The 57,318-nt window shown below is 60.7% G+C and carries 50 protein-coding genes, 1 tRNA gene, 2 rRNA genes, 2 pseudogenes and 1 riboswitch (2 of these 56 running past the window's edge); of the genes and pseudogenes, 36 read left to right on the top strand and 19 right to left on the bottom strand.

What is annotated here, in order from left to right; translation table 11 throughout:
• The 3 genes from ACK83U_RS17715 to ACK83U_RS17705 all read left to right on the top strand — a co-directional run.
• Positions 1-1,400 carry the 3' portion of an ABC transporter ATP-binding protein gene (locus tag ACK83U_RS17715; RefSeq protein ID WP_412474868.1) on the top strand. The gene continues 340 nt to the left of window position 1, outside the view, so only the last 1,400 of its 1,740 coding nucleotides appear in the window; its start codon lies off the left edge, out of view; it ends in the stop codon at positions 1,398-1,400.
• 14 nt (positions 1,401-1,414) lie between these two features.
• Positions 1,415-2,239 carry a 4-hydroxy-tetrahydrodipicolinate reductase gene (gene dapB, locus ACK83U_RS17710; protein ID WP_112401132.1) on the top strand — a complete coding sequence of 275 codons (825 nt, stop codon included), beginning with the start codon at positions 1,415-1,417 and terminating at the stop codon, positions 2,237-2,239.
• Positions 2,240-2,361: 122 nt separating this feature from the next.
• Positions 2,362-2,997, top strand: coding sequence for a 2,3-bisphosphoglycerate-dependent phosphoglycerate mutase (locus tag ACK83U_RS17705; protein WP_106996243.1), 636 nt, complete (start codon positions 2,362-2,364; stop codon positions 2,995-2,997).
• 99 nt (positions 2,998-3,096) lie between these two features.
• On the opposite strand, the gene phnF is transcribed toward ACK83U_RS17705, so the two are convergent.
• Positions 3,097-3,831 carry a phosphonate metabolism transcriptional regulator PhnF gene (phnF, locus tag ACK83U_RS17700; RefSeq protein ID WP_112610724.1) on the bottom strand — a complete coding sequence of 245 codons (735 nt, stop codon included), beginning with the start codon at positions 3,829-3,831 and terminating at the stop codon, positions 3,097-3,099.
• A 101-nt stretch (positions 3,832-3,932) separates the two neighbouring features.
• Between phnF and phnG the strand changes: the two genes are divergently transcribed.
• From phnG to phnN, 15 genes and pseudogenes are all read left to right on the top strand, one after another.
• Positions 3,933-4,409: a phosphonate C-P lyase system protein PhnG gene (gene phnG, locus ACK83U_RS17695; protein WP_112610722.1), complete on the top strand. Its 477-nt coding sequence runs from the start codon at positions 3,933-3,935 to the stop codon at positions 4,407-4,409.
• Positions 4,409-5,035 (top strand): phosphonate C-P lyase system protein PhnH, encoded by a 627-nt coding sequence (gene phnH, locus ACK83U_RS17690; RefSeq protein WP_112414835.1) that lies wholly within the window; start codon positions 4,409-4,411, stop codon positions 5,033-5,035. The genes phnG and phnH overlap by 1 nt, the downstream gene beginning before the upstream one ends.
• A gap of 3 nt (positions 5,036-5,038) precedes the next feature.
• Positions 5,039-6,148, top strand: coding sequence for a carbon-phosphorus lyase complex subunit PhnI (locus ACK83U_RS17685; protein ID WP_112610720.1), 1,110 nt, complete (start codon positions 5,039-5,041; stop codon positions 6,146-6,148).
• On the top strand, positions 6,145-7,026 hold the full coding sequence (locus tag ACK83U_RS17680; protein WP_015338362.1) for an alpha-D-ribose 1-methylphosphonate 5-phosphate C-P-lyase PhnJ: 882 nt from the start codon (positions 6,145-6,147) through the stop codon (positions 7,024-7,026). Before ACK83U_RS17685 ends, ACK83U_RS17680 begins: the two co-directional genes overlap by 4 nt.
• Positions 7,023-7,799: a phosphonate C-P lyase system protein PhnK gene (phnK, locus tag ACK83U_RS17675; RefSeq protein ID WP_037155357.1), complete on the top strand. Its 777-nt coding sequence runs from the start codon at positions 7,023-7,025 to the stop codon at positions 7,797-7,799. Before ACK83U_RS17680 ends, phnK begins: the two co-directional genes overlap by 4 nt.
• Positions 7,800-7,808: 9 nt before the next feature.
• Entirely contained in the window at positions 7,809-8,516 is a 708-nt protein-coding gene (gene phnL / locus ACK83U_RS17670) for a phosphonate C-P lyase system protein PhnL (protein ID WP_112610718.1), read from the top strand.
• Positions 8,513-9,130, top strand: coding sequence for a DapH/DapD/GlmU-related protein (locus ACK83U_RS17665; RefSeq protein ID WP_112610716.1), 618 nt, complete (start codon positions 8,513-8,515; stop codon positions 9,128-9,130). The genes phnL and ACK83U_RS17665 overlap by 4 nt, the downstream gene beginning before the upstream one ends.
• Positions 9,131-9,221: 91 nt before the next feature.
• Positions 9,222-9,776: a pyridoxamine 5'-phosphate oxidase family protein gene (locus ACK83U_RS17660; protein ID WP_112610714.1), complete on the top strand. Its 555-nt coding sequence runs from the start codon at positions 9,222-9,224 to the stop codon at positions 9,774-9,776.
• 224 nt (positions 9,777-10,000) lie between these two features.
• Positions 10,001-10,855: a phosphonate ABC transporter ATP-binding protein gene (phnC, locus tag ACK83U_RS17655; protein WP_112338490.1), complete on the top strand. Its 855-nt coding sequence runs from the start codon at positions 10,001-10,003 to the stop codon at positions 10,853-10,855.
• Between the two features lie 95 nt (positions 10,856-10,950).
• A pseudogene (gene phnD / locus ACK83U_RS17650) lies at positions 10,951-11,861 on the top strand (phosphonate ABC transporter substrate-binding protein).
• Positions 11,862-11,927: 66 nt separating this feature from the next.
• A complete protein-coding gene (gene phnE / locus ACK83U_RS17645; protein ID WP_112610710.1) occupies positions 11,928-12,908 on the top strand; it encodes a phosphonate ABC transporter, permease protein PhnE in 981 nt (326 codons plus the stop codon).
• Positions 12,909-12,916: 8 nt separating this feature from the next.
• Positions 12,917-14,263: a phosphonate ABC transporter, permease protein PhnE gene (gene phnE / locus ACK83U_RS17640; RefSeq protein WP_112610708.1), complete on the top strand. Its 1,347-nt coding sequence runs from the start codon at positions 12,917-12,919 to the stop codon at positions 14,261-14,263.
• A 188-nt stretch (positions 14,264-14,451) separates the two neighbouring features.
• Positions 14,452-15,138, top strand: coding sequence for a DUF1045 domain-containing protein (locus ACK83U_RS17635; protein WP_112610706.1), 687 nt, complete (start codon positions 14,452-14,454; stop codon positions 15,136-15,138).
• A gap of 15 nt (positions 15,139-15,153) precedes the next feature.
• Positions 15,154-16,293 (top strand): alpha-D-ribose 1-methylphosphonate 5-triphosphate diphosphatase, encoded by a 1,140-nt coding sequence (locus tag ACK83U_RS17630; protein ID WP_112610704.1) that lies wholly within the window; start codon positions 15,154-15,156, stop codon positions 16,291-16,293.
• Positions 16,290-16,895 carry a phosphonate metabolism protein/1,5-bisphosphokinase (PRPP-forming) PhnN gene (gene phnN, locus ACK83U_RS17625; protein WP_112610702.1) on the top strand — a complete coding sequence of 202 codons (606 nt, stop codon included), beginning with the start codon at positions 16,290-16,292 and terminating at the stop codon, positions 16,893-16,895. Before ACK83U_RS17630 ends, phnN begins: the two co-directional genes overlap by 4 nt.
• A gap of 81 nt (positions 16,896-16,976) precedes the next feature.
• On the opposite strand, the gene polA is transcribed toward phnN, so the two are convergent.
• A complete protein-coding gene (gene polA, locus ACK83U_RS17620) occupies positions 16,977-19,979 on the bottom strand; it encodes a DNA polymerase I (RefSeq protein ID WP_112610700.1) in 3,003 nt (1,000 codons plus the stop codon).
• Positions 19,980-20,518: 539 nt separating this feature from the next.
• Between polA and ACK83U_RS17615 the strand changes: the two genes are divergently transcribed.
• Positions 20,519-20,935 carry a MarR family winged helix-turn-helix transcriptional regulator gene (locus ACK83U_RS17615; protein ID WP_112338499.1) on the top strand — a complete coding sequence of 139 codons (417 nt, stop codon included), beginning with the start codon at positions 20,519-20,521 and terminating at the stop codon, positions 20,933-20,935.
• A 44-nt stretch (positions 20,936-20,979) separates the two neighbouring features.
• Here ACK83U_RS17615 and ACK83U_RS17610 read toward each other — a convergent pair whose 3' ends face one another.
• Positions 20,980-23,343, bottom strand: coding sequence for an EAL domain-containing protein (locus ACK83U_RS17610; RefSeq protein WP_112610698.1), 2,364 nt, complete (start codon positions 23,341-23,343; stop codon positions 20,980-20,982).
• A gap of 199 nt (positions 23,344-23,542) precedes the next feature.
• Here ACK83U_RS17610 and ACK83U_RS17605 point away from each other — a divergent pair, with 199 nt between their 5' ends.
• Together ACK83U_RS17605 and ACK83U_RS17600 are read left to right on the top strand one after the other, a co-directional pair.
• Positions 23,543-24,931, top strand: coding sequence for a M20/M25/M40 family metallo-hydrolase (locus ACK83U_RS17605; protein ID WP_112610696.1), 1,389 nt, complete (start codon positions 23,543-23,545; stop codon positions 24,929-24,931).
• A 103-nt stretch (positions 24,932-25,034) separates the two neighbouring features.
• Positions 25,035-25,958 (top strand): nucleoside hydrolase, encoded by a 924-nt coding sequence (locus tag ACK83U_RS17600; RefSeq protein ID WP_112610694.1) that lies wholly within the window; start codon positions 25,035-25,037, stop codon positions 25,956-25,958.
• Positions 25,959-25,999: 41 nt separating this feature from the next.
• On the opposite strand, the gene ACK83U_RS17595 is transcribed toward ACK83U_RS17600, so the two are convergent.
• From ACK83U_RS17595 to ACK83U_RS17575, 5 genes are all read right to left on the bottom strand, one after another.
• Positions 26,000-27,172, bottom strand: coding sequence for a M20 aminoacylase family protein (locus tag ACK83U_RS17595; protein WP_112610692.1), 1,173 nt, complete (start codon positions 27,170-27,172; stop codon positions 26,000-26,002).
• Positions 27,173-27,358: 186 nt separating this feature from the next.
• Entirely contained in the window at positions 27,359-28,414 is a 1,056-nt protein-coding gene (locus tag ACK83U_RS17590) for an ABC transporter ATP-binding protein (protein WP_112610690.1), read from the bottom strand.
• Complete coding sequence (locus ACK83U_RS17585; RefSeq protein WP_210294747.1) at positions 28,411-29,964, bottom strand: ABC transporter permease; 1,554 nt, start codon at positions 29,962-29,964, stop codon at positions 28,411-28,413. The genes ACK83U_RS17590 and ACK83U_RS17585 overlap by 4 nt, the downstream gene beginning before the upstream one ends.
• A 212-nt stretch (positions 29,965-30,176) precedes the next feature.
• Positions 30,177-31,193 carry an iron ABC transporter substrate-binding protein gene (locus ACK83U_RS17580; protein ID WP_112610838.1) on the bottom strand — a complete coding sequence of 339 codons (1,017 nt, stop codon included), beginning with the start codon at positions 31,191-31,193 and terminating at the stop codon, positions 30,177-30,179.
• Between the two features lie 120 nt (positions 31,194-31,313).
• On the bottom strand, positions 31,314-32,198 hold the full coding sequence (locus tag ACK83U_RS17575; RefSeq protein ID WP_112338506.1) for a LysR family transcriptional regulator: 885 nt from the start codon (positions 32,196-32,198) through the stop codon (positions 31,314-31,316).
• A 97-nt stretch (positions 32,199-32,295) separates the two neighbouring features.
• Between ACK83U_RS17575 and ACK83U_RS17570 the strand changes: the two genes are divergently transcribed.
• Positions 32,296-32,703, top strand: a complete 408-nt coding sequence (locus tag ACK83U_RS17570) for a CidA/LrgA family protein (RefSeq protein WP_112610686.1) — start codon at positions 32,296-32,298, stop codon at positions 32,701-32,703.
• Positions 32,690-33,394, top strand: a complete 705-nt coding sequence (locus ACK83U_RS17565; protein WP_112338508.1) for an LrgB family protein — start codon at positions 32,690-32,692, stop codon at positions 33,392-33,394. Before ACK83U_RS17570 ends, ACK83U_RS17565 begins: the two co-directional genes overlap by 14 nt.
• Positions 33,395-33,451: 57 nt before the next feature.
• Here the strand turns inward: ACK83U_RS17565 and ACK83U_RS17560 are convergent, their stop codons facing one another.
• The gene (locus ACK83U_RS17560) at positions 33,452-34,789 is read right to left on the bottom strand and encodes an MFS transporter (RefSeq protein WP_112338509.1); all 1,338 of its coding nucleotides are present in this window, start codon (positions 34,787-34,789) and stop codon (positions 33,452-33,454) included.
• A gap of 392 nt (positions 34,790-35,181) precedes the next feature.
• On the opposite strand from ACK83U_RS17560, the gene cyoA reads away from it, so the two are divergent.
• The 5 genes from cyoA (at position 35,182) to ACK83U_RS17535 (ending at position 40,338) form a co-directional block, all read left to right on the top strand.
• A complete protein-coding gene (gene cyoA, locus ACK83U_RS17555) occupies positions 35,182-36,300 on the top strand; it encodes a ubiquinol oxidase subunit II (protein ID WP_112610684.1) in 1,119 nt (372 codons plus the stop codon).
• A gap of 47 nt (positions 36,301-36,347) precedes the next feature.
• On the top strand, positions 36,348-38,351 hold the full coding sequence (cyoB, locus tag ACK83U_RS17550; RefSeq protein WP_112610682.1) for a cytochrome o ubiquinol oxidase subunit I: 2,004 nt from the start codon (positions 36,348-36,350) through the stop codon (positions 38,349-38,351).
• A 4-nt stretch (positions 38,352-38,355) separates the two neighbouring features.
• Complete coding sequence (gene cyoC, locus ACK83U_RS17545; RefSeq protein WP_112610680.1) at positions 38,356-38,985, top strand: cytochrome o ubiquinol oxidase subunit III; 630 nt, start codon at positions 38,356-38,358, stop codon at positions 38,983-38,985.
• The gene (gene cyoD, locus ACK83U_RS17540; protein ID WP_112610678.1) at positions 38,982-39,386 is read left to right on the top strand and encodes a cytochrome o ubiquinol oxidase subunit IV; all 405 of its coding nucleotides are present in this window, start codon (positions 38,982-38,984) and stop codon (positions 39,384-39,386) included. The genes cyoC and cyoD overlap by 4 nt, the downstream gene beginning before the upstream one ends.
• Positions 39,387-39,573: 187 nt before the next feature.
• The gene (locus ACK83U_RS17535; RefSeq protein ID WP_184373629.1) at positions 39,574-40,338 is read left to right on the top strand and encodes an SURF1 family protein; all 765 of its coding nucleotides are present in this window, start codon (positions 39,574-39,576) and stop codon (positions 40,336-40,338) included.
• Between the two features lie 34 nt (positions 40,339-40,372).
• Here ACK83U_RS17535 and ACK83U_RS17530 read toward each other — a convergent pair whose 3' ends face one another.
• On the bottom strand, positions 40,373-40,939 hold the full coding sequence (locus ACK83U_RS17530) for a histidine phosphatase family protein (protein ID WP_112610674.1): 567 nt from the start codon (positions 40,937-40,939) through the stop codon (positions 40,373-40,375).
• Between the two features lie 112 nt (positions 40,940-41,051).
• Positions 41,052-41,124: riboswitch (cobalamin riboswitch) on the top strand.
• Positions 41,125-41,182: 58 nt separating this feature from the next.
• Here ACK83U_RS17530 and ACK83U_RS17525 point away from each other — a divergent pair.
• The 3 genes from ACK83U_RS17525 to ACK83U_RS17515 are packed head-to-tail and all read left to right on the top strand — an operon-like array spanning position 41,183 to position 42,806.
• Positions 41,183-41,392, top strand: coding sequence for a CbtB domain-containing protein (locus ACK83U_RS17525; protein ID WP_015338334.1), 210 nt, complete (start codon positions 41,183-41,185; stop codon positions 41,390-41,392).
• A 12-nt stretch (positions 41,393-41,404) separates the two neighbouring features.
• Positions 41,405-42,145, top strand: a complete 741-nt coding sequence (locus ACK83U_RS17520; RefSeq protein WP_112610672.1) for a CbtA family protein — start codon at positions 41,405-41,407, stop codon at positions 42,143-42,145.
• A 34-nt stretch (positions 42,146-42,179) separates the two neighbouring features.
• Positions 42,180-42,806 (top strand): hypothetical protein, encoded by a 627-nt coding sequence (locus ACK83U_RS17515; protein ID WP_112610670.1) that lies wholly within the window; start codon positions 42,180-42,182, stop codon positions 42,804-42,806.
• A gap of 66 nt (positions 42,807-42,872) precedes the next feature.
• Here the strand turns inward: ACK83U_RS17515 and ACK83U_RS17510 are convergent, their stop codons facing one another.
• Positions 42,873-43,181 (bottom strand): GCG_CRPN prefix-to-repeats domain-containing protein, encoded by a 309-nt coding sequence (locus ACK83U_RS17510; RefSeq protein WP_015338331.1) that lies wholly within the window; start codon positions 43,179-43,181, stop codon positions 42,873-42,875.
• Between the two features lie 239 nt (positions 43,182-43,420).
• On the opposite strand from ACK83U_RS17510, the pseudogene ACK83U_RS17505 reads away from it, so the two are divergent.
• A pseudogene (locus tag ACK83U_RS17505) lies at positions 43,421-45,027 on the top strand (inorganic phosphate transporter).
• Between the two features lie 140 nt (positions 45,028-45,167).
• Here ACK83U_RS17505 and ACK83U_RS17500 read toward each other — a convergent pair.
• From ACK83U_RS17500 to ACK83U_RS17480, 5 genes are all read right to left on the bottom strand, one after another.
• Positions 45,168-45,611 (bottom strand): MucR family transcriptional regulator, encoded by a 444-nt coding sequence (locus ACK83U_RS17500; RefSeq protein WP_412474686.1) that lies wholly within the window; start codon positions 45,609-45,611, stop codon positions 45,168-45,170.
• A gap of 191 nt (positions 45,612-45,802) precedes the next feature.
• Positions 45,803-46,369, bottom strand: coding sequence for a helix-turn-helix domain-containing protein (locus ACK83U_RS17495; RefSeq protein ID WP_112610666.1), 567 nt, complete (start codon positions 46,367-46,369; stop codon positions 45,803-45,805).
• A gap of 46 nt (positions 46,370-46,415) precedes the next feature.
• Positions 46,416-47,156: an EAL domain-containing protein gene (locus tag ACK83U_RS17490; RefSeq protein ID WP_412474685.1), complete on the bottom strand. Its 741-nt coding sequence runs from the start codon at positions 47,154-47,156 to the stop codon at positions 46,416-46,418.
• Positions 47,157-47,535: 379 nt separating this feature from the next.
• Positions 47,536-48,309 carry a sugar phosphate isomerase/epimerase family protein gene (locus tag ACK83U_RS17485; RefSeq protein ID WP_412474684.1) on the bottom strand — a complete coding sequence of 258 codons (774 nt, stop codon included), beginning with the start codon at positions 48,307-48,309 and terminating at the stop codon, positions 47,536-47,538.
• Positions 48,310-48,578: 269 nt separating this feature from the next.
• On the bottom strand, positions 48,579-50,456 hold the full coding sequence (locus ACK83U_RS17480; protein ID WP_112610832.1) for an adenine deaminase: 1,878 nt from the start codon (positions 50,454-50,456) through the stop codon (positions 48,579-48,581).
• Between the two features lie 270 nt (positions 50,457-50,726).
• Between ACK83U_RS17480 and ACK83U_RS17475 the strand changes: the two genes are divergently transcribed.
• The 4 genes from ACK83U_RS17475 to ACK83U_RS17460 are packed head-to-tail and all read left to right on the top strand — an operon-like array spanning position 50,727 to position 54,491.
• Positions 50,727-51,764, top strand: a complete 1,038-nt coding sequence (locus ACK83U_RS17475; RefSeq protein WP_112610662.1) for an ABC transporter substrate-binding protein — start codon at positions 50,727-50,729, stop codon at positions 51,762-51,764.
• A gap of 46 nt (positions 51,765-51,810) precedes the next feature.
• Positions 51,811-52,635 carry an ABC transporter permease gene (locus ACK83U_RS17470; protein ID WP_112610660.1) on the top strand — a complete coding sequence of 275 codons (825 nt, stop codon included), beginning with the start codon at positions 51,811-51,813 and terminating at the stop codon, positions 52,633-52,635.
• Positions 52,635-53,426 (top strand): ABC transporter permease, encoded by a 792-nt coding sequence (locus ACK83U_RS17465; protein ID WP_112610830.1) that lies wholly within the window; start codon positions 52,635-52,637, stop codon positions 53,424-53,426. Before ACK83U_RS17470 ends, ACK83U_RS17465 begins: the two co-directional genes overlap by 1 nt.
• A 6-nt stretch (positions 53,427-53,432) precedes the next feature.
• Positions 53,433-54,491 carry an ABC transporter ATP-binding protein gene (locus ACK83U_RS17460; RefSeq protein WP_112610658.1) on the top strand — a complete coding sequence of 353 codons (1,059 nt, stop codon included), beginning with the start codon at positions 53,433-53,435 and terminating at the stop codon, positions 54,489-54,491.
• A 329-nt stretch (positions 54,492-54,820) separates the two neighbouring features.
• Here the strand turns inward: ACK83U_RS17460 and ACK83U_RS17455 are convergent.
• From ACK83U_RS17455 to ACK83U_RS17445, 3 genes are all read right to left on the bottom strand, one after another.
• Positions 54,821-54,897, bottom strand: a tRNA-Met gene (locus tag ACK83U_RS17455).
• A gap of 238 nt (positions 54,898-55,135) precedes the next feature.
• Positions 55,136-55,250: ribosomal RNA gene (gene rrf / locus ACK83U_RS17450) — 5S ribosomal RNA — on the bottom strand.
• A gap of 256 nt (positions 55,251-55,506) precedes the next feature.
• Positions 55,507-57,318: ribosomal RNA gene (locus ACK83U_RS17445) — 23S ribosomal RNA — on the bottom strand (it continues 1,118 nt past the right edge of the window).

Genomic DNA, 57,318 nt, shown 5'->3' with positions numbered 1-57,318 from the left:
TCGCCGCCCGTATCAGCCAGAACGTCTCGGGCATCCGCGATGTCATGAACCTGACGATCACGTCGACGGCACGCGACCTTCTGACCTTCATCGCCCTGCTTTGCGTCATGGTGTTCCAGGATCCGGTGCTCAGCATCGCATTCGTCGTTATCGCGCCGCCACTCTTCTTCGCGCTACGTTATATTTCTAAGCGCCTGCGCGCCGCCACGCGCGATGCGATCGTCCTGAACAGCCATGTACTCGGCGCGATGCAGGAGACTATTCAAGGCGTTTCCATCGTCAAGGCCTTCACGATGGAAGAGGAGCTCGAGCGCAAGATCAACAAGCTGATCACCGCCGCCGAGCACCGGCAGAACCGCATCGCCCGCCTTTCGGAGCGCAACGGACCGCTGATCGAAACCGTCGCCGGTTTTGCGATCGCCAGCCTCTTTGCCTATGCCGCTTATCGCTCGATCTACGACAATGTCTCGCCCGGCGTGTTCTTCTCCTTCGCCACTTCGCTGCTGCTTGCCTACGATCCGGCCCGCCGCCTTGCAAAGCTGCAGGTGCAGCTGGAGCGCGCGGTCGTCAATGCACGGATGATCTACGAGCTGCTCGACATGGAGCCGCGCCAGCGCGACCTGCCGGATGCCAAGCCGCTTAACGTGACCGACGCCCGCATCGAGTTCCGCGACGTTCATTTCGCCTATGGTGATGAATCCGTACTTTCCGGTGTCAACTTCACGGCCGAGGGCGGACAGACGACAGCGCTCGTCGGGCCTTCTGGCGCCGGCAAGTCCACCGTCATCAATCTGATCCCGCGCTTCTACGACCCAAAATCCGGCAGCATCTTCATCGACGGGCAGGACATCGCGCATGTGACGAAACAGTCGCTGCGGGAACAGCTCGCCTATGTGTCGCAGCAGCCCTATCTCTTTGAAGGCACGATCCGCGACAATATCCGCTACGGCCGCCCGAACGCGACGGATGCCGAGATCGAGGAAGCAGCGCGCCTCGCCTATGCCCATGATTTCATCGAGGCGCAGCCGATGGGGTATGACACACCGGTCGGCGAAAACGGCGTGACGCTGTCCGGCGGCCAGCGCCAGCGCCTGTCGATCGCCCGCGCGCTGGTGCGCAACGCGCCGATCCTGCTTCTGGACGAAGCAACCTCTGCGCTCGACACGGAGTCCGAAGCGGCCGTGCAGAAGGCACTGGAAGAGGCGATGAGCGGCCGCACGGTCGTTGTCATTGCGCACCGCCTGTCGACGGTCATCCGCGCCGAGAAGATCGTCGTCATGCAGAACGGCCGAGTTGTCGAAGAGGGCAACCACGAGACGCTTGCGACGGCCGACAATGGCCTCTACGCTCGGCTCAACAACCTGCAGCTACCGGCGATTTCAAGCAATTCCCGCAAATAGACGATAGAGACGACATGAGCGACGATGCGATGAAGCTGGTGGTGGTTGGCGCGGCGGGCCGCATGGGACAGGCTCTCATCCGCATCATTCATGCAACCGACGGCGTGGCCCTGCATGCCGCCGTCGCTCGTCCCGGCTCCGCCTTCATCGGCAAGGATGCCGGCGAGATCGCCGGGCTCGGCCCCATCGGCATTCCCGTCACCGACGATCCGCTTTCCGCCTTCCTTCATGCCGAAGGTGTCATCGATTTCACAACGCCGGCAACCAGCGTCACCTTTGCCGGCCTCGCCGCACAGGCACGCATCGTCCATATCATCGGCACGACGGGATGCTCGGATGAGGACGAGGCGAAGTTCAAGGCGGCCGCGCGCCATGCCCGCATCGTCAAATCGGGCAATATGGGCCTCGGCATCAATCTTTTGAGCGTGCTTGTCGAACAGGCGGCGCGGGCGCTGCCTTCGAACGACTGGGATATCGAGGTGCTGGAGATGCACCATCGCCACAAAGTCGATGCACCCTCGGGCACCGCACTGCTGCTCGGTCAGGCGGCTGCGAAGGGCCGTGGTATCGACCTCAACGACAATTCCGTGCGCGTGCGCGACGGCCATACGGGTGCGCGTCCTGTGGGCACGATCGGCTTTGCGACCCTGCGCGGCGGCGGCGTGGTCGGCGATCATTCGGTGATCTTCGCCAGCGAAAGCGAGCGATTGACGCTGTCGCACAGCGCCGGCGACCGTTCGCTGTTTGCGCGCGGTGCGCTGCAGGCGGCGCTCTGGGCGCGCGACAAGAAGCCCGGCTTCTATTCCATGCTCGACGTACTCGGGCTCTCCACACGTTGATCCGAACCCGGAGCGGGTCGGCAGGGACCTGCCAATCCGCTCCAGCCTTTTATTGTCTCGCAATTCCGGACAGAAAGCCGCTACGCACTTTTCCTGGAATTGCCCTATCAGGGAGAAATATTATGAGCGGTACTCTCGTCCTCGTTCGCCATGGCCAGAGCGACTGGAATTTGAAGAATCTCTTCACCGGCTGGAAGGATCCCGATTTGACGGCGCTTGGCGTCGAAGAAGCCAAGACAGGCGGCAAGGCTCTGGCCGATTACGGCATCAAGTACGATATCGCCTTTACCTCGGCCTTGACGCGTGCCCAGCACACGCTGAAAATCATCCTCGATGAAATCGGCCAACCCGGCCTCGAAACCATTCGAGATCAGGCGCTGAACGAGCGCGACTACGGCGATCTCTCCGGCCTCAACAAGGATGACGCCCGCGCCAAGTGGGGCGAAGAGCAGGTCCACATCTGGCGCCGCTCCTACGACGTTCCGCCGCCCGGCGGCGAAAGCCTGCGCGACACCGGCGCCCGCGTCTGGCCCTATTACCTGACGGAAATCCTGCCGCGCGTTCTCGCCGGCCAGAATGTGCTGGTGGCCGCCCATGGCAATTCGCTGCGCTCGCTCGTCATGGTTCTCGATCGCCTGAGCAAGGCGCAGATCCTTGAGCTGAACCTCGCGACCGGCGTACCGATGGTCTACAAGCTCAAGGCCGATTCCACCGTCGCCTCGAAGGAAGTCCTCGGCGACATGTCCGGCGCGCATTGAGCGCAATTTATTTGGCTAGAAAGCCCCTCACCCTGGCCCTCTTCCCGTAAACGGGGAGGGGGTGACTGACAGGCCGGGATGAGGGCTAAAACCCTTCTCTCAATTCTCGACGGTAAAACGCACCCTGTCTGCGGCGAAGCGGGAAATTGAATACTGCACCGGGACATTGTCGAGATCCGCATTTAGCGCCTGGGCGACGAGAACAATGGCGCCCGGGGATAGCTGTAGATCGGCAAGATCGCTCTCGTCGGCATGGGTTGCCGTGATCTCGGTGACGACGCGGACGTAATCCGGAACGCCAAGCTCCTTGAATGCCTTGGTGATCGAACCGGTTGTCCGATAGACCTCCGCGATATCGCCGAAACGATCCGCCGGAAACCAGCTGGTGGCGCGCGATACAGGCCGATGGTCCGCCTGACCCAGCGTCTCGAGCCTTATCAACGGCGTTCCCGTCCTGACCTTGAGCTGTTTGGCCAATTCAGTGCTGGCGGCCTCTTCGCCGGATGCAAGCAAGACGCTGCGGGTTTCGCGCACCTGATCGCCGATCCCTTGCGAAAATCGCGTACGTCTCGAAATCGGAAAACTCAGCCGCTCCTTGCGCTCGATCAGCGTCCCGCGTCCCTGCACGGCCCTGACGATGCCTTCCTGGGCGAGTGCTGCCAGCGCGCTTCTGATCGTGTGCCTGTTGACGCCGAACTGCAGCGCCAGCGCCGTTTCTGGCGGCACCATGCCCGTCTCGTCGAAGTCGCCGTGATTAATAGAGGTGCGAATGCGGTCGGCAATCTGCCGCCAGAGCGCCACGCCCGTCTGCCTCTGTATCTTCTGCCCTGCCATTTCGCCCACTCGCCCTGTCACACGCTTGTCACGACTCGCTAATAGATATAAACATATCTTGTATGGTTGTCTATATCAATAGACATTTAAAGGAAGGCGCGATGAATTCAGCACAAAGGCAGGAAGCGGCCGCACAGGAGCGTCGTGAACGCAAGCGCGTCGCCGATCTCTTGGCGCAGGCAGAACGCGACGAGCTAGAGGCGGCCTGGGAAGCGTTGCCGAGCAAGCCGACAGTCCAACCGGTGCGCGGCCCCGAGACCGGGCTCGTCATGGTGCGCGGCCGCATCGGTGGTGGCGGCTCTCCGTTCAATCTCGGCGAAGTCACGGTGACACGCGCTACCGTCCGGCTGGCATCCAACACTATCGGCCATGCGCACGCGCTCGGCACAGATCGGGAAAAGGCCCGGCTTTCGGCCATCTTCGATGCACTCTGGCAGCAATCGGCTACGAAAGAGTTCGTCGAAAAGGCGATCCTGCAGCCCGTGACCGAACGTATCGAAAACTATGATCGCAAGCGCGCGGAAGAGACGGCGGCGACCCGCGTCGATTTCTTCACCATGGTTCGCGGAGAAGATTGATGAGCCTTTCCAGCACCCCAACCTTCGGCAATGAGGCCCTGACCGGCGGTTTCACTGATCCGGTTTTCGACGCACAGAGTGTCTTCAAGATGACGATGGACGCCATGGCGCGCCCGGGCACCCTGCAGACCATTACCGCCGACATTGCGCCGCCGGCTCCGCTCGGCATCGCTGCCGGCGCCATCGGCCTGACCCTTTGCGATCACGATACGCCGGTCTGGCTGTCCAATAGCCTTGCGCGATCGAGCCTGCCGGATTGGTTGGCGTTCCATACCGGCGCATCCATCATATCCGAGCGGCTGGAGGCACATTTTGCCTTTCTTGAAGCTGGTATGGCGCTTTCCTCCTTCAGCCAGTTCGGCATCGGCACCCAGGAATATCCCGATCGCTCGACGACGATCGTGCTTGAGATCGAAAGCCTCGAAGGCGGCAAGGAACTGGCGCTATCGGGTCCGGGCATCAAGGATATCACCATGATCGCACCGATCGGCCTGCCGGATGCGCTGCTGCGCATCTGGAACGACAATCGCGCTCTCTTCCCGCGCGGCGTCGATCTCATCCTGACGGCGGGCCGGCAATTCCTCTGCCTGCCGCGCACCACCAAGATCATCGCGACGGAGATGTGACGTATGTATGTTGCTGTAAAGGGCGGTGAAGCCGCCATTGCCAATGCGCACCGGCTGCTGGCCGACCGCCGCCGCGGCGACCGCTCGCTGCCGGCCATTGGCATCGACCAGATCGTGGCGCAGCTAGCGCTCGCCGTTGACCGCGTCATGGCCGAGGCCTCGCTCTATGACCGGACGCTGGCCGCACTTGCCGTTCGCCAGGCCCGCGGCGACATGATCGAAGCGATCTTCCTGCTCAGAGCCTACCGCACGACGCTGCCGCGCTTTGGCTACTCCCAGCCGCTTGACACATCAGCAATGAAGATCGAGCGCCGCATCTCCGCGACCTACAAGGACTTGCCCGGCGGCCAGCTTCTCGGCCCGACCTTCGACTATACGCACCGCCTGCTCGACCCGAGCCTTTTGACCGACGAACCTGTCGACGAGCCGATGCAGCGGCCGGCCGAAGACGGCCGCGTCATGCGCGTTTCCGAAATCCTCGATCAGGAAGGGCTGATCGAAGGCGACGGCGCCATGCCCGTCGACCACGATATCGGCGACCTCACGCGCGAACCACTGGAATTTCCGATGACCCGCGATCTTCGCCTGCAGGCGCTGGCCCGCGGCGATGAAGGCTTTCTGCTGGCGCTCGGCTATTCGACGCAGCGCGGTTACGGCCGCACCCACCCCTTCACCGGCGAAATCCGCATCGGCGAAGTTGAGGTCGAATTCGACGTACCGGAACTCGGCTTTGCCGTCTCGCTCGGCCGCATCCAGGTGACCGAATGCCAGATGGTCAACCAGTTCAAGGGCTCGGCCAAGGCACCGCCGCAGTTCACCCGCGGCTACGGCCTGGTCTTCGGCCAGAGCGAACGCAAGGCCATGGCCATGTCGCTGGTCGACCGCGCGCTGCGCGCCGAGGAACTCGGCGAAGACATCGTTGCGCCGGCTCAGGATGAGGAATTTGTCATCTCCCACTCCGACAACGTGCAGGCGACCGGCTTCGTCGAACATCTGAAGCTGCCGCACTATGTCGACTTCCAGGCCGAACTCGACCTGGTGCGGCGCATGCGCCGCGACTTCGAGGCCGCTCGCGAAAGCGGCATGGACCCCATGACGGAGGCAGCCGAATGACCGAACTCGCCACCTACAATTTCGCCTATCTCGACGAGCAGACCAAGCGGATGATCCGTCGCGCCATCCTGAAGGCGATCGCCATTCCCGGCTATCAGGTGCCCTTCGCCTCGCGCGAAATGCCGATGCCCTACGGCTGGGGCACCGGCGGCGTGCAGCTGACGGCAGCGATCATCGGCCCGCAGGACGTACTGAAGGTCATCGACCAGGGTGCCGACGACACGACCAATGCCGTCTCCATCCGCGCCTTCTTCCAGAAGGTCGCTAATGTCGCCGTCACCACCCGCACGGACGAGGCGACCATCATCCAGACGCGCCACCGCATCCCGGAGGCCAAGCTGGGGCCTAACCAGGTGCTCGTCTACCAGGTACCGATCCCGGAGCCATTGCGCTTCCTCGAGCCCCGCGAGACCGAGACGCGTAAGATGCATGCGCTTGAGGAATACGGCCTCATGCATGTGAAGCTCTACGAGGATATCGCCCGCAACGGCCGCATCGCCACGACCTACGCCTATCCGGTCAAGGTCGCCGGCCGCTACGTCATGGACCCATCGCCGACGCCGAAATTCGACAATCCGAAAATGCATCTGTCGGACGCACTGCAGCTGTTCGGCGCCGGCCGCGAAAAGCGCATCTATGCCGTGCCGCCCTACACCGAAGTCGTCAGCCTGGATTTCGAGGATCATCCCTTCGAAGTACAGCGCTTCGACAAGCCCTGCGCGCTTTGCGGGGCCGAGCAGGTCTATCTCGACGAGGTGATCCTCGACGACAAGGGCGGACGCATGTTCGTCTGCTCCGACACCGATTTCTGCGAAGACCGTCGCGCCCACGGCCATATCGGCTCGATGCTGGCACCCAACCAGGAGGCTGCCGAATGAGTGACTCACCTCTTCTGAAGGTCAAGGACATCTCGAAGTTCTACGGCAGCCGCATCGGCTGCCGGGACGTATCCTTCGAGCTGTGGCCCGGCGAAGTGCTCGCCATCGTCGGCGAATCCGGCTCCGGCAAGACGACGCTGCTCAACTGCATCTCGACACGGCTGCTGCCGACGACGGGCAGCGTCGAATACCACATGCGCGACGAGACCTATCGCGACCTGTTCCGCATGAACGAGGCCGAGCGCCGCTTCCTGATGCGCACCGACTGGGGCTTCGTGCACCAGAACCCGGCCGACGGCCTGCGCATGACGGTTTCGGCAGGTGCCAATGTCGGCGAGCGGCTCATGGCGATCGGCAACCGCCACTACGGCAACATCCGCAACACCGCCATTGACTGGCTGGAGCGGGTCGAAATCGACGCCGACCGCATCGACGACCAGCCGCGCGCCTTCTCCGGCGGCATGCGCCAGCGCCTGCAGATCGCCCGCAACCTCGTGACCGGCCCCCGCCTCGTCTTCATGGATGAGCCGACCGGCGGCCTCGACGTGTCCGTGCAGGCCCGCCTGCTCGATCTGGTGCGCGGCCTCGTCAACGATCTCGGCCTTTCGGCCATCATCGTCACGCACGATCTCGCGGTCGCCCGCCTCCTGTCGCATCGCATGATGGTGATGAAGGACGGACAGGTGATCGAACACGGTCTAACCGACCGGGTGCTCGACGATCCGCGCGAACCCTATACGCAACTGCTGGTCTCTTCGATCCTGCAGGTCTGAGGAAGAAACATGGCAACCCCACTCGTCGTTTCCGAAGTCTTCAAAAGCTTCACCATGCATCTGCGCGACGGCATTCGTCTGCCCGTCGTCGCCGATGTCTCCTTCTCCGTCGCATCAGGCGAATGCGTCGTGCTCGGCGGCCCGTCCGGCATCGGCAAGAGCTCGCTGCTGAAGATGATCTACGGCAATTATGCCGTTGATAGCGGCCAGATCCTTGTCACTCACCGGGACAGGATCGTCGATCTTGCAACCGCCGACCCGCGCACCGTGCTCGATGTCCGTCGCCAGACCATGGGCTATGTCAGCCAGTTCCTGCGCACGGTGCCGCGCGTCGCCGCCATCGATGTCGTTGCCGAGCCGTTGCTCGCCCGCGGGGTGAGCGTGACTGATGCCCGCAACCGAGCGGCCGAGCTGCTGGCACAGTTGAACCTGCCCGAGGAGCTCTGGCAGCTGCCGCCTGCCACTTTCTCGGGCGGCGAACAGCAGCGCGTCAACATCGCCCGCGGCTTCATCACCGACCACGCCATCCTGCTGCTCGACGAGCCGACGGCGTCGCTCGATGCCCGCAACCGGGCCGTCGTCGTTGACATGATCGAGCAGAAGAAGGGAGCCGGCGTTGCCCTTCTCGGCATCTTCCATGACGAAGAAGTGCGCGAGGCCGTCGGCAGCCGCATTCTCGACGTCTCGCAGTTCTCGCCGCGGAAGGCCGCCGCATGAGCCGCCAACTGGGCGAGACGCCCTTCATCAGCCCTTCGGCGAGCGTCAATAATTCGACGCTCGGCCGCTATACCGAGGTCTCCGACCGCTGCCGTATCGATGAAGCCGAGATCGGCGACTATTCCTACATCATGCAGGATGGCGCGGTCTGGTGCGCGACGATCGGCAAGTTCGTCAACATTGCCGCCGCCGTGCGCATCAACGCTACCAATCATCCGACATGGCGCGCCACGCTGCACCATTTCACCTACCGCGCCGCCGACTACTGGCCGGATGCCGATATGGAGACGGATTTCTTCACCTGGCGGCGCGACAACCGCGTTGTCATCGGTCACGATGTCTGGATTGGCCACGGCGCGACCGTGCTGCCCGGCGTGACGGTCGGCAATGGTGCCGTCATCGGCGCCGGTGCCGTCGTTTCCAAGGACGTCGCGCCCTACACCATCGTCGGCGGTGTGCCGGCCAAGCTTATTCGCGAGCGTTTCACGCCCGAGGTCGGCGCGCGCATGGACAAGCTCTCATGGTGGGATTGGGATCACGATCGCCTGCGTACGGCGCTTGCGGATTTTCGCGCCCTTTCGGCGGAGGAATTTCTGGATCGCTACGCCGCCTAAGGACGCTTTCCGCCCAAGCCGGGCTTGCACGAGACCGGCGGCCGCTTCAGCCTCAGGCGATCTGTCTAGCCCGAATTAAGGAGGCCTCTTAATGGCAAAGCAATTTTCCAGCGTTGACGACCGGCTGCGCGATTTCATCGCGCGGCAGCATATCTTCTTCACGGCGTCCGCGACATCGGCGTCCCGGGTCAATGTTTCGCCGCGCGAAACGTTATGCCTGCGCATCATCTCCCCGAATACCGCCATTTATCTCGACCGCACCGGCAGCGGCAACGAGACATCGGCCCACATGAAGGCCGACGGGCGGCTGACGATCATGTTCTGCGCAGTCGAGGGGCCGCCGATGATCCTGCGCCTCTATGGCCGCGGGCGGATCATCCATCGATCGACGCCCGAATATCGGGAATTGCTACACGATCACTATGCGGGCGAAGAGCCGCTCGGCGCACGGCAGATCGTATGGCTGGACTTCGATCTCGTGCAGACCTCCTGCGGCTTCGGCGTGCCGCTCTTTTCCTATGAGGGCGAGAGGCCGAGCCTCGACCAGTGGGCCAAAGCCAAGGGTCCTGATGGCATTGAAGAATATCGGCGCGAGAAGAATAGCTTCAGCATCGACGGCCTGCCGACAGGCATGTTTGACGGCTAAACTTAGCGGAAAGCCCTCAGCCGGCTAATCTTGCAAAAACGACGGGAATTGTAACAGCAGTTACATAAAACTGACATCGGAGCTTCATGAAGCGGGACTAATCGGTTGCCTTGTGATTGGCGCCGACCCCGTCGAAACTCCCTTCGAGGCAGGGGCATGCGCCCATTCTTAGCACCGGTACCGCTGAAATTTCTGCAGCCCGGCAGCCGCGAAAGGGAAGCACTATGTTCGAACTCAGGAATGTCTCGCGCCGGTTTGGAAACAAGCTCGCTGTCGATTCCGTGACTTTGGACATACCGCAAGGACAGATGGTCGGCGTCATCGGCCGTTCCGGCGCCGGCAAGTCTACCCTGCTGCGCATGATCAATCGCCTCGCCGATCCGAGTTCCGGTTCCATTCATTTCGCCGGCACCGAGGTTTCGAAGCTCAGCGGCCGTGCATTGCGCAGCTGGCAGCGCGATTGCGCCATGATCTTCCAGCAGTTCAACCTCGTGCCGCGCCTCGACGTGCTCACCAACGTCATGCTCGGCCGGCTGAACCAGCGTTCGACGGTACTGAGCCTGCTGTCCGTCTTTTCCCGTGAGGAACGCATTGAAGCCATCGCGGCACTCGAGCGTCTCGGCATCGAGCAGACGGCCCTGCAGATGGCCGGCACGCTTTCGGGCGGCCAGCAGCAACGCGTCGCCATCGCCCGTGCCCTGATGCAGCAGCCGAAGATGATGCTGGCCGACGAGCCAATCGCCTCGCTCGATCCACTGAATGCCAAGATCGTCATGGATGCGCTGCGGGATATCAACGAGCGTGAAGGCATCACCGTCATCACAAACCTGCATACGCTGGATACGGCGCGCAATTACTGCGAACGCATCGTCGGCATGGCAGGCGGCAAGGTCGTGTTCGACGGCAAGCCGACCGATCTGACGGCAGCCGCCGTCAAGGAAATCTACGGCACCGATAAGGACGGCGCCGGCATCGACGAGAGCATGACGTCGACATCCATCAATATCGCCGATCCGGCCGCGCAAGCCGCGGCGACTGAATCTGCCGGCCCGCAACCGCTGGCACTGGCCGGTCTCTGAGAGGGACGGCCGGGATCGAAGGCCCGCGTCAAGGGCGCATTTCTTCTATCAGACCGAAGACATCCGGGGACACCGGTTAATCAGGAGACGAACCCATGTTGAAGAAAGCACTCTTTGCCGCTACGGCGCTCGTTGCGCTCGCAGTCGGCGCTGCTGCCAACGCAGCAGACCTCAAGGAATTCCGCATCGGCATTCTCGGCGGCGAAAACGAAGCGATCGCCTGCGCAACTACGCCTGCCTTTCCGACCACCTGAAGAAGGAATTCGGTTTCGAGAAGGTTTCGCTGTTCCCGGCCGCCGACTATAACGGCGTTATCCAGGGCCTGCTCGGCGGCACGCTCGACTTCGCCGAACTCGGCGCTTCCGGCTACGCAGCCGTCGCCATCAAGGACCCGAAGGCCGTTACCCCGATCCTGACCACGCAGCAGACCGACGGCTCTACCGGCTACTACTCGATCGGCCTCGCCCTCAAGTCTTCCGGCATCAAGACGATCATGGACGCCAAGGGCAAGAAGCTCGGCTACGCCGACCCGGACTCCACCTCGGGCTACCTCGTTCCCCTCACGCAGATTCCGAAGACCACCGGCGTGCCGAACGACAAGTTCTTCGGCTCGACCCAGTTCAACGGCGGCCATGAAAACAACCTGCTCGCCGCCTATGACGGCAAGGTCGACGTCGCTGTCGACGATTCCTCGGGCGTTGGCGATTTCAAGGACGGCTTCACCTCCGGCACCTTCCGCAAGGAAGTCGACAAGGGCGCCGTAGATCCGAACAAGCTCGTCGAAGTATGGCGTTCGCCGCTGATCCCGAACGGCCCGCTCGTCGTTCGCAACGCTCTCGGCACCGAATGGCAGGCGAAGCTGACCGACTTCTTCATGAAGCTCCCGACGGCCGACGCCAAGTGCTTCAACGCCATCGAAGGCGGCGACTTCAAGGGCTACGTCAAGGTTACCCCGGACTTCTACAACGCCGTCATCGACGTTCGCAAGGCTGCCATCGGCGGCTGATCCGCATTCCGATAATGGGGCGGCCGGCAACGGCCGCCCTTTTGCTATTCACAGAGGCTTGACTTCATGACGATCGCCGATACGCACCCGAACATGCAGAGCGCGCCACAGAGCGCCAAGGAGATCGGCGACGCCTGGAGCAAGATGGTGGCTCGCCGCCGCCTCTACACCGGCATCGGCCTCGTGATCCTGCTCGTCGCCTTCGTCAGCTCGGTGCGCTTCGCCGATGAAAACAACGCCGGGCATTTCTTTGATCGCCTGCCGCATCTCTTCGATTTCCTGAGCTGGCTCATTCCGAAGGACTGGTCCGACGTCTATCGCGCGCTCTTCGACCTGCCAAGCCCGAACGGGGCCAATGGTGCCGGCGGTGAGGAGTTCAATTTCCCGCTCGGTCGCGTCTATGTCTGGGGCAATTTCTATATCCCTGAATATTTCGAGCTGATGATCATCACGATCAACGTAGCGCTGGTATCGACCATCATCGGCGTCGTCTTCGCCGTGCCTTTGAGCTTCTTCGCCGCCCGCAACATGTCGCCATCCAATCCGATTCGTCTGGTGACCAAGCGTATCATGGAACTTCTGCGGGCTTTTCCCGAGATCGTCATCGCCGGCTTGTTTTCGGCGATCCTGTCGATCGGTCCGATCGCCGCCATCATCGCCGTCGGCCTGCATACGATCGGCGCGCTCGGCAAGCTCTTCTACGAAGTGGTCGAGAACATCGACATGAAACCGGATGAGGGCATGCGCGCCGTCGGCGCGAGCTGGAGCGAGCGCGTGCGCTTCGCCGCCCTGCCGCAAGTGCTGCCGAACTTCATGTCCTACGCGCTGCTGCGTCTGGAGATCAATGTTCGCGCCTCCACCATCATCGGCGCCGTCGGCGGCGGCGGCATCGGCGAGGAGCTCAAACTTGCGATTTCACGCGGTTTCGGCGCCAAGACATTGGCGCTGGTGCTGCTTCTCTTCCTGACGATCATCGCCGTCGATCAGTTTTCCGCATGGCTCCGCCGCCGTCTGGTGGGCGAACATGCCTTCCTTTTGCAGCATTGAGGTTGACCATGTCCATCATCGACGCCAGCCGCATGCAGGAAATCGAAGCGCGCTATCCGGAGGTTCTTCACCGATCCTTCCGCCAGCGCTTCGGTGCGCTGATGATGTTCATCGGCATTGTCCTCTACGGCATTTATGCAGTGTGGTTCTTCGATCTGCCGAAAGTCATTTCGGAAGCACATTGGGAGCGCGTCGGGATCTATCTCAGCGAATGGGTGAGCTATGACGTGCAGCCGGAATTCCGCATCTCCGGCGACAAGATCACCATTAAGTATCCGCGCTTTTCGCCTTTGGGCGACAATCCCAATCCTGACTGGGTCAAGACCAACCCCGATGGCAGCATGACCGTTTCCGTCAGCGGCACGAGCCGCACGGTAACCGTGACCAAAACGCAGGCCATCGTGACTGCGCACGGCATTACGATCCCGATCGATATCGCCGGCGATGCGCCGAAGATCGTCGGCTCCGAGCCCGTACCCAGCTGGATGACGGTCTATGACGACAATATCCTGGTCAATCTCGGCTTTGCGGGCGATGCCAGCATTTCCACTGATCGCGTGAAGATCCGCAAGCGCTTTCTTGGCTGGGCCAACTTCGTCTTCGACACGCATTCGCCCTTCTTCGACAAGCCGGCGAGCGAAGTCATCAGCCTCATCGTTTCGGGGCCGCGGCTGGACCCTGCCCAGTCCAATCTCTCACTGGCCTTCGACAATGTCTGGAACAATGGCGCATGGCAGCATGGCGACGTCTGGACCAAGCTGTTCCAGACCATCGTCATGGCCTTTCTGGGAACGTTGCTCGGTTCGCTCGTAGCCTTTCCGCTCGCCTTCCTGGCGGCTCGCAACATCACGCCGAACCGGCTGCTCAACCAGATCCTCAAACGCCTCTTCGACTTCCTGCGTTCGGTGGACATGCTGATCTGGGCGCTATTCCTGACCCGCGCCTTCGGCCCCGGCCCGCTTGCCGGCAGCGGCGCGATCTTCCTCACCGAGACGGGTACGCTCGGCAAGCTCTATTCCGAAGGCCTGGAGAATATCGACAACAAGCCGCGCGAGGGCGTAAAATCCACCGGCTCGCCGACCATTCTCGTGCATCGCTACGGCATCATGCCGCAGATCGTTCCGGTCATCGTCAGCCAGACGCTCTACCAGTGGGAATCGAACGTGCGCGGCGCGACCATCATCGGCGCCGTCGGCGCGGGCGGTATCGGGCTCAAACTTTGGGAAGCGATGCGCACCAACGCGAACTGGGAAAACGTCGCCTATATGGTGCTGTTGATCCTGATCGTCGTCTTCCTGTTCGATGCTGCATCCAACGCCTTGCGTTCGCGGCTGATGGGTGCGCGAGCGAAATAAAAAGATCGGGAAAAAATCGTTACGCATCATCATTCTGTCACGGGAATCCGGTAGCGCAGGCCGGCAAGACCGCAGCGGTCAAGCTGGCTTTAGCCGGATTCGGACCGTTGCTGCCTTGCTGCTCTTGCGGTTTGTCGCAAATCACCCAACAGTGTCCCGCGCAGCCGATTTTTCCAAGGAATGCAGCCTTGCGCTATGCTCTCTATTTCACGCCGCCCAAAGAAGATCCGTTGACATCGCTTGCCGCCCGCTGGCTGGGCCGTGATGCATTTTCGAATGAGATTTTTTCCGACAAGGCCATGGCGCCGCTGCCGGAAGGCCATGCCGAACTGACGGCCGATCCGCGCCGCTACGGCTTTCATGCCACGCTGAAGGCGCCGTTCGAGCTAGCCGCTTCGGTGACCGAGCGCGATCTCCTCGAAGTTGCCGCCGAATTCGCCTCGCAGACCAAGGCTTTCACCATTCCGGAACTTGTGTTGGGCCAACTCGGCCATTTCTTCGCGCTCGTGCCCAGCACCGTTTACGAACCGTTACAAGATTTCGCCTCGCGCGTCGTGAAAGCCTTCGAGCCTTTGCGCGCACCGCTTTCGGACCATGACATCGCAAGGCGCAAGCCGGAAGGCTTGACGGAGCCGCAGCGCGCCAATCTGCTGCGCTGGGGCTATCCTTATGTCAATGACGAGTTCCGTTTCCACATGACGCTGACCGGTCGGGTTCCCACGGAGCGTCAACCCGAACTACAGGAAATTCTGCGCCATCGCTTCGCCGAACATACCGGCAAGCCGCTCGATATTTCCGGCCTCGCCGTCTTCGTCGAAGAAGAGCGTGGTGCTCCCTTTACCGTCCGTTCCTGGCTGCCGCTTGCCGGCGCCTAATATGAAAGAGCCGATATGACCAAAGAAACCGTCCTTTCCAACGCCCGCATCGTCCTCGAAGACAGGATCGTCGACGGCTCCGTGCTGATCCGCGACGGTCGCATTGCCGGCATTTCCGAAGGCAAGTCCCTCATCGGCGAGGATTTCGAGGGCGATTATCTGATCCCCGGTCTGGTCGAGCTGCATACCGACCATCTGGAGGCACATTATTCCCCTCGCCCGGGCGTTCGCTGGAACAAGACGGCGGCGATCCAGGCGCATGATGCCCAGATCGTCACCTCGGGTATCACGACCGTGTTCGACTGCCTGCGCATGGGCTCTGATGAGGACGGTGGTTTCGAAAAGGGCGAGATGCGCGATATGGCCGATGCCATCCAGGCGGCCCAAAGCGAAGATCGCCTGCGCGCCGATCACCTGATCCACCTGCGCTGCGAAGTCTCTTCTGACAACGTGCTCGACCACTTCCAGGATTTCGAGAAAGACCCTTACGTCCGTCTAGTTTCGCTGATGGACCATGCACCGGGCCAGCGCCAGTTCCAGACCATGGATCAGTACGTCTTCTACTATCAGAAGAAGCGCGGGCTCAGTGACGAGGCCTTTGCCAAGTTCGTTGCCAAGCGCCAGGAAGAATCGGCGAAATATGCCACGCCGCATCGTGACGCGATCTCCAAGGTCTGCGCCGAACGCGGCATCACGGTCGCCAGTCATGACGATGCGACGCTCGCCCATGTCGATGAAGCCATCAATTACGGCGTTCGCCTGGCGGAGTTCCCGACCAGTATCGATGCCGCCAAGGCTTCCCACGGCGCCGGCATGAGCGTGCTGATGGGCGCGCCCAACATCGTGCGTGGCAAGTCGCATTCGGGCAATATCGCCGCCCGCGACCTGGCCGAACTCGGCGTGCTCGACGTGCTGTCCTCCGATTACGTGCCGCTCAGCCTGTTGCACGCCCCCTTCATCCTCGCGGACGAAGTCGAGGGTATTTCGCTGCCGCAGGCGATTGCCATGGTGACGGCGACGCCGGCAAAGACGGTCAGCCTCAACGACCGCGGCCGCATTGCCGAAGGGCTGCGGGCGGATCTCGTGCGCGTTCGCCGCGATCACGGCGTGCCGGTGACGCGTTCCGTCTGGCGGGAAGGACGCCGGGTGGCATGAGCGCAAGCGCCAATCTCGAGCCGGCTAATCTCGGCCTGACGGATGCGACAGCGGGCACGCTCGCCGTCGTCGTCGGCCCGAGCGGTGCCGGCAAGGATACGCTGATGAATCTGGCCGCCCGGCATTTTGCCGGCCGACCGGATGTCCACTTCGTTCGCCGCGTCATTACGCGCGACGGCGATGCTGGTAACGAAGACCACAGAAGCGTCTCCGACGCCGATTTCGATGCGATGGAACAGGCCGGTGCCTTCGCCGTCTCCTGGGAAGCGCACGGCCTGAAATATGGCATTCCGGCCAACGTCTTCGATGAGCTTGCGCAGGACCATCTGGTGATCGCCAATGGCTCACGCTCGGCGCTGCATCACTTCCAGAGCGCATTTCCACGTCTGAAGGTCATCAACATCACGGCGACACGCGAAGTGCTGGCCGAGCGGTTGATGGCGCGCGGACGCGAGAGCCGCGAAGACGTGCTGAAGCGGCTGGAAAGAAGCTCGCTGACCGTTGAGGGCAGCTACGACGTCGCCGATATCGACAATAGCGGCACGCTCGAAGAGGCCGAGCGCGCCATTATTTCGGTGCTGGAAATGCTGATCGGCAAATAAGAGTATTTAAGCTGCCCAATCTCGCCCTTGGCGGCGAGAAAGCAATTTCACCAACTTAGGAATGCGACACCCGATATAGCCTTAATGCGCCTCATCCCAATTGTGGGCAGCGCGCGCATCGACCTTCAGCGGCACGGCCATGTCGACCGCCGGCATGGCGGCGTTTTCCATGACCGAGACGATGATCGGCGTCGTGCGCTCGACATCCGCATCCTCGACTTCGAAGATCAGTTCGTCGTGCACCTGCAAGAGCATGCGCACACGATCGCCAAGCCCGGCTGCGGCCAGCGCCGGCTCCATCTTGATCATGGCACGGCGGATGACGTCGGCGGCAGAACCCTGGATCGGCGCGTTGATCGAGGCGCGCTCGTTGAAGGCGCGGACGGAAGGGTTGGAGGAGCGGATTTCGGGGAAATGGATGCGGCGGCCGAAGATGGTCTCGACATAGCCCTTGTCGCGCGCCGCCTGCTTGGCGCCTTCCATGTAATCGCGAATGCCTGGGAAGCGCTCGAAATACTTCTTGATATAGTCGCCGGCTTCCGAGCGCTCGATCGAGAGTTGGTTCGCCAGTCCGAAGGCGGAAATGCCGTAGATGATGCCGAAGTTGATCGCCTTGGCGCGGCGGCGCACTTCGCTCGGCATGCCGTCCACCGGCACGCCGAACATTTCGGAGGCCGTCATCGCGTGAATGTCGACACCGTCCTCGAAGGCCTGCTTGAGCTGCGGGATATCGGCGACATGCGCCAGCACGCGCAACTCGATCTGGCTGTAGTCGGCGGAGACGAGCTTGTGGCCCGGCGTCGAAATGAAGGCGGTGCGGATCTTGCGGCCTTCCGCCGTGCGCACCGGAATATTCTGCAGGTTGGGCTCGGAGGAGGAGAGGCGCCCGGTCGTGGTCGAGGCCAGCGAATAGGAGGTGTGGACGCGCTTGGTCTCGGGATGGACATAGCTCGGCAGCGCATCCGTATAGGTGGATTTCAGCTTGGTGAGCTGGCGCCAGTCGACGATCTTGCGCGGCAGCTCGAAGCCGGCCGCCGCCAGATCCTCCAGCACCTGCGCCGAAGTCGACCATTGCCCCGTCTTGGTCTTGCTGCCACCGGCCAATCCCATCTTGCCGAAAAGGATATCGCCGAGCTGCTTCGGCGAGCCGATATTGAAGCGCTCGCCGGCCAGATTGTAGATCTCGTCTTCCAAGGCGGCGGCACCCTGCGCCAGCTCGCCGGAAAGGCGGGAAAGGATCTGCCGGTCGATGGTAATGCCGCGCTCCTCCATATGGGCAAGCACTGGCACGAGCGGCCTTTCCAATCGTTCGTAGACGACTGAAAGTTTTTCTGCCGCAAGTCGTGGTTTCAGCACCAGCCAGAGGCGCAGCGTCACGTCGGCATCTTCAGCGGCATAGGCGGTCGCGCGGTCGATATCGACGAGATCGAAGGTGACGTTGGACTTGCCGCTGCCGGCGACGTCCTTGTAGGCGATCGGCTTGTGGCCGAGCCAGCGCTCGGAGAGGCTGTCCATGCCATGCGTGGCATTGGCGCCGCCATCGAGCACATAGGACAGCAGCATCGTGTCGTCGAAGGACCGCGTCTCGATGCCGTAGCGCTTCATCAGCAGGTAATCGTATTTGAGGTTCTGCGCGATCTTGAGGATGGAGGCATCCTCCAGCAGATCCTTCAATCTCGGCAGCGCATCACGCAACGGGATCTGATTGTCGGCCAGGCCGCCGCCCAACAGATCGCCGATACCGGTCTTGTGAGCGAGCGGCACATAGGCGGCACGGATGGAAGAACCCGAGGGATCGTTGCGGTTGTCGGCGATCGCCATCGAGAAGCCGACGATCTCGGCCTGCATGGCATCGAGTGAGGTCGTTTCCGTATCGAAAGCGACGATACCGGTTTCGCGCGCATCCGCGATCCAACGGTCGAGCGTGGCGATATCGCGGATGGTCACATATTTCGAATGGTCGATCGGCGCGCTCGCAAAACTTGCGGCGCGCGCCTTGGCGAGATCCTCGGGCTCTGTGGTGCCATCCAAAGCCAGACGCGCCTTGGCCGACGGCGCTGGAACCGATGCCCCTTCAGCCTCGACAACGCTGCCGGCAACAAGATCGACATTTTCGCCAACATCGAGATCGGGACCATGAGCGCCCTCGCCCCATTCGATCTTGACGACGGCGGGCTCGATTGCCGCCGCATCGCAGTCGCAGGCCTCCGCGACGCGCCGCGTCAGGGTCGTGAATTCCATGGTCTTCAGGAAGCCGATCAGCTTCGGGCCGTCCTGCGGCTCCAGCACCAGCGCGTCAAGCGCAAGTTCCAGCGGTACATCCGTCCTCAGCGTCACCAACTGGCGCGAAATGCGGGCAAGTTCGGCATTGGCGATGATGTTTTCGCGACGCTTCTGCTGCTTGATCTCGTCGGCGCGGGCAAGGAGCGTGTCAAGATCGCCGAACTCCTCCAGAAGCTGCGCCGCCGTCTTCGGGCCGATGCCGGGAATGCCAGGGACGTTGTCGACCGAGTCGCCGGTCATGGCCTGCAGATCGATCATCTTGTCCGGCGGTACACCCCACTTCTCGAGCACGTCGGGAATGCCGATCTGCTTGTCCTTCATGCTGTCATACATGTGGACCATGGGGGTGACGAGCTGCATCAGATCCTTGTCGGACGAGATGATCGTCACATCGGCGCCAGCCGCCTCCGCCTGACGGGCATAGGTGGCGATGATATCGTCTGCCTCGAAGCCGTCGGTCTCGATGCAAGGCAGGTTGAAGGCGCGGGTCGCCTCGCGGATGAGGCCGAATTGCGGGATCAGTTCTTCCGGCGGCGCCGAGCGATTGGCCTTGTATTCCGGGAAGATGTCCTTGCGGAAGGTCTTCGAGGAATAGTCGAAGATCACGGCAAAATGCGTCGGCGTCACACCTACGGAAGTATCGCGCGCCGAAGTCAGCAGCTTCCACAGCATGTTGCAGAAACCGGAGACGGCGCCGACGGGCAATCCGTCGGACTTGCGCGTCAGCGGCGGCAAAGCGTGAAAGGCCCGGAAAATGAAACCGGAACCGTCGACGAGGAAGAGATGATCACCTTTTTTCATGGAAGCATGGATAGCGTGGTGCTCTTCCAACGTCCATATAAACTTCGGTTTTGCAGGCTAGAGCGCTTCCGCTTTTCTTCGAATCGCAGAAACGCTCTATCTTCTGTTTTTATGCAATTCCGGACGGAAAACCGCGATACACTTTTCCTGGAATTGCTTTGATGAGATGACCAGATCTCTCACCGAAACGTTACTAACTTTTAATCAATCTAATCTGCGCATTCCCTTGAAAAACCACATTCGAAACCTCAAATCCTAATCACCGGCGATTGATACGCCGCGGGTCTGACAACCGGCCTGTCCCCCGCCATGTCAGACTAGGACAAAGGCCTATCCCCTCTCCGGGCCTTTGTCCCTCTTTCATGAGCCGCCATGGCGCCCCCTCCAGGCCATGGCGGCTTTTTCATGTCAAAAAAATGCAACCTATGAAGGTGAAAAATTCATCTGAGTTGCTTATTTCAGAGGGGATCTACCCGAATAATTGCTGATTGTCTTGCTCCTGAATTATGGGCATATTTGCAATCATGGGATTTAATCGGATGGACTCCGCCGCCTACCTTGCCAGTCAGATGGCGAAGGGATTCGCTCGCTCGCTACAACAACGCGCGGCGACGCTCGGTTTTTCCCCCGGTCAGTTTCCGATCCTGCTCGAATTGTGGTCCGAGGATGGGCTGACGCAGAAGCAGCTGCTCGAGAGGATCGACATCGAACAGGCGACGATGGCCAATACGCTGTCGCGCATGGAACGGGACGGCCTGGTGGAACGCCGCCCGCATCCTTCGGACAAGCGGGCGCAACTGGTCTTCCTGACGAACAAGGCCGCAGCCATGCAGGCGGAAGCGATCGAGGCCGCCATGGCCGCCGATACGGATCTTCTCAAGGATTTCCGGCAATTCGAACGCGAGCTGCTGCTGGAATATATCCGGCGCGTGCTGGAGAATGCCAGACAGCTTTAGAACAATCCCAGAAAACGCATGCAGCGGTTTTCCGCAAAGCCGCTTCATACTTTTGCGCAACGCGCCTCAGCCCGGCCGACCACCTTATTCAAAGCGGACTGGAACTGGCTCGGCCCAACATCGGGCTTGCCGAAGAATATCCCCTGAAGCTGGGCACAGCCTTCCTCGATGACGATGCGGCGCTGGGTTTCCGTTTCGACCCCTTCCGTGACCACAGGCATATTCAAGCTGTGACCGAGGCCGATGATGGCGCGGACGATCGAGCGAGCTGCGGGATCGTGTTCGAGGGCGCCGGTGAAGCTGCGGTCGACCTTGATCTTGTCGAATGGGAAGGCGCGCAGATTGCTGAGCGAGGAAAAGCCGGTGCCGAAATCATCCATGACCACGCGAACGCCGAGGCGATGCAGCCGCTGCAATGTCGCGATCACAGTCGTTCGTTCGCGCATCAGCGCCGCCTCCGTGATTTCCAGTTCGAGGCGCTGCGGATCGAGGCCGGTTTTGCGCAGGATGCGTTCGATCTGGTCGTAGAGGGTCGGGATCATGAATTGCAGCGGCGAGAGGTTGACCGCGACATTCGCAGGCTCACTCCAGCGCGTCGCCTCCTGGCAGGCCTGCTGCAGCACCCATTCACCGATCGCAACGATCGATCCACTTTCCTCGGCAATGGGAATAAACGTCTCCGGATCGATCACGCCTCGATCCGGATGCGCCCAGCGTAGCAGCGCCTCATAACCACTGACACCGTCGCTGCCGACATCGTAGATCGGCTGATATTCCAGGAAGAGCTGACGGCGCAGGATGGCTTGACGCAGATCGTTCTCAAGCTGGCGACGAGTGCGCACGGCCTTGTCCATTTCGGCATCGAAGAAGCAGGCATGGCCCCGGCCCGCATGCTTGGCACGATAAAGCGCCATATCCGCATTGGCGTAAAGCTGCTCGGCGCTCGTGCCATCACGCGGATAGATGGCGATACCGATGCTGACGCCGACGGCCGTCGGATCCCGGGCGGTATCCATCTCCATGCCAAATTCCGAAAGAACGCGTTCGGCAAGGCGCGTGGCCCCCTCAGGCTGCTGACGCCTGGGCTGGATAATGGCGAACTCGTCGCCGCCGAGCCTTGCCACCGTATCGCCCTCCTCGATCGCACGCTGCAGGATGCCGGCAACCTTGCAGAGGATGCGATCGCCTTCGGCATGGCCAAAGACGTCGTTGATGGCCTTGAAGCGGTCGAGATCCAGACAGAAGATGGCGACTTCCCCGCCCCTGCGGTTGGCCACCTGCAGCGCTTGACGCATGCGCTGGTCGAACAGCGAGCGATTGGGCAGATCCGTCAATATATCATGGTGCGCCAGATGCTCGATCATCTGCTGCGCCTGACGCCGCTCGGTCAGGTCGCGCACGACCAATACGCTGCATTCGTGGCCGCGATAGGTGATGGAGCGACGCACGGTTTCGACTGGGATCGCGTTGCCATCATAGCCGGACAGCGTTGTCTCCAGTGGAATGGCGGCATCACTTTGGGCATCTATGTCGATCGCCAGGAAGGTTTCTGGCGGGGCACCGACCACCTGCTGCTGCGACCATCCGGAAATGGTGAAAAATCGCTCATTGGCATCGATGACCCGGCCGTCACGGATGATGAGCAGGCCTTCGAGCGAAGCGTTGGCGAAGCCGCGAAGGTCAGTCAGATGACGGTCGATGAAGATGGCGCCCAGAGCGATGAGGATCAGACCCATCGCGGCAGCCATGACGATGCCTGCGAGGATGCTTCGATCCATGGCGAGGGCGGCCCCCGGCATCCCAATTTCGGGCGTTAGCGTCACGCCGCTCATCGCGGTGAAATGCAGGGAGCAAATCGCAAGCAACAGCAGAAGAGCGCCGACCATGATGCGACTAAAGCCACGAAGGCTGCGAAACACCAGGAAAGCCAGTGAAGAGAAGACGCCACCGATGGCGACTGAAGCGACGACGCGCGGTATATCGAAGGAGAGCTTTGCCGAGGCCTCGATGGCCTGCATGCCCGTGAAGTGCATAGCGGCTATTCCAAACGCCATCAGCATGCCGCCGACTGTAAAGGAAACGCGATTGTCCCATTCGAAGGCAACGGCAATCGCGAGCCATGAGCCGACGATGGCAAAGACCACCGAAAGCGCGGTCAGCGAAATGCCGTAGGAGATGGGAAGGTTGCTCTCATAGGCGAGCATGGCAATGAAATGCGTCGCCCAGATGCCGACACCACTGGCAAAGGCCGCAGCCGCAATCCAGTAGCGACGCTGATGCGACTGGCATTCCTGTGCACGCGAAAAAAGAAGCATGGTGGCAAGGCTGCCGATGAGGCAGATGGCCGCCGCCACGAGAATAAGCCTGAAGTCATGAGCGTCGCGAATACATGCAATTACTGAAAACATTACGCGTCTCCAGAATACTTTTCTGGATTGACGTTATTTCTAATAATCTAAAAAACTTGTAAACTACATGCGCAACTAATCACATAAGAGCAAGCCTCCGTCGAAAGAGGCAAGCTACGGTAAATTTTCGGTTTTAACGCCTCGAAACCGGCTGGCCTTTGGTCTATCGTCGCTCCGAATTTCACCTAAGGAGTCGGATATGACCGATCTATCGCCCGTTCTCGACCGCGCCGATCAGAACCTTCCCTCCAGCCTCGACAACCTTTTCGAGCTGCTGCGCATCAAGTCCATTTCGACAGACCCGGACTACAAGCCGGAATGCCGCAAGGCGGCGGAATGGCTGGTCACCTACCTGAATTCGCTCGGCTTCAGGGCCTCCGTACGCGATACGCCCGGTCATCCGATGGTGGTCGCTCATCACGATGCCGGCGCTGCCGATGCGCCGCATGTGCTGTTCTACGGCCACTACGACGTGCAGCCCGTCGATCCGCTCGATCTTTGGGAAAGCGATCCCTTCGCTCCCGCGATCAAGGACCTGGGCAATGGCCGCAAGGTCCTGACCGGCCGCGGCACGTCCGACGACAAGGGGCAGCTGATGACCTTCGTCGAGGCGGTGCGCGCCTACAAGGAAACGAGGGGCGCTCTGCCGGTGCGCATCACCATCCTCTTCGAAGGCGAAGAGGAATCCGGCTCGCCCTCGCTCAAGCCTTTCCTTGAAGCCAATGCTGCCGAGCTTAAAGCCGACTTCGCCCTCGTCTGCGATACCGGTATGTGGGATGGCGACACGCCGGCGATCTCGGCAGGCCTACGCGGCCTGGTGGGCGAGGAAATCGTCATCACCGCTGCTGACCGCGACCTGCATTCGGGCCTTTTCGGCGGCGCTGCCGCCAATCCGATCCACATTCTGACCGACATCCTTGCCGGACTGCATGACGAGACGGGGCGCATAACGCTTCCCGGCTTCTATGAAGGCGTCGAGGAAACGCCTGCTAATATCAAGGCCTCCTGGGAGAAGCTCGGCATGACGGCCGAAAAGTTCCTCGGCGAAGTCGGCCTGTCGATCCCCTCGGGCGAGAAGGGCCGGTCTGTGATGGAACTCACCTGGGCGCGGCCGACGGCGGAAGTAAACGGCATTTGGGGTGGCTATACCGGCGCCGGCTTCAAGACAGTGATCGCCGCCAAGGCATCGGCGAAGGTCTCCTTCCGCCTCGTTGGCCAGCAGAATCCGGCGGCGATCCGCGAGAGCTTCCGCGCCTATGTGCGCTCCAAGATCCCTGGGGATTGCTCGGTGGAGTTTCATGAGCATGGCGGCTCGCCGGCCATCCAGCTTTCCTACGATTCGCCGGTACTGACCAAGGCCAAGACCGCGCTTTCCAGCGAATGGCCGAAGCCCGCCCTCATCATCGGCATGGGCGGCTCGATCCCGATCGTTGGCGACTTCCAGAAGATGCTCGGCATGGAATCGTTGCTCGTCGGTTTCGGCCTCTCCGACGACCGCATCCATTCGCCGAACGAGAAATACGAGCTGCGCTCCTATCACAAGGGCATTCGTTCCTGGATCCGCATCCTTGATGCGCTAGCCAGCTAAGCGATCCGCGGGACGAACACCGCTTGCGCGCGTCCCGCGACCATCCCGCCAGGGCGGCAGGAAACGCCGCCGTGCCATTTCGCTGCGACCGATGAGATAGAGTATGGGCATCTGGATCGATACCGATATGGGATTCGATGATATCGCTGCCATTCTGGTGGTGGCGCATTCGGATACCATCATCGATGGCGTTTCGCTCGTCAGCGGCAATGCACCCCTGTCTCACGTTAAGGCCAATGCGGCGGGCGCTGCCGCCGTCTTCAACTGGACCTTTCCGATCCATACCGGCCGCGAGCTGCCCGTTCTCCGCAAGCTGGAAACGGCGCAGAACATTCTCGGCCAGACCGGCATTCCGACCGCAGGCAGAAGCCTGCCGCCGGCCGATCCACTTCCATTCAGCGACGCATTTACCGCGCTATGCGACTGGCTTTCCGACAGCGATGGGCCGAAACGCATCCTGGCGCTCGGGCCGCTCACGAATATTGCCGCTTTGGCATTGGCACGGCCGGATCTCGCCGCCCGCATCGACGAGCTGACCTGGATGGGCGGCGGGGTCACTGTGGGCAATCACACGGCATCGGCTGAGTTCAACGCCTTTGCCGATCCGGAGGCACTTGCCATTGTGTTGGCGCATACCCTGCCGTTGCACATGATCGATCTCGACATTTGCCGCAAGGTCTTGGCCTGGCCGGAGGATGTCGCCCGCATCCGCGAGAATAACAGCGAAAAGGCGCAGCTGCTCGCTGACCTGCTGGAAGGCTATGTCAACATCGCCATCAGCCGCGGCAGACCGGCCATGGCGATCTACGACCCGACGGCTGCCGCCGTTTTCATCGAACCTGGCATCGCAACCCTTCGGCATGCCCGGATCGATGCGGAATTGCATGGACAGCACACGCGTGGGCGCACCGTCGTCGAAACGCGCGCCTCGCATGGGCAATTCAATGCCCATTTCGCCGTGGAGATCGATGCCGAAAGGGCGCGACAGATCATCTTCGATGCATTGCTGCGAGAGGCTGGACGCTGAAAAGAGGCGGTATACCGCGGTAAGGCACGTTCAGCCCTGTCTCAACCCTCTCCCAATTCCTGCTCGACCAATGTCGTCCAGAAAGCCACACCCGAGGCGATTGCCTCATCGTTGAAATCATAGGCCGTATTGTGATGCAGGGCGCCGTCAACGGCGGGGCCATTGCCGAGCCAGACATAGCAGCCAGGAGCGTTCTGACCGAAAAAGGCAAAATCGTCGCCGGCGGTCGATGGCGGGAAGCGGGTCCGCACATTCTCGCCAAAAACAGTCGTCGCAGCCTTCAGCGCCCGCGCCGTGGCATCTGCATCGTTGACGACGGGCGGGATGCGGCGCTCGAACTGATAATCGACGGCAATGTTGAACATGCTTGCAGTCCCATGCGCCAGGCGTCCGATCTCCTCTTCCAGCTGATCGCGGACCTCCGGCGTATAGGCGCGCGCCGTGCCGCCGATCTCGACCGTATCTGGTATCACGTTCAGCGCCTTGGGATCGCCCGCCTGCAGCGAGCAGGCACTGACGACGGCCGGCTCCAGCGGATCGACGACGCGACCGACGATGGTTTGCAGCGCGGAAAGGAAGGTCGCCGCTGCCGTGATCGGGTCCTTGCCGAGATGCGGCTTGGCGCCGTGGGTGCCGGTACCGCGGAAGGTGATGCGCCAGCTATCCGATGAAGCAAGCTGCGGCCCTTCGACAACCGCCATCTCGTCGACCGCAAGGCCGGGCATATTGTGAAGCCCGTAGACGGCATCGCACGGAAACAGATCGAAAAGGCCATCTTCCACCATGCGCCTGGCGCCACCACGACCTTCTTCCGCCGGCTGGAAGATGAAATGCACCGTGCCGGAAAAGCCGCGCTTGGCGGCCAGATGACGGGCGGCACCGAGCAGCATCGTCGTATGGCCATCATGCCCGCAGGCATGCATCTTGCCCGGGATCGTGGATTTATAGGGACGATTGGCCTTTTCCGGCATAGCGAGCGCATCCATGTCGGCGCGAAGGCCGATACGGCGCGTGCCGTTGCCGACCTGTAGCGTGCCGACGACACCGGTTTTGCCGAGGCCGCGATGCACGGTCAGTCCCGCTTCCTCCAGCAAGGTGGCAACGATGCCGCTGGTGCGTTCCTCCTCGAAGCCGAGTTCCGGATGCGCATGAAGATTGCGGCGGAGCGAAGTGAGGAAAGGCAGGTCCGGCTCGATCTCATGGGGAAAAGACATGGAGAGATTCCTTCAGCATGGGGCACGATGATGGCGCGCCTAAAGCGCACCGCGATCCTTCAGATTCGCTTCTTGCGCTTTAGGACCTTGATTTGACGCATGTCGTTGTCGCAAAACCGCTGCACACTTTTGCGCGATATGCTTTATCTTCCCCAAAGCATCGCCTGCTTCAACTCGAAGTAACGCTCAGCTATCGAGCCTGTCGAACACATGTGCCTTTCCGATGACGCTCACCGAAACCATGCTGCCGACCTCGGGCAGGCCGACGCCGGAACTCCTGATATTCAGTGTCTCGGAGCCGTTGGAGAGTACGACCGTAACAGCGCAGACGGCGCCGCCGAACTCGATTTCGGTCACCTTGCCGATGCAGGCAGCACCCGCGCCGGCTTCATCGATTGCCCGGAGGCGCAATTGCTCGGGCCGCAACATGATATCAGTGCGACCCTGCCGGTTCCCGGCGCCGACGGGGATCTGCCCCAGGACACATTTCGCCAGACCTTGATCGAGATCGGCCGCCAATATGATGGCATCGCCGAGGAAGAGTGCCGTCTCGCGATCCCTTGGGCTGAGATAGAGCGCCTGCGGCGTGCCGGCCTGTATGAGCCTGCCCTCGCGCAGGACAGCAACCTGATCTGCAAAGGACAGGGCCTCCGCCTGATCATGCGTCACCAGGACCGCCGTGATGCCGGCGATCTGCAGCACGCGGGCGACGGCCTTGCGCATGTTTTCGCGCAGGCCGGTATCGAGGGCGGAGAAAGGCTCGTCGAGCAGCATTAGCCGCGGCTTGCGGCCGAGCGCGCGGGCAAGCGCCACGCGCTGCTGCTGGCCGCCGGAGAGCTGATGCGGCCGGCGGTCGAGCATGCCGCGGTCGAGTTCGACCATATCGATGAGGGCATTGATGCGCTGATCGCGGTCGCGCGCGCCGCGCTCCATGCCGAAGCCGATATTCTCCGATACGCTCAGATGCGGAAACAGGGCGCCATCCTGAGAGACAATGCCGATGCCGCGCCGATGCGCGGGTACGATGGCCTCTCCATCCGCCAGTGTTTCGCCCTGAAGCACCACCTGACCGGCATCGGGAGTTTCGAAGCCGGCGATGATCCGCAGCAGCGTCGTCTTGCCGGAGCCGGACGGGCCGACGATGGCCGTGCGGCTGCCGGCAGCTATCGTGAGGTCGATATTGTCGAGCGCCTGCACGGGACCATAGCGCTTGCTGATATTCTTGATCGCCAGAAAGGTCATTGTCCGGCCGTTCGCTTTGATTGCACGTAGAGAAGAAGGGTGAGCGGCAGCGACAGGACGACCATCATGAAGGCGTAGGGCGCTGCGGAAACATAATCGATCTCGCTGGTCAGCGACCAGAATTTCGTCGCCAGCGTTTCCGTGCCGTTGGGAGAAAGCATCAGCGTCGCCGTCAGCTCGTTGGTGATGCCGAGGGCGACGAGCGCGACGCTGGCCGCAAATCCCGGAGCCGCAAGCCGCATGGTGATCTGCCGCACCGCCTGCGCCGGCGTGCGGCCGAGCGCCATGGCGGCGCGCTCGAGTTCGACGGGTGCCTGGGCGATGCTGGCACGCAGACCGACCATGGCGCGCGGCAGGAAGAGCAGCACATAGGCGAGCAGAAGGGTGGCAAACGTCTGATAGAGCGGCAGGACCAGCCGGACGGTGATCGACACCAGGGCCAGGGCGACGACGACGCCCGGCAGCGAGCCGACATAATAGTGGCAGGCTTCGAGAATTCGCTGCAGCCGGCCGGGCGCGCGTACCGACAGCCACGCCATCGGGGTCGCCGCAATGGTGGCGAGGAGGCCACCGGCGATCGCGAGAAGAATGGTCTGCAGCAAGGCCGAGCCGACCGTGTCGATCCGCCAGACGCCTGCGCCGCCGAGATAAAGCCAGCGCGCCAGGGTGACGAAAGGAACACCGAGCGTCAATGCGGCGGTGACGATGGGCAGCGCGACCGCGGGAACGACGAACCAGCCGAGACGGCGCCGATCGGCCGGCCGGGCGGCACCCGAGCCGATGCGGGCATAGCGTTCGTTGCCACGCGCCAGCACCTCGATGCCGAGCAGCAGCAGGCAGCAGAAGACGAGCACGCCGCCGAGCATGTTTGCCGCCGGACTGTTATAGGCCGATTGGAACTGGTCGACGATGGCAGTCGAGAAGGTGTCGAAGCGGATCATCACGTAGAGACCGTATTCCGCGAGGAGATGCAGGCCGATCAGCAGCGAGCCGCCGCAGATGGCGAGGCGAAGCTGCGGCAGGATCGCCCGGAAGAAGACGCGCCAGGGGTCGAGGCCGAGCGAGGCGGCGGCATCCTCAATCGCCGGATCGAGCCGGCGCAGGGCGGCTGCGACCGGCAGGTAGAGAAAAGGAAAATAGGCAAGCACCGACACCAGCACGCCGCTCCACAGCCCGCGCATGCTCGGCACGAGGCTGACCCAGGCGTAGCTGTGCACGAATGCGGGAACGGCAAGCGGCGCGGCGGCCAGCCACGACCAGAGCCGTGCGCAAGGAATATCGGTGCGTTCGGTCAGCCAGGCGAGCGTCACTGCCAGCAGGATGGAAAGCGGAATGGTGCAGACTTCGAGCAGGACGGTATTGACGAGCAGATCGCCAACGCGACTGCGGAAAATCAGGGCAACAACTTCTGCCCAGCCCGTGTCGATCGTGATCCAGACGATGAAGCCGAGCGGCACCAGGCTCAGAAGCGCGACGATCGAAGCAAGGGCGACGACGGATGCATGCCGAACGCGGCTGCGCGGAGCAGCCGTCAACTGGGGCATTCGCATGGCGGCGGCCTCGCCGGCATATGTGTTCTTCTGCAGCAAATCTAAGCTGCCTTTCACGCCCTGAAATGGGAAGGCAACCGCCGCTGCCGGCGATTGCCCGATCGATCGGCCTTAAAGGCCATCCCCATGCCCCTAGCAGGGCACAGGATAGTGATGCAAGAGCCAAGCCCGTCCGAAAGCGCCCTAAAGGCGCCGCGGCACGGGACTTTGCCTCAGATAAGGCCCGCTTCCGTCATCAGATCGGTAACCTTCTTGCTGTTCAGCTTCGAAGGTTCGACTTTCGGAGCCTGGAGGTCGGAGAGCGGCACGAGCTTCGGATTGGAAGCCTCGCCATTGCCGACTGCATATTCAAACGAGTTGCCATCGCGCAGGACGGCCTGGCCGCCCTTGCCGGTGATCCACTTCAGGAAAGCCTGTGCTTCCTTCTGGTGCTGGCTGGACGCCAGAACGCCGCCGCCGGAAATGCTGACGAAGGCACCCGGATCCTGGTTCTTGAAATAGTGCAGCGAGACATTCTTGCTGTTTTCGCCGGTCTTGGCCTGATCGCCGAACCAGTAATAGTGATAGATGACAGCGCCTTCGGTCTCGCCGGCATTGACGGCCTTCATCGCGACGCTGTTGCCCTTGTAGAAGCTCGCATTTTCCTTCATCGCCTTCAGCCAGGCGCGGGTTGCGTCCTCGCCCTTCAGCTCAAGCAGCGCACTGACGATCGCCTGGAAATCGGCGCCGGCCGGCGAAGCGCCCCAACGGCCCTTCCACTTGGGATCGGCGAGATCGAGGAGCGATTTCGGCAGATCGGCTTCCTTCAGCTTGGTCTTGTCATAGGCGAAAACGGTGGACCGGGCGGCGACGCCGACCCAGTTGCCATCGGCTGCCTTGAAGGTTTCCGGCACCTGGGCGAGTGTCGCGGCATCGACCGGAGCGAAGAGCTTGTTGGCATCGACCAGTGCCATGCCCGGCGAGTTTTCCGTCAGATAAACGTCTGCCGGAGAGGCAGCGCCTTCCTGGACGATCTGGTTGGCAAACTGCATATCGCTGCCGTTGCGGATCGTGACCTTGATGCCGGTTTCCTTGGTGAAGCCCTCCGCCCATGCCTGCGTCAGCGTCTCATGCTGGGCATTGTAGACGACGATGCCATCGGATTCGGCGGCATGCGCCAGCATCGGAGCGACGGCAAGACCTGCGGCAAGCGCCAGGGTGCCGGTGAGATGAGAAAAGGAAAAAGTCATTAAGTCCTCTCGCTTGGAAACCACCGTCATCGGGCGGCGATGCGGTAGCCTATATTTTTCCTGACCGTTTTTTTCAAGTTTACGGTGATGTCTGCTTATCACAAAAGTTTGAGATAAGAGTCAAGATTTAGCCGCGATCTCCGCAGCGAGGTCGAGCCAGGCACGGCCGGCATGCGACAGATATCCACCGCGCCGCCAGATCCAGGCCATGTTCCACTCCATGTCCGGTTCGACAACGAGCGCATGGGCGATGCCCGAACGCCGGCTCTGTTCGGCGATCAACCGTGGCAGGAAGCCGATCCCGAGGCCCGCAGCAACCAGTTCAACAATGAAATTGATCTGGCTCGAGCGCGCGGCAATGTCCGGCGCAAAGCCGGCCGCACGGCAGGCGTTGAGAATGATGCCGTTTAGCGCGAAGCCGGTTTCGAAGAGGAGAAAGGGGTAGTCCTTGAGCGCCGCCAGGGGCACCGTTTGCTGCCCGGCGAGCGGATGCGCCGACGGTAGAAGGACATGCATCGGCTCGCAGCGCACAACCTGCCACTCGAAGACATCGGCCATCGGCAGCAGCGAGGCGCCGAGATCGACCTCATCGGCCAGCACCATTTCTTCCAACCGCTTGGCGCCCTGCTCCACCAACCTGATCTCTATGCCTGGATAACGATTGCGGAAAACGGCAAAGACCGGTGCAAACAGCGCATCGTTGCCGATCGGCGGCAGGCCAAGCCGCAGGGTACCCCGCGTCAGCCCGCGCAGTTCCGATAATTCGGCCAGCAGATCGTCGCGCCCGGCAAGGATCGCAATTGCCCGACGATAAACCACCTCGCCGGCATCGGTCAGGGTCACGCGATGGCCGAGGCGGTTCAGCAGCGGCAGGCCAAGCTCGTCCTCCAGCTGGCGCACGGCCTTACTGACGGCCGATTGCGTGGTGAACACCACCTTTGCGGCTTCTGAGAAGCCGCCCTGGCGCACTACCTCGACGAAGGCTTTCAATGTTCGAAGTTCCATACTTATTCCCTATAGGACTGGATCATATGAAATCAATTCATTTTATTCATGTGGTGTAAACGCCTATTATCGGGCTGACAGATTTTGCCGAGCTCCCATGCGTATCGACCCAAAGAAACATCCGAAATTGAGCTGCCTTGCTCAGACCCTGCTGCTGCTTGCCTTCTGGCAAGCGGGCGAAGCCATCGTCCGCCTTGCACACTTGCCGATACCCGGCGCCATCGCCGGCATGCTACTGGTGCTGGCACTGTTTGCGAGCGGCACGGTGAAGCTGACGAGCATGAAGCGTGGCGCGGAGTGGTTTCTCGCCGAAATGCTGCTGTTCTTCGTTCCGGCGGTGCTGGCTTTGCTCGATCATGGCGAATTCATCGGCCTCATCGGGCTGAAGGTACTTGCAGTGATCTTTGCCGGCACAGTGATCGTCATGGGCGTGACCGCCGTTGCGATCGATATCGGCTACCGCCTCATGACACGTAAGGGAGCACCCAGCCATGCTCACGATTGAAACCGCGGTATCAGGTCTGTTCTGGCCACTGGCGACGGTCGGTCTCTATTACATATCAAAGGCACTCTATCGACGCCGGCCATCACTCTGGCTGTCGCCGCTAGTAGCGGTGCCTGGGGTGCTGATCGCCATCGCTCTCATGCTGCACGCAAACTATCAGGACTATATGCATGACAGCCATTGGCTGCTGGCCCTACTCGGGCCTGCGACTGTCGCCTTCGCCGTGCCGATCTACGAACAGCGAGGCCTCATCCAGCGCTATTGGCCGGTCCTGCTGTTCGGTGTGACGGTGGGTAGTACCACAGCAATGGTTTCTGCCTGGGGGCTTGCCAGCCTCTTCGGCCTCGATGAGAGCCTGCGGCTCAGTCTGATGCCGCGCTCGATCAGCACGCCGTTTGCCATGGTGGTTTCAGGTGATATCGGCGGCGCGCCCAACCTGACGGCCGTCTTCGTCGTCATCACCGGCCTGTTCGGCGCCGTCGTCGGCCAGATCTTGCTGCGGCTGCTGCCGCTGCAATCGGGCATGGCTCGAGGTGCACTTTACGGCATGGGGGCACATGGCATCGGCGTCGCCAAGGCTCATGAGATCGGCCGCGAGGAAGGATCGATCGCCGGTCTCGTCATGGTGCTGGTAGGAGTGACGAACGTGCTGGCAGCGCCGCTGATCGCGTGGCTCCTGCATTCGGCATGAACGAAAAAGGCTGCGGCACTTTCATGCCGCAGCCTTTTTTCGTTTCCGGAATTTGACTTAGTTGTCTCGCGTCTCCAGCGTCTTGCTGAAGAAGATTGCGACCAGCGTGCAGACGACGCCCGACAGCAGATAGAGACTGGTATAGACGAGGCCGAACTGGCTGGAGAGGGCAAGCGCCACGAATGGCGCGAAGCCGGCGCCGATCAGCCAGGACAGATCCGACACCAGGGCCGAGCCGCTGTAGCGATAGTTCTGGCTGAAGCGCGAAGCACTCGCGCCGGCGGCCTGACCGAAGGAGAGGCCGAGCAGCGTGAAGCCGAGGACCACATAGATGTGGCGTCCAGTCGCGCCGCCATCCAGCAGCCAGGGTGCCACGAAAGCGAAGCAGGCGATCAACACCGCGCCGATGGCGAGCTGATTGCGGCGGCCGATCCGGTCGGCAAGCATACCGGAACAGATGATGGCGAGAATGCCGCAGATCGCACCGAGGAATTCCACCAGCAGGAACGAACCCGAACTCTGCTCACTGTAGAGCGTCACCCAGCCGAGCGGGAAGACTGTGACCAGATGGAAGGTCGCAAAGCTTGCCAGCGGCACAAAGGCGCCGATCAGGACGTCGCGGCCATGCACGCGCAGCAGCTCCGTCATCTTTACCGGCTCCAGCTCATGGCGCTCCAAGAGCGTGCCGAATTCCTCTGTCGCCACCAGACGCAGGCGGGCGAAGAGCGCGACGACGTTGACGGCGAAGGCGCAGAAGAAGGGGTAGCGCCAGCCCCAATCCAGGAAGTCCGCCGTCGTGAGGCTCGTGACGAAATAGGCAAACAGGGCGCTTGCCAGCATGAAGCCAATCGGGGCGCCAAGCTGCGGGATCATCGCATACCAGCCGCGATGGTTCGTCGGGGCATTGAGCGCGAGGAGCGAAGCAAGACCATCCCAGGCGCCGCCGAGCGCAAGGCCCTGCCCAATGCGGAAGATGGCGAGCAGGATTATCGCGTAGACGCCGACTTCGGAATAGCCGGGCAGGAAGCTCATGGATGCCGTGGATCCGCCGAGCAGAAACAGGGCGATCGTCAGCTTGACGCCGCGGCCATAGGTGCGGTCGATCGCCATGAAGATGAACGAGCCGATCGGACGCGCGATGAAGGCGAGCGAGAACACCAGGAACGAAAGCAGCGTGCCATGCAGCGGGTCGGCGAAGGGGAAGATCAGCTTCGGGAAGACCAGTACGGATGCAATGGCATAAACGAAGAAATCGAAGAATTCCGACGTGCGACCAATAATCACGCCGATGGCGATGTTGCCGGGGGCAACCGAGCCGCCCGCATGCATGCTGCGGGCATCGCTCTCCAGAGTTGAAGATGTGGGGTTCAGTGTTTCATGCGTTACGCTGACCATGCGCGGGAGCCTCCCTCTCCGAGCACGAATTCCTCCACGAACTCGCGCGTAATGAAAATGTCGATCAAACGTGCGAACATATCAAGTATCCAGCATGAAATAATTCGCAAATTAGCAATCAGTCGAGCCATTATCCGCCTTTGGCGCCAAGTTCCGGACGAAGAACAACCGCCGGTGATAGCCATTTGTTCCGATCCGGGTATATTAGCGGCGGCAAAAGCGAATTGCTCAATAGAAAACCTTCTGGATTTCTGAGGGTTTTCCCGATAGGTGGGACAGCATTCCATACCGCAATGCACTCTATCTTGCTGCGGTGCGACGAAACACCTCATATCGTTCATGACCGCCGTCCTTTAGTCGCGGTAGGGTCGAAACAAAAAGAGCTTTAAGACGTGCTAAGACTATCGAAGATTTTCAGCCGTTTGTCTGTCATCCCACTGTTTTTGCTGCTGTCGGGCTGCAATCTGGTGGTGATGGATCCTTCCGGCGATATCGCCATGCAGCAGCGAGACCTCATCATCATTTCGGTCGTACTGATGCTGATCATCATCATTCCGGTGATCTTCCTGACCCTGTATTTCGCCTGGAGATACCGCCAGTCGAACAAGGAAGCGACCTACGAGCCGGAGTGGCATCATTCGACGCGTCTGGAACTGGTCATCTGGTCCGCTCCGCTTGCTATCATCATCGCGCTCGGCGCGGTGACCTGGATCAGCACGCATCAGCTCGACCCCTACCGCCCGCTCGACCGCATTGCCGCCGACAAGCCGCTCAGCGCCGACGTGAAGCCGCTGACGGTCGAAGTGGTCGCGCTCGATTGGAAATGGCTCTTCTTCTATCCGGAATACGGCATCGCCACCCTCAATGAGATGGCAGCTCCCGTCGACCGTCCGATCAATTTTAAGATCACGGCCTCGGCCGTGATGAACTCCTTCTTTATTCCGGCACTGGCTGGACAGATCTACGCCATGCCGGGCATGGAGACGAAGCTCCACGCCGTCATCAACCATCCCGGCGAATTCCAGGGCATGTCCGCCAACTATAGCGGCGCCGGCTTCTCGCACATGCGCTTCAAGTTCCATGGCCTCAACCAGGCCGATTTCGACCAGTGGATCCAGAAGGCGAAGAGCCAGGGCACGGCGCTCGGCCGTCAGGAATATCTGGCGCTTGCCAAGCCCAGCGAACGCGAGCCGGTACGCTACTTCAACGCCGTCGACGACGGGCTCTACAACGCCATCCTCAACATGTGCGCCGATCCGAGCAAGATGTGCATGAGCGAGATGATGCATATCGACGCCAAGGGCGGCGGCGGCAAGGAAAGCCACGAAAACCGCGAGCGCCTGATCTATGACAATCGCGATGGCGCCTCGGCCGAGGTCACACCGGTCAAGGCAGACGGCGGCGCCGGCCACACCATGCAGCATGGCGACAACTCCATGCCGGGCATGGATATGGGCAACGGCTCTTCTTCCGATTCGTCGACCGGTTCGGCGCAGCATCAGGGTCATTGATCCGGTGCGCTCAATAACAAGACATTCATAAGGGACAGAGGCAATCCATGTTTTCCAACCCGGACCTCTACAAATTCATCTTCGGTCGGCTGACGCTCGACTCCATTCCGTATCACGAGCCGATCCTCGTCGTGACCTTCCTCGGCGTCGCCATCGGTGGTATCGCGCTCCTCGGCCTGCTGACCTATTTCCGCCTCTGGGGCTATCTCTGGAAGGAATGGTTCACCAGCATCGATCACAAGAAGATCGGCATCATGTATGTCGTGCTGGCGCTGATCATGCTGCTGCGCGGTTTCTCCGACGCGCTGCTGATGCGTCTGCAGCAGGCAATCGCCTTCAACGGATCCGAGGGCTATCTGCCGCCGCATCACTACGACCAGATCTTCACCGCCCACGGCGTGATCATGATCTTCTTCGTGGCGATGCCCTTCGTCACCGGCCTGATGAACCTCGTCGTGCCGCTGCAGATCGGCGCCCGCGACGTGTCCTTCCCGTTCCTCAACAACTTCTCGTTCTGGATGACGACAGCCGGCGCGATCGTGATCATGATCTCGCTCTTCATCGGCGAATTCGCGAAAACCGGCTGGCTGGCCTACCCGCCGCTTTCCGGCATCGCCTATAGTCCAGACGTCGGCGTCGATTATTACATCTGGGGCCTGCAGGTCGCGGGTATCGGAACGACGCTCTCGGGCATCAACCTGATCGCAACCATCGTCAAGATGCGCGCCCCGGGCATGACCTTCATGAAGATGCCCGTCTTCACCTGGACGTCGCTCTGCACCAATATCCTGATCGTTGCATCCTTCCCGATCCTGACCGCTACGCTCGCGCTGCTGACGCTCGACCGCTATGCCGGTACGAACTTCTTCACGAACGACCTCGGCGGCAATCCGATGATGTATGTCAACCTCATCTGGATCTGGGGCCACCCGGAAGTCTACATCCTGATCCTGCCGGCCTTCGGCGTCTTCTCGGAAGTCGTCGCCACCTTCTGCGGCAAGCGCCTCTTCGGCTACGCCTCGATGGTTTACGCCACCTGCGTGATCATGATCCTCTCCTACCTCGTCTGGCTGCACCACTTCTTCACGATGGGCTCGGGCGCCAGCGTCAACTCCTTCTTCGGCATCACGACGATGATCATCTCGATCCCGACGGGTGCGAAGCTCTTCAACTGGCTGTTCACGATGTATCACGGCCGCATCCGCTACGAGCCGCCGATGCTGTGGACCGTCGGTTTCATGGTGACCTTCACCATCGGCGGCATGACCGGCGTCATGCTCGCGGTTCCGCCAGCCGACTTCGTGCTGCACAACTCGCTGTTCCTGATCGCCCACTTCCATAACGTGATCATCGGCGGCGTTCTGTTCGGCATGTTCGCGGGCGTCAACTACTGGTTCCCGAAGGCCTTCGGCTTCAAGCTCGATCCCTTCTGGGGCAAGATGAGCTTCTGGTTCTGGCAGATCGGCTTCTGGTTCGCCTTCATGCCGCTCTATATCCTCGGCCTGATGGGCGTCACCCGCCGCGTCAGCCAGTTTGACGATCCGTCGCTGCAGATCTGGTTCATCATCGCCGCCTTCGGCGCCGGCCTCATCGCCATCGGCATCGCCTGCTTCCTCATCCAGCTCGCCGTCAGCTTCATGAAGCGCGAAGAGCTTCGTGACCATACCGGCGACCCCTGGGGCGGCCGCACGCTGGAATGGTCCACCTCGTCGCCGCCACCGGCCTACAACTTCGCCTTCACGCCGATCGTCTACGATCACGATGCGTGGTGGGACATGAAGAACCGTGGCTACGTCAGGCCGACCGAAGGCTTCATTCCGATCCACATGCCGAAGAACACCGGCACCGGCATCATCCTCGGCGTGCTCTCCATCGGCTTTGCATTCGGGATGATCTGGTACATGTGGTGGCTCGCCGCCATCACCTTCGTCGCGATGGTCGTCATCACGATCGGCCATACGTTCAACTACAAGCGCGACTACCACATTCCCGCCGACGAGGTCGTGAAGACCGAGAACGAGCGTACGAAGCAGCTCGCAGGACAGGTGTAAGACTATGACGACCCACTCTGCACAAGCTCCCGTGGACGGCGAAACACCCGCCTTCTATCTGAAGGAGGAGCATCATCCGGAAGGCAGCACCATGCTGGGCTTCTGGATCTACATCATGAGCGACTGCCTGATCTTCGCAGTCCTCTTCGCCACCTTCGCCGTACTCGGCCACAGCTATGCGGCCGGCCCCTCTCCGGCCGACCTCTTCGAGCTGCCGCTCGTCGCCCTCAACACGGCGATGCTGCTCTTCTCCTCCATCACCTATGGCTTCGCCATGCTGGCGATGGAGAAGGACAACAAGTCGGGCACGCTGATGTGGCTGACGATCACCGGCATCTTCGGTGCTCTCTTCATCTTCTTCGAACTTTACGAGTTCTATCACCTGATCCTCGACGGTGCCGGCCCGCAGCGCAGCGCCTTCCTGTCGGCCTTCTTCACGCTGGTCGGCACGCACGGTCTGCACGTCACCACCGGTATCGTCTGGCTGATCACGCTGATGGTGCAGGTCGGCCGCTACGGACTGATCCCGGAAAACAAGCGCCGCCTGATGTGCCTTTCGATGTTCTGGCACTTCCTCGACGTCGTCTGGATCGGCGTGTTTTCCCTCGTCTACCTCATGGGAGTTCTCGGATGAGCTCGAACGCAAACCATTCGCATCAATCCGGCGACGCCCACGGCCACGATCATCATGGCGGCCACGAGGCATCACACGGCACCTTCAAGAGCTACATGACGGGGTTCATCCTCTCCGTCATCCTGACCGCCATTCCCTTCTGGCTGGTCATGGGCAAGGTCATCTCCGATCCGGCCGTCACCGGAGCGATCGTCATGATCCTCGGTGCTATCCAGATCGTCGTGCACATGATCTACTTCCTGCACATGAACACCCGCTCGGAAGGCGGCTGGAACATGATGGCGCTGATCTTCACCATCGTGATCGTCATCATCGCGCTGTCCGGCTCGCTCTGGGTCATGCATCACCTCAACGCGAACATGATGCCCATGTCGCCCGAGATGATGCGCAACATGCCGTAAATTCGAGCGGCGGGCCTTCGAACGAAGGCCCGCCCTCTTCCCGGCGTGAGAATTCGCCGGATGCTGCGCAGTGCATGCTTGAAATGCCAGAAGCCGCAGCCAAATCTTCCCGACCGCGCATGAGCTTCAGCGAAGAGTGTTGAACCGCCCGAAATCATGCGTCAGCGCGTCCCCGGAGACCTGCGCCATGACCGATATTTCCTCGAACACATCTCAGGGCAAGCCGCGCTCGACGCTTAACCTTATCATCTGGGTATCGCTGCTTCTGCTCCTGACCGCCCTTCTCATCGGCCTCGGCACCTGGCAAGTGAAGCGGCTGCACTGGAAGCTGGATCTGATCGCCAGGGTCGATGCGCGCGTGCATGCGCCGGCGGTTCAGGCACCCGGCCCGGCGCAATGGGCCGATATCACGGCCGAAAACTCCGAATACAAGCATGTCCAGGCAAGCGGCAGTTTCCTCAACGACAGGCAAGCGCAAGTCTATGCCTCGACTGTGCTCGGTGCGGGCTATTGGGTGCTGACGCCGCTGAAGCTTGCAAACGGCACGATCATCATCGTCAACCGCGGCTTCGTTCCCACAGAGAAGCGCAATCCGACGACGCGCGCCGAAGGCGAGCTTTCCGGGGAGACTACGGTGACCGGCCTGCTGCGGATGAGCGAGCCTAAAGGCACGCTGCTGCGTTCGAACGTGCCGGCGGAGGAGCGCTGGTATTCACGCGACGTGACAGCCATCGCTGAGGCTCGGGGGCTGCAGAATGTAGCGCCCTACTTCATCGATGCCGATGATGCGAAAAATCCCGGCGGATTGCCCGTGGGCGGGCTGACGCAGATCACCTTCCACAACAGTCATCTCGTCTATGCCATCACCTGGTATGGACTGGCTTCCATGACATTGGGGCTGGCCGTCTATCTCGTCTATTTCGAGAGGCAGCGGGCAAAAGCGGCCCGCTGAGGACTGGAGCGTCGCATTTTTGCTGGAATTGGCCTTAGATCGTCATTTTCGGAAAACGAAGCTGCCAGCGTCGGCCGTCGCTCGTCATCTCGACAATCCCGAACGGCTCGACATCAACAGCCCAGAATGCTGCGGGCGGCGCCTGCAAGGCCTGCAGGATGGCAGCGCGAATGACGCTCGCATGAGTGATGACGACGATATGGCCGGTATCGTCGATGTGATTCCCCATCCATTCGCCCACACGCTTCATGACAGCCGACAGGGTTTCGCCCCCATGCGGCGCCACCGACGTATCCGTCATCCAGAGCGCCAGGGACTCCGCATCCCTTTCATGCAGTTCAGCAAGGGATTGCCCGCGCCAATCGCCATAATCGCATTCGCGCAGGGCGACGTCCGGGATAGCATCGAGGCCGAGGACGGCAGCGGTCTGGCGGGCACGCAAAGCCGGGCTCGCCCAAACCCGGTCGATTGCCCCGAGCCCGAAGGACAAGGATTGAGCCTGCTGAGCCGCCTTCGCCTCCAAGGGTTCGTCATCCGGAAAGCAGCCGTTCCGATGGGCTTGCGTCGCCCCATGACAAATCCAGCTCAAACGCGTTTTCATAAGATTCCTCTGTTTCCATCCCCTGCCGCACTCTTGTCGCGATTTCGCATCGCTGTGGCGCTTGATTGACAATCATATTGGCAGATAGCTATAAACTTGGACTTGCGGGTGTGGAAGCCGGTGGAATCCCGGCGCGGTCGCGCCACTGTAATCGATGACGGAAACTTCGCCCTCGAGAGCCAGACCCTTCCCGCAAAAACCCTTCCGCAAATGGAACGCGCTTTTCTTAACGAGGGAAATACAATGTCCGACACCACTTTCGCCCCATCCGCAGTTCCGCAGCCGATCCCGCTCGGCCAAATCCTGCCCTGGGCCATTTTCGCCGGCCTTCTGATGCTGCTCGCGATCTATTTCATCGGCGCAGAAGAAGGCGCGACCTCGCTCATCTCGGGCATGTATGTGCACGAGTTCGTGCATGACGCCCGTCACCTTCTCGGCTTCCCCTGCCACTAAGGGGTTAAGCACATGGTTGGACGTCTTTTGCTCCGCGGCATGATCGTCGGGGCCCTTGCCGGTATTTTCGTTTTTGCCTTCGCCCACATCTTCGGCGAACCGCTGGTCGACTGGGCCATCGGCTTTGAAGAAAAGGCCGCGCAGGCAGCCGGCGAAGCGCCGGAACCGGAAATCGTGAGCCGCGCCACCCAGGCGGGCATCGGCCTTTTCACCGGCAGCGTGATCTTTTCGACCGCAATAGGCGGATTGTTCGCGCTGGTCTTCTCGTTCGTCTACGGCCGCATCAGCCCCTTGGGTGCGCGCGGCACGGCGGCGCTGCTCGCGCTCGCCGCTTTCGTGACGATCTCGCTCGTGCCCGACATCAAGTATCCGGCAAATCCGCCGGCCGTCGGCAATCCTGATACGATCGGCGCAAGAACAGAACTGTTCTTCATCATGATCGTTGCCTCCGTCGTCGGCATGATCGTTGCCGTGGGCTTCGGACGCAGGCTGGCGGTGCGATATGGTTCCTGGAACGGTGCGATCATTGCCGGCATCGGCTACATCGTCTTCGTCGCGCTGATCCAATATCTGCTTCCCTCGATCAACGAAGTGCCCGAGCAATTCTCGGCCGTCGTACTCTGGCGTTTTCGCATCACCTCGCTCGGCATGCACGCCATCCTCTGGACGACGCTCGGCCTTGCCTTCGGAGCCTGGGCGGAACGCCAGTTGCCGCAGACGCGCTACGGCAATGTGGCCCTGCGCCGGGCTTAGTGTGGTAAATAGATCGCATCCCGCGCATGACAACATGCGCGGGAGACGCCCGTATCCAGGCGGCGTCCTGTTTGCAATTTTCTGTCTCATCGTTACGGGTTGGCCGGCTTCGGTTGCCGCGCATGGCGGCGGCTCCTCCGGCAGCCAGGCTGGCATCCCGATTCCAAGTCTTACCCATGGCGAGATGGCAGTGATCGCTCCCTATTACGGGCGGATCATCTCGATTGCCGAGAGCGTATCGGATACCGACGAAACCTTCCGCCGTCTCTTGAACTTTGCGCAGATCCAACGTGCTTATTGCCTATGGGGCCTGATGCCGGGCAGCGTCAGCGACGAGGAAAGCCCGTTCAACGAATGCTCCCACGCCTACCTCGCCGCGGCGAAGGCGGTGCTGCTGCAGATGCGCGTCATGAAAGTGGAGAAGGCATCGGTCGACGATCTCGTCTCCCATATCGACGCGACACTCGTGCGCAACAATCTCTCGCTCGTCCTGTGCAAATTCAGCGGCGAGAGCTTCAATACGGCCGATCTCATCCGGCCAAAGCTTGCCGACATCGCACTCCATGCGAAAAGCCTTGCTGCGATCTTATCGGCCAGCCTGCTCGTTCTTGCGGGCCTCTGGCTCGGAGCGCGCGCGTTACGGCCGCAAGCTCAGCCTTAAGAACCGCATTTTTTCGGAACTGCCCTCAATAAAACACCGCCGCAAGATGCGGCGGTGCTTCTGATCTCACCAGTAGTGCGGACGATCGCGCCAGCGGCCGTCGCCCCAGCCATCGCGATGATGGCGATGGCCGTGCCAGCCCCATGGCGGCGGCGGTGGCGGCCTGTAGTAACCCCAGCGCCGGGGCGGCGGACCCCAGCGATTGGGGCGGCATTCGCCCCAGCGCGTCAGGTGCCAGCCACGACCGCAGGCATAGTCAACTTTCACAATCGGCACGGAGGCCGTTGACCCAACGGCCGGGATAGGCATTGCCTCTGCCGAAGATACAACCAGGCTGCCGAACAAGGCAGCAATGGCAATCACGGACGATCTCATATTAATGGCCCTCTATCCAAGTCCCTTACATGGGGGATTTAACCCCCGAAGGTATGAACGCCGGCTGAACCGAAAATGGCCTTTTGGAGGCAAATCAAGATCAGCCCGAGAACCCGCCGGCAGTCGAACGGGCTTACCACTGCCCGCATTTGCAGTTCGCCGCAGCCTGTTCCCGCGTCACGAGAGTTTCACGAACGAGGCTTACACCGGCAATATCCATTGCAATAAGGGAGTTCGGGATGGTCGACCTCGTTTCAAACAATGCGGAAGGCGGCAATGCCGACCATCCGATTCATGGCGCAGGCAGCTCGGCAAAATGGTTTCTGCCGCTCTTCGGCATCGTCGTCCTGGCCGGCCTCGTCTATGTCGCCTACGCTCTCGGCAGCGATCTTGCAGAGGCCGCCGCGGTTCCGTGGATATTGCTCGGGCTGGCGCTGCTGATCGCGCTCGGCTTCGAATTCGTCAACGGCTTCCACGATACCGCCAACGCCGTTGCCACCGTCATCTACACCCGCTCGCTGCCGGCGGAGTTCGCCGTCATCTGGTCGGGCTTCTTCAACTTCCTCGGTGTTTTGACTTCTTCCGGCGCCGTCGCCTTCGGCATCCTGGCGCTGCTGCCGGTCGAGCTCATCCTGCAGGTCGGCTCCGCTCCGGTCTCGCGATGGTCTTCGCCCTGTTGACCGCCGCCATCATCTGGAATCTCGGCACCTGGTATCTCGGCCTACCGGCCTCGAGCTCACATACACTTGTCGGCTCGATCATCGGCGTCGGCCTCGCCAACCAGTTCCTGGCACCTGCCGGCTCCGCCACCAGCGGTGTCGACTGGTCGCAGGCAAGCAGCGTCGGCATGTCCCTGCTCTTGTCGCCGATCATCGGCTTTGCCATGGCCGCCATATTGCTGCTGGTCGCCAAGGTGCTGATCCGCAACAAGGAGCTCTACGAAGCGCCGAAGGGCAATGCACCGCCTCCGCTCTGGATCCGCGGCCTGCTGATCTTCACCTGCACCGGCGTGAGCTTCGCCCATGGTTCGAATGACGGCCAGAAGGGCATGGGCCTGATCATGCTCATCCTCATCGGCCTCGTACCGACCGCCTTCGCGCTGAATAAGACGCCCGACGTGAACTATCTCGAAGCCTATAAAGCTGCCTCGACGCAAGTCGAGACGGTACTCGGCAAATATGTGAAGCCGGGTGTTGCCGCACCGGCCGATCCGAAGGCCGCCGTCAGCAGCGCCGTAAAGACCAAGACCTGGACGGATGCGACGACGCCAGCTCTCCAAGCATATATTCATGCCACGAGTGCTGAGATCGCGGCCTATCCAAGCGTCGAGAAGCTGCCGAACGGGCTCGTCGGCAACGTTCGTAACGATATCTATCTGATCGGTGAATCGCTGAAATTGATCGACAAGCAGAAGCTGCTGCCGATGAGCGCCGAGGACCTGAAGGCCGTGACCAACTATCACGCCGCCGTCGATCACGCGACCAAGTTCATCCCGCTCTGGGTGAAGGTTGCCGTGGCGCTGGCGCTCGGCCTCGGCACCATGGTCGGCTGGAAACGCATCGTCGTCACCGTCGGCGAAAAGATCGGCAAGACGCACCTGACCTACGGCCAGGGTGCTGCCGCCGAAGTTGTCGCCATGCTGACCATCGGCGCCGCCGACCATCTCGGCCTGCCGGTATCGACCACGCACGTCCTGTCCTCCGGCGTCGCCGGCACCATGGCGGCAAACGGTTCCGGCCTGCAGTGGTCGACGGTACGCAACATGCTCATGGCCTGGATCCTGACACTGCCGGCTTCGATCACACTGGCCTTCGTGCTGTTCATCGTGCTGCGCCAGGTCTTCTGATCGACAGCGGAGACTATTCCCGAAGACGGTGGCGCCCTGACGAGGGCGCCATTTTGTTTGCAGCATTGCGCGAACGGATTCTCACGGAGCACACAAGCAACGCCGGTCAAGCGCGTGCGAAACGCCTGTTCCGAAATTGCTCAGTCGACGGTTTCCCTCTTGTTCCCGTTCGCACCGAGGCCGGAAATCTTGGCAAGCTCCGAACGACGATTGGCATAATTCTGCGCCACCATCGGGTAGTTGGGAGCGAGCCCCCACTTCTGCCTGTATTCCTCGGGCGTCATGCCATAATGCACGCGCAAATGACGCTTCAGCGTCTTGAAGCGTTTGCCGTCTTCGAGGCAGACGATGTAGTCGTTCGTCACCGATTTCTTCAAATCCACAGCCGGCACCAGATTGGCGCGCTCGACGATGGAAGCCGACCCATCCAATGTTAGCAACACATCATGGATGTCCTTGATCAGCCTGGGAAGGCTGTGGATGGGAACGGCATTATGGCTGACATAGGCCGAAACGATCTTCACGCAGCCATCGAACAAGGAAGGCTTCGGCGGAGCGGGGGTTTTTGTCTCGAAAGAATCCATGATCTTTTCCCGGATCTCATTGGTTCCTCGTGCGCCGCCCCGCTCGAATTGCATCATGTGCCATACCCGCGGACGGACATCGCACCGTTTCAATGTGCGCCCTGTTTCGGGGCGCTGTCCCGGTTCGATAACCGGGGCTCAATGCGTCCGCATCAAATGCGTACGCAATTACAGCCAGTAGCTTTCGCCTCCTATCTCGTATCCGCAGCAGACTGCGGCAGTTCGCCGGCAGGGTCCGCGAAGTAGACCGCCAGCTTGTTACAAAGGGTGACGAGCGGCATGCCAAGCATGAACGCCGTGTGAGTGGGATCTCCGCCGCAATGCTGCAGAGTCTGGAGAATGAGCTTGCGCTCGACATCCTCCATCGTCTGGCCGACCAGTGTTTTGACGGCGGCATCCACGGGTTCGTGCAGTGATTGGCCATCGCCAAGATGGAGAGCAATCTCCTCGAGCAATCGATTTTCACTTGCGGTCACGATGACGACATCATCGGCATGACCGCCGAGTTCACACAAGACATAGAGACCCGTCTCGGCATCGATGGTCACGCGGCCCACCGCCTCGCCGGCCTGATCGCAAATGAGGACATGCGGGCCTGCTCCGCCGACGAAAGTGGCTGACAGCTCACCGCCGCTTCCGGAGAAGACGATGCGAAGCCGGCTGACCAGGGCGCGCAGCAATGTCTTCGTCTTGAGTTCGCTCGCCGCACGCGCCGCCGATATGTGATAGGCCGATGTGAAAGCCAGTCGCTGCATCATGGCATCACCTGCAGAGCGAGAACGACAGGCTCCGGTGCGCAATTGTTCATGCCACCCCCCGCAAGACAGCTTTGCGCTTATGACGTCGAAGCCGCGCCAGGGAAACCGGCCTCGAAAGCAGGAAACCCTGGACATGCGTTGCGCCCGCCTCCTGCGCGGCATTGAGTTGAGCGCCGGTTTCAATCCCCTCGACGACGACAAAAGGAGCGAAACAGGATGCAAAACCGACGATGTGGGAGAGGCTATTGCTTCCGTCGCGGCCAGGCCTGTTATCCCAGACAAAGGCTGCATCGATCTTGACGATATCTGCAGGCACCTGCAGCAACGCCGCCGGCGTGGCAAAGCCAGATCCGAAATCATCGATCGCGATACGACAACCGAGAGCACTAATCATCTTCATGCGTTCGATGGATGCGCCGACGACCGGATAGCTTTCGGTGATCTCAATGACGAGCCGCGAGGCAAGTTCCGATCGGCGGCTGATTCGGCCGAACACATCGGCAAACCGATCCGAATGCGACAGGCTGGTGGCGGAGAGATTGAAACCAAGAACCAGCGTCTCATCCGCAGCTAGGTCGGACAGCACCATATCCAGAATACGCAGATCGAGATCGAACCAGCGATCCTGGCGTTCAAGGAGCGAAACGAAGGTGCCGGCCGTATGCACGGTTCCGTCCGAGTCCGTTACGCGCGCCAGGCTTTCGGCATAGAACGTCTTACCGGGATTTGCCGCATCGTGAATCCATTGCGCGGCAAAACCCAGCCCGCCTGCGGCGATTGCCTTCAAGATCCGGGCTCCGTGTCTCTCTTCCTCGCGACTTGCGTTACCGTTCATCGGGCCTCCCTTTCGGGGCGAAGCGACAAAGCAGCGGGAAGCCGGAAGCAGCAGCCGAGCGCGGCGCATATCGCGCCCAAACATGGGACTTCAGATAGCTATAATTTGCCTCTTCCATCTTCCAGACACCCTCGACCTCAATCATTGAGGCTTCCCTTCATCGAGCTGGAAATATTGCGCCGAAGACCGTAGTCAACCGGCGAGGATATGCGTACGAGATAGTTATTTAATAATTGCTAATAGACTAATTAACGATCGCTGCAAAAGTCAATCTCCGTGCGGCACTCTTCCTTTCAACTAAATTAAAATATTAATGCTCTTCAACAATTATTCACCATTTGGGGCGGGACCACCAGCCACTTCGCTTCGCAGACTGTAGAGCCAAACCTAAATGTGACAAATCCTTGTGCCACAATCTTTCCCATTCCAGGCTCACGATACCGCTATAGCCATCGGCGTCGAGCACCGAACGCAGCGCCGCCATCGGGAACTCGCCGGTGCCGGGCTGTACATAACTGTAGGGCAGCCTAGGCCCCGGCCGGGAAACGCTGTCCTTGACATGGAGATGGTGCGTATTGCGACGAACCTGCTTCCAGGTTTCGACGGGATCCTGCCCGCCCTTGCGCCAAGTGTGATGTGTATCCCATATCAGCGCGCAATCTGGGGCTATTTCAAGGAAGCGCGGGATGGCGTCCGGCAGTGCTAGGAAATCATGGGTTTCGATGACCATATCAGCACGAAAGCCTTCGCGCACGGCGATCTCACGCCACCATTGCAGCGTGGCCAGCGCCTCGGCCAGCTCGCCCTCATCGGCGGTTTCACCACCATCGAAAACCCTGAGCGAACGAACGCCGGCGGCCTCCGCCCAAGGAAGGTGGCGCAGGAACTCTTCCTTCGCCTGGGCTGTCGCACCGACCAGACGCAGCGAAGTATTGAAGGCGCAGACGCCTACGGCAGAGCCTTCCAGCACCTTGGCCAAGCTTGCGGGAGAGCCGAATCTGTCCGTGAAATAGGCGACGAGATCGATGGTGCTCCCAAGGGCTCGGATTTCTATCGCATCGATGCCGTGGTTTGCCGCCAGTTCGAGGGCTTCGACCAGTTCCAATTCCGCACATCCCAAAGTGGAAAATGCCGATGTTATTCGCGGCGCATGACTATCAAGTGCAATCACCAGAGCCTCCTCCGCCCTGTTGCCGGCTACCGCCGCTTAACGTGCCCGTGAACACGCCCAGCCTCCACAGCTTGCCGCTCGACATAAGTAACCGGACGGATAATTAAGAAGCTGGCTTCCACCGTCAAGCGCGGATTACAGGGCCGCCCTCATCAACCTTCTATACCGTAAGGCGGATATTCCGAATGGTCTGGCAGATATCCCTACCAGACGATCGGGTGAGTTTCGCCGGTCGCGACATTGACGAAACCTTCCGGCGCCCTTTCGGAGGGAGCGACCAGCACCCAGCGCCAGGGCGCGCAGGTGAGCGTTGCAAAGGAAAGCCGTTCGGGAAAGCCCGGCCACCAGCGCGGCGAGAACGTCGGCTCATACATCCAGTCGATCTCCGCCCCGGCCTTATACAGCGCCTGCATCTCCGCATCCAGCTCCTCGGCCGAGCGCGCGGTCATCAGACCGCCGACTTCATAGCGAACGCGGGCGACGACCTTGCCGCCCGAGACCAGTACCCAGCCGCCCTGCTGCTCCTTCAGCGCGTTGGCGACCAGGGCCATGGCTTCATCGGAGGAACCGACCACCCAGATATTGTGCTTGTCATGGCCGAGCGTGGCGCCGAGCGCGGTATCCGGCGTGCGCGGCCCCGTGCCCAGCCAGAACATGCGCGCGACCTTGGCTTTCCCGGAAAAGCGATCGACGATGGCGAATTTCGTAACGTTACGATCATGATCACGCTCAACGGCGCCCTCGCGGACCGGCAGATCCATGGTAATGAAATCATCCGCCCAGTGGAACGGCCGCAGCAGCGCAGCTTTCGCCGTGTCGGCATCCGACGGGGCGGCGATGCGAAAATCCTCAGCCGAGACTGTTCTATCGATCCGGACCGTCTTCGTCGCCCAATCCGGCCAGTCGATCTCGGGGCGAACGCCGACGAAGGTCTTGCCTTCGGATGCCGGCTTGCCATCGGCCCAGACATTGGCGATCGACAGTGTTTTCACATCATCCAGTAACACAATATCGGCAAAGCGGCCGGGGGCTATCGAGCCGACCCATGGAGTCAGGCGCATGTGGCGGGCGGGATTGATCGTCACGCATTGAATGGCGATTTCCGGCGCCAGCCCATTCTCGATTGCCAGGCGGACATTATAATCCGTGGCACCCATCTTCAGCGTATCGCTGGCGCTGCGATCGTCGGTGACGAAGGCGATCTGCGACCAGTCGGACAATCCTTTCTCGATCAGGCCCTTGATGACCTCGGGTAGGGAATGAGGTCTAAGCTCGATGAACAGGCCATGCGTCAGCTTTTCCCAGATCTCCTCCAGGAACCAGCCTTCGTGATCGGAAGCGAGGCCAGCGCCGGCAAAGGCATTGATCGACGGCAGATCACGCAGGCCCGCGCCGTGACCTTCGACCACGCCGCGCTGCTCGAACGTCGCGCGGATCATTCCCCAGAGACGATCGTAAGCCGGATTCTCCGGGTTGCTGACCGAGGGCCAGTCCATGACCTCGTCAAGGCCGGCCACCATCAGGCTCTCATTGAGAAAGGACTTCTGCTCGTCATAGCCGAAATGACCGCCGCCCCATTCGTAAGCGGTCGGCGGAACGGCCGATCCCGGCAGGGGGAATATCTTCATCGGCGAGCCGCGGCGGCGGGCCTCGAGCCAGAATTCCAGATTGCGGGCGCCATTGACGTTAGAGAATTCGTGGCTCGCTTCACAGGTCCAGGTGACACCATGCGGCATGACCAAGGCCGCTTCCCATTCCGGCGTCAGATGCGAGCTTTCGATATGCTTGTGGGCCTCGCCGAAACCGGGAACGGCTGCGAGATGCGGCTCGTGTACGCGCTCGCTCACCTCGCCCTGATAACTGCCGGCCGGGCCGACATAGGCGATCCGCCGCCCCTTGATGACGATTTCCTGATCCTCCAGCCAGCTGCGGCTATGCACATCCAAAAGCCTGCCGACGCGCAGCAGGCGATCTGCCGGACGGCGGCCGAGCGCGGTCAACGTCAAATCCTGACGGATCAGGACTTCGTCCGCCGCATTGATCAGCAGATCGTCGGGAAGATTTGTGTTCGGGGATGTCATGAGAAGCATGCCTGCCAGTGAAATCGATCAGCCGAGGGTAAAGATGACGCACGAGCCTGTAAAGCCGACCGAATCGGATCAAGGAAGCCTAATGATCTCAGGCACTTCAATAAGCCAGTATTGTGCACGACGACACTGGATATTCATCTTATGAAAGGCAAAAACCACCACCCTGCCCATTTGTTGGGCTTGTAAAGCCGGTGCTCGAAAAATAGTATCCTGCAAGCTTGAAACATATGCCCGATTTCACTCACCAAAAGGATTTCGAGAATGAACGGCCTCACCCTTGCCCGTGTCGCGGGATTTGCTTTCCTTGCCGCGGCAACCGCCACGCCGGCCTTCGCTCAAGCAAAGACGCTGACCGTTTCCTGGTGGGGCTATAATGGCGAGAAGATGCAGGCCAACATCATCGAGCCCTTCAAGAAGATCTGCGGCTGCGATGTGGTTTTCGAAACCGGCAACAATGCCGATCGCTTGAACAAGCTGAAGCTGCGCAACGGCAAGGGCGTCGACGTCATCTATCTCACAGACAGCTATTCGCAGCTTGGCATCCAGCAGGGCCTCTTCCAGGAAGTCGACCGCAGCAAGATCCCGAACCTTGCCGATCTCTACGATATCGCCAAGGCGCCGCAAGGCAATTACGGCCCGGCTTACACGATCGGCCGCATTGGCATCGTCTACGATACGGCGAAGGTGAACCCGCCGATCACCTCCTGGAACGATCTGTGGCGCGACGACCTGAAGGGCGCCATTTCGTTGCCCGGCATCACCACGACGGGTGGGCCGCTGACGGTGCTCCAAGCCGGCAAGCATGCAGGCGCCGATCCCTATGCCGATGCCGGCAAGGCGTTTGAGGCCATCGAGGCGCTGAAGCCGAATGTCGTCAAGAATTACAATACCGGCTCCGAACTGGTGAACCTGATCTCGACAGGCGAGGCCAAGGTGGCGATAACGCAGGACTTCGTTCTGTCATCGTTGCGATCAGCCGTTCCTACGATGGCCTGGGCCGACTTGAAGGAAGGCGACATCGCCGTCCTCAACACGGTCAATATTCCGAAGGGCTCGGAAAACGTCGAGCTTGCGCATCAGTTCATCAACTTCGTTCTATCGAAGGACGTACAACAGGCCGAAGCCGAACAGGGTGTCGATGCACCGGTCTCGACCAAGGTGGCGCTGCCGCCGGAAAAGGCCAAGCTATGGACCTACGGCGCCGAGATGATCGCCAAGCTCAGCCGCATTGACTATCAGAAGCTGATCGAGGCGCAGCCGGACTGGGTCGATCGCTGGAACGAGATCTTCGGCATGTAACAGGGCATGCCGCACACTCCCGCGGCGTTCTCACGGAATTTAGTTGATGAAGCATTTGATGAAATGGGGTTTGGCGACGCCAGCGATCGTAGCCGTAACGCTGTTCCTGCTCGTTCCCGTCGTCATTACGATCGCAGCGACCCTCGGCGAATCCAAGGGGGTGTTCTCCCCCTATGTCGCTTTCTTCTCCAGCGGTTTTCGCCGAACCGTGCTCTTCAGGACAATTGAGGTTGCTCTCCTTACCACGGCGATCTCGCTGTTTATCGGCTTCATCGCCGCCTATGTCATCGCGCAGATGCCGGGCCGCGCCAAGAGCGTGATGATCATCGCCGCCGTCTTTCCGCTGCTGACCGGCGTCGTCGTGCGCTCCTTCGCCTGGCTGATCATTCTCGGCAAGAACGGCATTCTCAACACCATCCTCCTGTCGATCGGCGTCATCAGCGAGCCGCTCTCGATGCTCTACACCGAGGGCTCGGTGATCGTCGCGATGGTCTATCTCTTCGTGCCCTTGATGATCCTGACGCTCGTCGGCGTGCTTGAGGGCATACCGACGGATCTTATCCAGGCGGCGACATCGCTGGGTGCCACGCCGGCTGCGACCTTCCGACAGGTCATCCTGCCGCTGGCAACACCCGGCCTTATCGTCGGCGCAGTGCTGGTTTTCACCGGCAGTTTCACCTCCTATGCCACGCCGCAGCTGCTCGGCGGCGAAAAGCAGATGATGATGGGCACCTTCCTCTATCAGCGCGCCATGGTCACCTTCGACTGGGTCGGCGCCTCGACGATCGCCGCCATCATGGTTGTCGTCACGATCGGCATTGTCGCGTTCATGAGCCGTCTCGCGCGACGGCTGAACCCGATGGCGGTGTGATCATGGCACGAACGGCCCATCCCGCGCTCATCGCTTTCACCGCCCTCGTCTTCCTCTTCCTGCTGGCGCCACTCGTCATCATTATCGGCGCCGCCTTCAGCGACACGACCTATCTCACCTTCCCGCCGCAGGGCCTGACGCTGCACTGGTTCTCGAACATCTTCCGGATCGAGGCCTTCCGCACGACAGCGATCACCAGCCTGGAGCTCGCCTTCCTCGGAACGGCGCTGTCGCTGCTGATCGGCATTCCCGCCGCCTATGCCATCAGCCGCTACAGGGTCGAGTTGCCGCGCTGGCTTTCGACGCTCTTCGTCCTGCCGATCCTCGTTCCGGAAATCGTCTTCGGCTTTTCGCTGATGAAATCGATCACGATCGGGCTTGGACTACCGATCTTTCCCAGCCTCCTGATCGGCCATGCGCTACTGGTGCTGCCCTATTCGGTGCGCGTCGTCAGCGCCAGTCTCGCGAGTTTCGATTTCTCGATTGAGGAGGCTGCCATCAGCCTCGGCTGTCCGCCGCTGAAGACCTTCCTGACCGTGGTGCTGCCGAACATCCGCGCCGGCGTCATCGCCGCCTTCATCCTCGCCTTTATCACCTCCATCAACGATGTCTCCGTTTCGGTCTTCCTGACCGGCCCAGGCATCTCCACCCTTCCGATCCAGATTCTTGCCCATATGGAGCAGTTCTTCGATCCGACCATCGCCTCGGTTTCCGTGCTGTTGATGCTCGTGACCGTCGCCGTGATGGCGATCGTCGAAGCAACCCTCGGCCTCACCTTCCTGACAAAGTAGCCGCCCGTGACCGTATCGCTCTCCATCAATTCCATCAGCGCCCATTACGGCAAGACAGCCGTTCTGCAGGATCTTTCGCTTTTCGTCGCGGCTGGAGAACTCGTCTCGCTGCTCGGCTCGAGCGGGTGCGGCAAGACGACGACGCTGCGGCTCGTTGCCGGCTTCCTGCAGCCGACGAGCGGCACCATCAAGCTTGGCGATCGTGACCTGACGACGCTGCCTGCGCACGCAAGGGATATCGGCCTGGTATTCCAGAACTATGCGCTGTTTCCGCATCTGACGGTGCTCGAGAACGTCGCCTTCGGCCTCAAGCAGCGCCGCATGCCGACGAGGGAGCGCCTCGCGAAGGCCGGCGCCATGCTGGAGCGCGTCGGTCTTTCCGGCCTCGGTGACCGCCTGCCCGGCGCCCTCTCAGGTGGCCAAAAGCAGCGTGTCGCATTGGCGCGCGCCCTCGTCATCGAGCCGCCGCTCCTGATGTTCGACGAGCCGCTATCCAATCTTGATGCGAAGCTCCGGGTCGATATGCGCGTGGAAATCCGCCAGCTGCAGCGCGCCAACGGCACGACCTCGCTCTACGTCACGCATGATCAGGAGGAAGCCTTCTCGATCTCGGATCGCGTCGCCATCATGAATGCCGGCCGCATCATGCAGCTCGATACGCCCGAGACCCTCTACCGCAAGCCTGCCAATAGCTTCGTCGCCCGCTTCGTCGGTTTTGAGAATCTGCTGCCGTTGCGTGTTGTTGAGCGAGAGAGCGCCGTCGTCGTTGCCGAGGCTGCAGGCGGCGCAAGGATCACGCTGTCTCAGGAAGATTTCGGTCCGATTCCAGACAGCTGCATTCTTGGCTGCCGTGCGGATGGTCTTTCGGTCCGACGTAAAGGCAACGGCCTGCCTGCGGTTCTGGGAACACGCACTTATCTCGGCCGCGCCTATCAGTATCAGTGCGACACAGCGGCCGGCGCCATCGTCGCCAATGGCCCCTTATCGGAGCCGATGACGGCTGGAAGCAGCGCGGTGCTCGTGCCGGTGCCGGAGCAGTGCTGTATCCTGGAGCCCGAAGGATAAGATGTACGTTGATCTGGGATCTCGAGGTACGATTGGTTTCCCGCCCACGATATTGTTCTTGGGAAGGATGCGCTTTGTTTTGGGGCAGGCTTTGGAGTTTTGTGCCTTGCGGGGTGTGTTTGGCTGCTTTCGGGCCGCTGGCGAGGCGTTAAATGTTCGATGCGTTACCAAACACAAGAAGCCCGCGTGATGCGGGCTTTTTTGTACTTGGTTTTGTGGGCGGGCTTTGAGCCGTTCGCGTTATGGTCCTGAGGCGGGAGGAGCTACCGCTCGCCATTGAAGATGAAGTCTTCGCGCCCTGGATAGCTGATCTTTGTGATTGTAAATTTTGGTTGCGGGGGCAGGATTTGAACCTGCGGCCTTCAGGTTATGAGCCTGACGAGCTACCGGGCTGCTCCACCCCGCGTCACCAGCGCAAACCGGGTTTCGGTTTGTCGCGTCACCAGCGCAAACCGCGTTGCGGTTTATCGCTTGTTCCCTTGGCACCGTATTTCAGGTGTGCAGGGGTAATGTGCTCCAGAAGCGACAAAGGCCGCTTTGGTAGCGGCCTATTGTAACACGGCTAGGCCGTTTTTCAGAGTGTGATGAGAAGATTTTGTGAGGCATAAATTGCTTGGCAATTTAGCCTGAGTTGCGTTTGGCAGACCTGGCAGCGACCTACTCTCCCGCGTCTTAAGACGAAGTACCATGGGCGCAGGGGCGTTTCACGGCCGTGTTCGGAAAGGGAACGGGTGCAGCCACCCCGCCATAACCACCAGGTCGGCAAAGCGCAACTTCGGGCTAAACCGCGCCAGCGGTTTATGCCCTATGAGAAGCTGGTGAGACTGGAAGTCTCGTTTGTCTTATTTGAACACGTCGTTGGATGCGTTTCCGGACGAAGTCCGCAAGCGCAGAGCGCGTCGCCAGAGGTCTGGCGCGCCGTCCGCAGCATAGGGTCGAAGACCCGTACATGCGTGAGGACAAAACTCAATGCAGATGAACGTTTACGTTCGTCTGATGAGCACTGGCAATGGGAACGATCAAGCCAATCGAGCTATTAGTACCGGTAAGCTTCATGCGTTGCCGCACTTCCACACCCGGCCTATCAACGTGGTCGTCTTCCACGGCTCTGATAGGGAACACTCGTTTCCAGGTTGGTTTCCCGCTTAGATGCCTTCAGCGGTTATCCATTCCATATATAGCTACCCTGCTATGCCCTTGGCAGGACAACAGGTCCACCAGAGATATGTCCATCCCGGTCCTCTCGTACTAGGGACAGATCCTGTCAATATTCCTACACCCACGGCAGATAGGGACCGAACTGTCTCACGACGTTCTGAACCCAGCTCACGTACCGCTTTAATTGGCGAACAGCCAAACCCTTGGGACCTGCTCCAGCCCCAGGATGCGATGAGCCGACATCGAGGTGCCAAACAACCCCGTCGATATGGACTCTTGGGGGTCATCAGCCTGTTATCCCCGGCGTACCTTTTATCCGTTGAGCGATGGCCCTTCCACACGGGACCACCGGATCACTATGACCGACTTTCGTCTCTGCTCGACTTGTCAGTCTCGCAGTCAGGCGGGCTTATGCCATTGCACTCGACGACCGATTTCCGACCGGTCTGAGCCCACCATCGCGCGCCTCCGTTACTCTTTCGGAGGCGACCGCCCCAGTCAAACTACCCACCATACACTGTCCCGGATCCGGATAACGGACCGCGGTTAGACATCCATGACGATAAGGGTGGTATTTCAAGGATGGCTCCACAAGAACTGGCGTCCCTGCTTCAAAGCCTACCACCTATCCTACACATGCCGACACGAATGCCAGTGTAAAGCTATAGTAAAGGTGCACGGGGTCTTTCCGTCTGACCGCAGGAACCCCGCATCTTCACGGGGAATTCAATTTCACTGAGTCTATGTTGGAGACAGCGGGGAAGTCGTTACGCCATTCGTGCAGGTCGGAACTTACCCGACAAGGAATTTCGCTACCTTAGGACCGTTATAGTTACGGCCGCCGTTTACTGGGGCTTCGATTCAGAGCTTGCACCCCTCCTCTTAACCTTCCAGCACCGGGCAGGCGTCAGACCCTATACGTCGTCTTGCGACTTCGCAGAGCCCTGTGTTTTTGGTAAACAGTCGCTACCCCCTGGTCTGTGCCACCCTCACATGCTTGCGCATATAAGGGTCACGCTTCTTCCGAAGTTACGCGTGCAATTTGCCGAGTTCCTTCAACATAGTTCTCTCAAGCGCCTTGGTATACTCTACCTGACCACCTGTGTCGGTTTCGGGTACGGTCTATACGGTGGAGCTATTTCCTGGAACCGCGTCCCCGCCCACACAATCCAATAAGTGTGAACAAGTTAAGCAATCCGTCACTACCACCAGGCCCACGAATATTAACGTGGTTCCCATCGACTACGCGTGTCCGCCTCGTCTTAGGGGCCGGCTAACCCTGCTCAGATTAACTTTAAGCAGGAACCCTTGGTCTTTCGGCGAGAGGGTCTCTCACCCTCTTTATCGTTACTCATGTCAACATTCGCACTTCCGATACCTCCAGGACCCCTCACGGGTATCCCTTCATCAGCTTACGGAACGCTCCGCTACCACTCCTCAAAGAGGAATCCTCAGCTTCGGTGCATGGCTTCAGCCCCGTTACATTTTCGGCGCAAAGACCCTTGACTAGACCAGTGAGCTGTTACGCTTTCTTTAAATGATGGCTGCTTCTAAGCCAACATCCTGGTTGTTTTGGGATCCTCACATCCTTTCCCACTTAGCCATGACTTGGGGACCTTAGCTGGAGGTTAGGGTTGTTGCCCTTTTCACGACGGACGTTAGCACCCGC

It is taken from the genome of Rhizobium sp. WW22 (genome assembly GCF_047041135.1).
Classification (GTDB): domain Bacteria; phylum Pseudomonadota; class Alphaproteobacteria; order Rhizobiales; family Rhizobiaceae; genus Rhizobium.
Note: the sequence above shows the minus strand (reverse complement) of the source record. Positions and strands in the feature narration are given on the sequence as shown.

Bases quoted from the DNA above. Each gene is read 5' to 3' on its own strand.
- dapB (WP_112401132.1), top strand. From the start codon at position 1,415: ATGAGCGACGATGCGATGAAGCTGGTGGTGGTTGGCGCGGCGGGCCGC.
- ACK83U_RS17705 (WP_106996243.1), top strand. From the start codon at position 2,362: ATGAGCGGTACTCTCGTCCTCGTTCGCCATGGCCAGAGCGACTGGAAT.
- phnF (WP_112610724.1), bottom strand. From the start codon at position 3,831: ATGGCAGGGCAGAAGATACAGAGGCAGACGGGCGTGGCGCTCTGGCGG.
- phnG (WP_112610722.1), top strand. From the start codon at position 3,933: ATGAATTCAGCACAAAGGCAGGAAGCGGCCGCACAGGAGCGTCGTGAA.
- phnH (WP_112414835.1), top strand. From the start codon at position 4,409: ATGAGCCTTTCCAGCACCCCAACCTTCGGCAATGAGGCCCTGACCGGC.
- ACK83U_RS17685 (WP_112610720.1), top strand. From the start codon at position 5,039: ATGTATGTTGCTGTAAAGGGCGGTGAAGCCGCCATTGCCAATGCGCAC.
- ACK83U_RS17680 (WP_015338362.1), top strand. From the start codon at position 6,145: ATGACCGAACTCGCCACCTACAATTTCGCCTATCTCGACGAGCAGACC.
- phnK (WP_037155357.1), top strand. From the start codon at position 7,023: ATGAGTGACTCACCTCTTCTGAAGGTCAAGGACATCTCGAAGTTCTAC.
- phnL (WP_112610718.1), top strand. From the start codon at position 7,809: ATGGCAACCCCACTCGTCGTTTCCGAAGTCTTCAAAAGCTTCACCATG.
- ACK83U_RS17665 (WP_112610716.1), top strand. From the start codon at position 8,513: ATGAGCCGCCAACTGGGCGAGACGCCCTTCATCAGCCCTTCGGCGAGC.
- ACK83U_RS17660 (WP_112610714.1), top strand. From the start codon at position 9,222: ATGGCAAAGCAATTTTCCAGCGTTGACGACCGGCTGCGCGATTTCATC.
- phnC (WP_112338490.1), top strand. From the start codon at position 10,001: ATGTTCGAACTCAGGAATGTCTCGCGCCGGTTTGGAAACAAGCTCGCT.
- phnE (WP_112610710.1), top strand. From the start codon at position 11,928: ATGACGATCGCCGATACGCACCCGAACATGCAGAGCGCGCCACAGAGC.
- phnE (WP_112610708.1), top strand. From the start codon at position 12,917: ATGTCCATCATCGACGCCAGCCGCATGCAGGAAATCGAAGCGCGCTAT.
- ACK83U_RS17630 (WP_112610704.1), top strand. From the start codon at position 15,154: ATGACCAAAGAAACCGTCCTTTCCAACGCCCGCATCGTCCTCGAAGAC.
- phnN (WP_112610702.1), top strand. From the start codon at position 16,290: ATGAGCGCAAGCGCCAATCTCGAGCCGGCTAATCTCGGCCTGACGGAT.
- polA (WP_112610700.1), bottom strand. From the start codon at position 19,979: ATGAAAAAAGGTGATCATCTCTTCCTCGTCGACGGTTCCGGTTTCATT.
- ACK83U_RS17615 (WP_112338499.1), top strand. From the start codon at position 20,519: ATGGACTCCGCCGCCTACCTTGCCAGTCAGATGGCGAAGGGATTCGCT.
- ACK83U_RS17610 (WP_112610698.1), bottom strand. From the start codon at position 23,343: ATGTTTTCAGTAATTGCATGTATTCGCGACGCTCATGACTTCAGGCTT.
- ACK83U_RS17605 (WP_112610696.1), top strand. From the start codon at position 23,543: ATGACCGATCTATCGCCCGTTCTCGACCGCGCCGATCAGAACCTTCCC.
- ACK83U_RS17600 (WP_112610694.1), top strand. From the start codon at position 25,035: ATGGGCATCTGGATCGATACCGATATGGGATTCGATGATATCGCTGCC.
- ACK83U_RS17595 (WP_112610692.1), bottom strand. From the start codon at position 27,172: ATGTCTTTTCCCCATGAGATCGAGCCGGACCTGCCTTTCCTCACTTCG.
- ACK83U_RS17590 (WP_112610690.1), bottom strand. From the start codon at position 28,414: ATGACCTTTCTGGCGATCAAGAATATCAGCAAGCGCTATGGTCCCGTG.
- ACK83U_RS17585 (WP_210294747.1), bottom strand. From the start codon at position 29,964: ATGCGAATGCCCCAGTTGACGGCTGCTCCGCGCAGCCGCGTTCGGCAT.
- ACK83U_RS17580 (WP_112610838.1), bottom strand. From the start codon at position 31,193: ATGACTTTTTCCTTTTCTCATCTCACCGGCACCCTGGCGCTTGCCGCA.
- ACK83U_RS17575 (WP_112338506.1), bottom strand. From the start codon at position 32,198: ATGGAACTTCGAACATTGAAAGCCTTCGTCGAGGTAGTGCGCCAGGGC.
- ACK83U_RS17570 (WP_112610686.1), top strand. From the start codon at position 32,296: ATGCGTATCGACCCAAAGAAACATCCGAAATTGAGCTGCCTTGCTCAG.
- ACK83U_RS17565 (WP_112338508.1), top strand. From the start codon at position 32,690: ATGCTCACGATTGAAACCGCGGTATCAGGTCTGTTCTGGCCACTGGCG.
- ACK83U_RS17560 (WP_112338509.1), bottom strand. From the start codon at position 34,789: ATGGTCAGCGTAACGCATGAAACACTGAACCCCACATCTTCAACTCTG.
- cyoB (WP_112610682.1), top strand. From the start codon at position 36,348: ATGTTTTCCAACCCGGACCTCTACAAATTCATCTTCGGTCGGCTGACG.
- cyoC (WP_112610680.1), top strand. From the start codon at position 38,356: ATGACGACCCACTCTGCACAAGCTCCCGTGGACGGCGAAACACCCGCC.
- cyoD (WP_112610678.1), top strand. From the start codon at position 38,982: ATGAGCTCGAACGCAAACCATTCGCATCAATCCGGCGACGCCCACGGC.
- ACK83U_RS17535 (WP_184373629.1), top strand. From the start codon at position 39,574: ATGACCGATATTTCCTCGAACACATCTCAGGGCAAGCCGCGCTCGACG.
- ACK83U_RS17530 (WP_112610674.1), bottom strand. From the start codon at position 40,939: ATGAAAACGCGTTTGAGCTGGATTTGTCATGGGGCGACGCAAGCCCAT.
- ACK83U_RS17525 (WP_015338334.1), top strand. From the start codon at position 41,183: ATGTCCGACACCACTTTCGCCCCATCCGCAGTTCCGCAGCCGATCCCG.
- ACK83U_RS17520 (WP_112610672.1), top strand. From the start codon at position 41,405: ATGGTTGGACGTCTTTTGCTCCGCGGCATGATCGTCGGGGCCCTTGCC.
- ACK83U_RS17515 (WP_112610670.1), top strand. From the start codon at position 42,180: ATGCGCGGGAGACGCCCGTATCCAGGCGGCGTCCTGTTTGCAATTTTC.
- ACK83U_RS17510 (WP_015338331.1), bottom strand. From the start codon at position 43,181: ATGAGATCGTCCGTGATTGCCATTGCTGCCTTGTTCGGCAGCCTGGTT.
- ACK83U_RS17500 (WP_412474686.1), bottom strand. From the start codon at position 45,611: ATGGATTCTTTCGAGACAAAAACCCCCGCTCCGCCGAAGCCTTCCTTG.
- ACK83U_RS17495 (WP_112610666.1), bottom strand. From the start codon at position 46,369: ATGATGCAGCGACTGGCTTTCACATCGGCCTATCACATATCGGCGGCG.
- ACK83U_RS17480 (WP_112610832.1), bottom strand. From the start codon at position 50,456: ATGACATCCCCGAACACAAATCTTCCCGACGATCTGCTGATCAATGCG.
- ACK83U_RS17475 (WP_112610662.1), top strand. From the start codon at position 50,727: ATGAACGGCCTCACCCTTGCCCGTGTCGCGGGATTTGCTTTCCTTGCC.
- ACK83U_RS17470 (WP_112610660.1), top strand. From the start codon at position 51,811: ATGAAGCATTTGATGAAATGGGGTTTGGCGACGCCAGCGATCGTAGCC.